71 protein-coding genes, 11 tRNA genes and 1 pseudogene (1 of these 83 running past the window's edge) are annotated in these 54,632 nt (G+C 38.4%); 11 read left to right on the top strand and 72 right to left on the bottom strand.

All coding sequences use genetic code 11. The features are described 5' to 3' along the window. The 6 genes from GVV22_RS09700 to GVV22_RS09675 form a co-directional block, all read right to left on the bottom strand. Window positions 1–373 carry the beginning of an alpha-ketoacid dehydrogenase subunit beta gene (locus GVV22_RS09700; RefSeq protein ID WP_159649874.1) on the bottom strand. It extends 608 nt beyond the left edge of the window, so the window shows 373 of its 981 coding nt (coding positions 1–373); its start codon is at window positions 371–373; its stop codon lies beyond the left edge, outside the window. Beyond that, window positions 373–1,482 (bottom strand): thiamine pyrophosphate-dependent dehydrogenase E1 component subunit alpha, encoded by a 1,110-nt coding sequence (locus GVV22_RS09695; protein ID WP_159649873.1) that lies wholly within the window; start codon window positions 1,480–1,482, stop codon window positions 373–375. The genes GVV22_RS09700 and GVV22_RS09695 overlap by 1 nt, the downstream gene beginning before the upstream one ends. A gap of 202 nt (window positions 1,483–1,684) precedes the next feature. Further along, window positions 1,685–2,521, bottom strand: a complete 837-nt coding sequence (locus GVV22_RS09690) for an alpha/beta fold hydrolase (RefSeq protein ID WP_159649872.1) — start codon at window positions 2,519–2,521, stop codon at window positions 1,685–1,687. 224 nt (window positions 2,522–2,745) lie between these two features. Then, window positions 2,746–2,821: transfer RNA gene (locus GVV22_RS09685), tRNA-Ala, on the bottom strand. A gap of 41 nt (window positions 2,822–2,862) precedes the next feature. Beyond that, window positions 2,863–2,938: transfer RNA gene (locus GVV22_RS09680), tRNA-Ala, on the bottom strand. A gap of 23 nt (window positions 2,939–2,961) precedes the next feature. Next, a tRNA-Ile gene (locus GVV22_RS09675) sits at window positions 2,962–3,038 on the bottom strand. A 295-nt stretch (window positions 3,039–3,333) separates the two neighbouring features. On the opposite strand from GVV22_RS09675, the gene GVV22_RS09670 reads away from it, so the two are divergent. Together GVV22_RS09670 and GVV22_RS09665 are read left to right on the top strand one after the other, a co-directional pair. Beyond that, window positions 3,334–3,603 carry a rhodanese-like domain-containing protein gene (locus GVV22_RS09670; protein ID WP_159649871.1) on the top strand — a complete coding sequence of 90 codons (270 nt, stop codon included), beginning with the start codon at window positions 3,334–3,336 and terminating at the stop codon, window positions 3,601–3,603. Between the two features lie 9 nt (window positions 3,604–3,612). Next, a complete protein-coding gene (locus GVV22_RS09665; RefSeq protein ID WP_159649870.1) occupies window positions 3,613–3,894 on the top strand; it encodes a rhodanese-like domain-containing protein in 282 nt (93 codons plus the stop codon). Window positions 3,895–4,031: 137 nt separating this feature from the next. Here the strand turns inward: GVV22_RS09665 and GVV22_RS09660 are convergent. The 54 genes from GVV22_RS09660 to ytvI all read right to left on the bottom strand — a co-directional run bounded on the left by GVV22_RS09660 (window position 4,032) and on the right by ytvI (window position 40,233). After that, window positions 4,032–4,107, bottom strand: a tRNA-Ala gene (locus tag GVV22_RS09660). 26 nt (window positions 4,108–4,133) lie between these two features. Continuing rightward, window positions 4,134–4,210, bottom strand: a tRNA-Ile gene (locus GVV22_RS09655). 166 nt (window positions 4,211–4,376) lie between these two features. Next, window positions 4,377–5,030, bottom strand: a complete 654-nt coding sequence (locus GVV22_RS11155) for a CatB-related O-acetyltransferase (protein ID WP_159649869.1) — start codon at window positions 5,028–5,030, stop codon at window positions 4,377–4,379. Window positions 5,031–5,215: 185 nt separating this feature from the next. Further along, window positions 5,216–5,617 (bottom strand): 30S ribosomal protein S9, encoded by a 402-nt coding sequence (gene rpsI / locus GVV22_RS09645; protein ID WP_159635218.1) that lies wholly within the window; start codon window positions 5,615–5,617, stop codon window positions 5,216–5,218. 9 nt (window positions 5,618–5,626) lie between these two features. Beyond that, on the bottom strand, window positions 5,627–6,064 hold the full coding sequence (gene rplM, locus GVV22_RS09640; protein ID WP_159635221.1) for a 50S ribosomal protein L13: 438 nt from the start codon (window positions 6,062–6,064) through the stop codon (window positions 5,627–5,629). A 100-nt stretch (window positions 6,065–6,164) separates the two neighbouring features. Beyond that, a complete protein-coding gene (gene truA / locus GVV22_RS09635) occupies window positions 6,165–6,902 on the bottom strand; it encodes a tRNA pseudouridine(38-40) synthase TruA (protein ID WP_159649868.1) in 738 nt (245 codons plus the stop codon). Beyond that, window positions 6,902–7,699: an energy-coupling factor transporter transmembrane component T family protein gene (locus GVV22_RS09630; RefSeq protein ID WP_159649867.1), complete on the bottom strand. Its 798-nt coding sequence runs from the start codon at window positions 7,697–7,699 to the stop codon at window positions 6,902–6,904. Before GVV22_RS09630 ends, truA begins: the two co-directional genes overlap by 1 nt. Further along, window positions 7,692–8,543 (bottom strand): energy-coupling factor transporter ATPase, encoded by an 852-nt coding sequence (locus tag GVV22_RS09625; RefSeq protein ID WP_159649866.1) that lies wholly within the window; start codon window positions 8,541–8,543, stop codon window positions 7,692–7,694. Before GVV22_RS09625 ends, GVV22_RS09630 begins: the two co-directional genes overlap by 8 nt. Then, the gene (locus GVV22_RS09620; RefSeq protein ID WP_159649865.1) at window positions 8,534–9,346 is read right to left on the bottom strand and encodes an energy-coupling factor transporter ATPase; all 813 of its coding nucleotides are present in this window, start codon (window positions 9,344–9,346) and stop codon (window positions 8,534–8,536) included. The genes GVV22_RS09625 and GVV22_RS09620 overlap by 10 nt, the downstream gene beginning before the upstream one ends. A gap of 15 nt (window positions 9,347–9,361) precedes the next feature. Beyond that, window positions 9,362–10,588, bottom strand: a complete 1,227-nt coding sequence (gene pepT / locus GVV22_RS09615; RefSeq protein ID WP_159649864.1) for a peptidase T — start codon at window positions 10,586–10,588, stop codon at window positions 9,362–9,364. Between the two features lie 114 nt (window positions 10,589–10,702). After that, a complete protein-coding gene (locus tag GVV22_RS09610; RefSeq protein ID WP_159635239.1) occupies window positions 10,703–10,885 on the bottom strand; it encodes a hypothetical protein in 183 nt (60 codons plus the stop codon). An 82-nt stretch (window positions 10,886–10,967) separates the two neighbouring features. Next, window positions 10,968–11,786 carry a Cof-type HAD-IIB family hydrolase gene (locus tag GVV22_RS09605; protein WP_159649863.1) on the bottom strand — a complete coding sequence of 273 codons (819 nt, stop codon included), beginning with the start codon at window positions 11,784–11,786 and terminating at the stop codon, window positions 10,968–10,970. A gap of 54 nt (window positions 11,787–11,840) precedes the next feature. Next, window positions 11,841–12,707, bottom strand: coding sequence for an N-acetylglucosamine kinase (locus GVV22_RS09600; RefSeq protein ID WP_159649862.1), 867 nt, complete (start codon window positions 12,705–12,707; stop codon window positions 11,841–11,843). Beyond that, window positions 12,704–13,792, bottom strand: coding sequence for a DUF871 domain-containing protein (locus GVV22_RS09595; RefSeq protein WP_159645744.1), 1,089 nt, complete (start codon window positions 13,790–13,792; stop codon window positions 12,704–12,706). The genes GVV22_RS09600 and GVV22_RS09595 overlap by 4 nt, the downstream gene beginning before the upstream one ends. Window positions 13,793–13,883: 91 nt before the next feature. Then, the gene (locus GVV22_RS09590; protein ID WP_159635248.1) at window positions 13,884–14,198 is read right to left on the bottom strand and encodes a hypothetical protein; all 315 of its coding nucleotides are present in this window, start codon (window positions 14,196–14,198) and stop codon (window positions 13,884–13,886) included. A 64-nt stretch (window positions 14,199–14,262) separates the two neighbouring features. Beyond that, entirely contained in the window at window positions 14,263–15,543 is a 1,281-nt protein-coding gene (locus tag GVV22_RS09585) for a PTS sugar transporter subunit IIC (RefSeq protein ID WP_159649861.1), read from the bottom strand. A gap of 196 nt (window positions 15,544–15,739) precedes the next feature. Further along, window positions 15,740–16,102, bottom strand: a complete 363-nt coding sequence (gene rplQ / locus GVV22_RS09580) for a 50S ribosomal protein L17 (protein ID WP_159635254.1) — start codon at window positions 16,100–16,102, stop codon at window positions 15,740–15,742. Window positions 16,103–16,113: 11 nt separating this feature from the next. Next, window positions 16,114–17,073, bottom strand: coding sequence for a DNA-directed RNA polymerase subunit alpha (locus GVV22_RS09575; protein WP_159635257.1), 960 nt, complete (start codon window positions 17,071–17,073; stop codon window positions 16,114–16,116). Window positions 17,074–17,112: 39 nt separating this feature from the next. Then, a complete protein-coding gene (rpsK, locus tag GVV22_RS09570) occupies window positions 17,113–17,502 on the bottom strand; it encodes a 30S ribosomal protein S11 (RefSeq protein ID WP_159635260.1) in 390 nt (129 codons plus the stop codon). 20 nt (window positions 17,503–17,522) lie between these two features. Continuing rightward, window positions 17,523–17,888 (bottom strand): 30S ribosomal protein S13, encoded by a 366-nt coding sequence (gene rpsM / locus GVV22_RS09565; RefSeq protein ID WP_159635263.1) that lies wholly within the window; start codon window positions 17,886–17,888, stop codon window positions 17,523–17,525. A gap of 15 nt (window positions 17,889–17,903) precedes the next feature. Beyond that, a complete protein-coding gene (gene rpmJ / locus GVV22_RS09560; RefSeq protein ID WP_016357297.1) occupies window positions 17,904–18,017 on the bottom strand; it encodes a 50S ribosomal protein L36 in 114 nt (37 codons plus the stop codon). Between the two features lie 21 nt (window positions 18,018–18,038). Beyond that, entirely contained in the window at window positions 18,039–18,257 is a 219-nt protein-coding gene (gene infA, locus GVV22_RS09555) for a translation initiation factor IF-1 (RefSeq protein WP_003775226.1), read from the bottom strand. After that, entirely contained in the window at window positions 18,254–19,024 is a 771-nt protein-coding gene (map, locus tag GVV22_RS09550) for a type I methionyl aminopeptidase (RefSeq protein ID WP_159649860.1), read from the bottom strand. Before map ends, infA begins: the two co-directional genes overlap by 4 nt. Further along, window positions 19,021–19,671 carry an adenylate kinase gene (locus tag GVV22_RS09545; protein WP_159649859.1) on the bottom strand — a complete coding sequence of 217 codons (651 nt, stop codon included), beginning with the start codon at window positions 19,669–19,671 and terminating at the stop codon, window positions 19,021–19,023. The genes map and GVV22_RS09545 overlap by 4 nt, the downstream gene beginning before the upstream one ends. Window positions 19,672–19,679: 8 nt before the next feature. Next, window positions 19,680–20,972: a preprotein translocase subunit SecY gene (gene secY / locus GVV22_RS09540; protein ID WP_159635272.1), complete on the bottom strand. Its 1,293-nt coding sequence runs from the start codon at window positions 20,970–20,972 to the stop codon at window positions 19,680–19,682. Beyond that, entirely contained in the window at window positions 20,972–21,412 is a 441-nt protein-coding gene (rplO, locus tag GVV22_RS09535; RefSeq protein WP_159635275.1) for a 50S ribosomal protein L15, read from the bottom strand. The genes secY and rplO overlap by 1 nt, the downstream gene beginning before the upstream one ends. Window positions 21,413–21,425: 13 nt before the next feature. Continuing rightward, window positions 21,426–21,932, bottom strand: a complete 507-nt coding sequence (rpsE, locus tag GVV22_RS09530) for a 30S ribosomal protein S5 (RefSeq protein WP_159635278.1) — start codon at window positions 21,930–21,932, stop codon at window positions 21,426–21,428. Between the two features lie 14 nt (window positions 21,933–21,946). After that, window positions 21,947–22,303, bottom strand: a complete 357-nt coding sequence (gene rplR / locus GVV22_RS09525; protein WP_159649858.1) for a 50S ribosomal protein L18 — start codon at window positions 22,301–22,303, stop codon at window positions 21,947–21,949. A 21-nt stretch (window positions 22,304–22,324) separates the two neighbouring features. Next, a complete protein-coding gene (rplF, locus tag GVV22_RS09520) occupies window positions 22,325–22,870 on the bottom strand; it encodes a 50S ribosomal protein L6 (protein WP_159635284.1) in 546 nt (181 codons plus the stop codon). Window positions 22,871–22,885: 15 nt separating this feature from the next. Next, window positions 22,886–23,284, bottom strand: a complete 399-nt coding sequence (gene rpsH, locus GVV22_RS09515) for a 30S ribosomal protein S8 (protein WP_159635287.1) — start codon at window positions 23,282–23,284, stop codon at window positions 22,886–22,888. Between the two features lie 16 nt (window positions 23,285–23,300). Continuing rightward, window positions 23,301–23,570: a 30S ribosomal protein S14 gene (rpsN, locus tag GVV22_RS09510; protein ID WP_159635290.1), complete on the bottom strand. Its 270-nt coding sequence runs from the start codon at window positions 23,568–23,570 to the stop codon at window positions 23,301–23,303. Next, entirely contained in the window at window positions 23,570–24,115 is a 546-nt protein-coding gene (gene rplE / locus GVV22_RS09505; protein ID WP_159649857.1) for a 50S ribosomal protein L5, read from the bottom strand. Before rplE ends, rpsN begins: the two co-directional genes overlap by 1 nt. A 14-nt stretch (window positions 24,116–24,129) precedes the next feature. Beyond that, entirely contained in the window at window positions 24,130–24,438 is a 309-nt protein-coding gene (gene rplX / locus GVV22_RS09500; protein ID WP_159635296.1) for a 50S ribosomal protein L24, read from the bottom strand. A gap of 10 nt (window positions 24,439–24,448) precedes the next feature. Next, window positions 24,449–24,817, bottom strand: a complete 369-nt coding sequence (gene rplN, locus GVV22_RS09495; protein ID WP_159635299.1) for a 50S ribosomal protein L14 — start codon at window positions 24,815–24,817, stop codon at window positions 24,449–24,451. Between the two features lie 12 nt (window positions 24,818–24,829). Then, window positions 24,830–25,090, bottom strand: a complete 261-nt coding sequence (gene rpsQ, locus GVV22_RS09490) for a 30S ribosomal protein S17 (protein ID WP_159635302.1) — start codon at window positions 25,088–25,090, stop codon at window positions 24,830–24,832. A 14-nt stretch (window positions 25,091–25,104) separates the two neighbouring features. Further along, complete coding sequence (gene rpmC / locus GVV22_RS09485) at window positions 25,105–25,308, bottom strand: 50S ribosomal protein L29 (protein WP_159635305.1); 204 nt, start codon at window positions 25,306–25,308, stop codon at window positions 25,105–25,107. After that, on the bottom strand, window positions 25,305–25,727 hold the full coding sequence (gene rplP / locus GVV22_RS09480) for a 50S ribosomal protein L16 (RefSeq protein WP_159635308.1): 423 nt from the start codon (window positions 25,725–25,727) through the stop codon (window positions 25,305–25,307). The genes rpmC and rplP overlap by 4 nt, the downstream gene beginning before the upstream one ends. 2 nt (window positions 25,728–25,729) lie before the next feature. Continuing rightward, entirely contained in the window at window positions 25,730–26,509 is a 780-nt protein-coding gene (rpsC, locus tag GVV22_RS09475; RefSeq protein WP_159635311.1) for a 30S ribosomal protein S3, read from the bottom strand. 13 nt (window positions 26,510–26,522) lie between these two features. Continuing rightward, window positions 26,523–26,858, bottom strand: a complete 336-nt coding sequence (gene rplV / locus GVV22_RS09470) for a 50S ribosomal protein L22 (RefSeq protein WP_159635314.1) — start codon at window positions 26,856–26,858, stop codon at window positions 26,523–26,525. After that, a complete protein-coding gene (gene rpsS, locus GVV22_RS09465; protein WP_159635317.1) occupies window positions 26,858–27,136 on the bottom strand; it encodes a 30S ribosomal protein S19 in 279 nt (92 codons plus the stop codon). Before rpsS ends, rplV begins: the two co-directional genes overlap by 1 nt. A 20-nt stretch (window positions 27,137–27,156) precedes the next feature. Next, a complete protein-coding gene (gene rplB / locus GVV22_RS09460; RefSeq protein WP_159635320.1) occupies window positions 27,157–27,993 on the bottom strand; it encodes a 50S ribosomal protein L2 in 837 nt (278 codons plus the stop codon). Window positions 27,994–28,065: 72 nt separating this feature from the next. Beyond that, window positions 28,066–28,350 carry a 50S ribosomal protein L23 gene (gene rplW, locus GVV22_RS09455; protein WP_159635323.1) on the bottom strand — a complete coding sequence of 95 codons (285 nt, stop codon included), beginning with the start codon at window positions 28,348–28,350 and terminating at the stop codon, window positions 28,066–28,068. Next, window positions 28,350–28,979 (bottom strand): 50S ribosomal protein L4, encoded by a 630-nt coding sequence (gene rplD, locus GVV22_RS09450; protein ID WP_159635326.1) that lies wholly within the window; start codon window positions 28,977–28,979, stop codon window positions 28,350–28,352. Before rplD ends, rplW begins: the two co-directional genes overlap by 1 nt. Next, entirely contained in the window at window positions 28,972–29,658 is a 687-nt protein-coding gene (rplC, locus tag GVV22_RS09445) for a 50S ribosomal protein L3 (RefSeq protein WP_159649856.1), read from the bottom strand. The genes rplD and rplC overlap by 8 nt, the downstream gene beginning before the upstream one ends. 15 nt (window positions 29,659–29,673) lie before the next feature. After that, a complete protein-coding gene (gene rpsJ, locus GVV22_RS09440; RefSeq protein ID WP_159635332.1) occupies window positions 29,674–29,985 on the bottom strand; it encodes a 30S ribosomal protein S10 in 312 nt (103 codons plus the stop codon). A gap of 251 nt (window positions 29,986–30,236) precedes the next feature. Beyond that, window positions 30,237–31,118: a sugar phosphate nucleotidyltransferase gene (locus GVV22_RS09435; protein WP_159649855.1), complete on the bottom strand. Its 882-nt coding sequence runs from the start codon at window positions 31,116–31,118 to the stop codon at window positions 30,237–30,239. 1 nt (window position 31,119) lies between these two features. Beyond that, window positions 31,120–32,703, bottom strand: coding sequence for an ABC transporter permease subunit (locus tag GVV22_RS09430; protein ID WP_159649854.1), 1,584 nt, complete (start codon window positions 32,701–32,703; stop codon window positions 31,120–31,122). Then, window positions 32,696–33,481 (bottom strand): ABC transporter ATP-binding protein, encoded by a 786-nt coding sequence (locus GVV22_RS09425; RefSeq protein WP_159649853.1) that lies wholly within the window; start codon window positions 33,479–33,481, stop codon window positions 32,696–32,698. The genes GVV22_RS09430 and GVV22_RS09425 overlap by 8 nt, the downstream gene beginning before the upstream one ends. After that, complete coding sequence (locus GVV22_RS09420) at window positions 33,469–34,449, bottom strand: extracellular solute-binding protein (protein ID WP_159649852.1); 981 nt, start codon at window positions 34,447–34,449, stop codon at window positions 33,469–33,471. Before GVV22_RS09420 ends, GVV22_RS09425 begins: the two co-directional genes overlap by 13 nt. Before the next feature lie 153 nt (window positions 34,450–34,602). Beyond that, the gene (gene tuf / locus GVV22_RS09415) at window positions 34,603–35,787 is read right to left on the bottom strand and encodes an elongation factor Tu (protein WP_159635347.1); all 1,185 of its coding nucleotides are present in this window, start codon (window positions 35,785–35,787) and stop codon (window positions 34,603–34,605) included. A 105-nt stretch (window positions 35,788–35,892) separates the two neighbouring features. Beyond that, window positions 35,893–37,956, bottom strand: a complete 2,064-nt coding sequence (gene fusA, locus GVV22_RS09410; RefSeq protein ID WP_159649851.1) for an elongation factor G — start codon at window positions 37,954–37,956, stop codon at window positions 35,893–35,895. A 33-nt stretch (window positions 37,957–37,989) separates the two neighbouring features. Next, a complete protein-coding gene (rpsG, locus tag GVV22_RS09405) occupies window positions 37,990–38,460 on the bottom strand; it encodes a 30S ribosomal protein S7 (protein ID WP_159635353.1) in 471 nt (156 codons plus the stop codon). 28 nt (window positions 38,461–38,488) lie between these two features. Further along, window positions 38,489–38,908 (bottom strand): 30S ribosomal protein S12, encoded by a 420-nt coding sequence (gene rpsL, locus GVV22_RS09400; protein WP_159635356.1) that lies wholly within the window; start codon window positions 38,906–38,908, stop codon window positions 38,489–38,491. Between the two features lie 215 nt (window positions 38,909–39,123). After that, window positions 39,124–40,233, bottom strand: a complete 1,110-nt coding sequence (ytvI, locus tag GVV22_RS09395) for a sporulation integral membrane protein YtvI (RefSeq protein WP_159649850.1) — start codon at window positions 40,231–40,233, stop codon at window positions 39,124–39,126. 392 nt (window positions 40,234–40,625) lie between these two features. On the opposite strand from ytvI, the gene GVV22_RS09390 reads away from it, so the two are divergent. From GVV22_RS09390 to GVV22_RS09355, 8 genes are all read left to right on the top strand, one after another. Then, window positions 40,626–40,716, top strand: a tRNA-Ser gene (locus GVV22_RS09390). A 5-nt stretch (window positions 40,717–40,721) separates the two neighbouring features. Further along, window positions 40,722–40,797 (top strand) — tRNA-Asp (locus GVV22_RS09385). Window positions 40,798–40,805: 8 nt separating this feature from the next. Next, window positions 40,806–40,879: transfer RNA gene (locus GVV22_RS09380), tRNA-Gly, on the top strand. 131 nt (window positions 40,880–41,010) lie between these two features. Beyond that, window positions 41,011–41,379 (top strand): hypothetical protein, encoded by a 369-nt coding sequence (locus tag GVV22_RS09375; protein WP_159649849.1) that lies wholly within the window; start codon window positions 41,011–41,013, stop codon window positions 41,377–41,379. Between the two features lie 84 nt (window positions 41,380–41,463). After that, window positions 41,464–41,539, top strand: a tRNA-Asp gene (locus GVV22_RS09370). 176 nt (window positions 41,540–41,715) lie between these two features. Continuing rightward, window positions 41,716–41,791 (top strand) — tRNA-Asp (locus GVV22_RS09365). A gap of 7 nt (window positions 41,792–41,798) precedes the next feature. Beyond that, window positions 41,799–41,872 (top strand) — tRNA-Gly (locus GVV22_RS09360). Between the two features lie 108 nt (window positions 41,873–41,980). Next, window positions 41,981–42,673, top strand: a complete 693-nt coding sequence (locus tag GVV22_RS09355; protein ID WP_159649848.1) for a hypothetical protein — start codon at window positions 41,981–41,983, stop codon at window positions 42,671–42,673. A 16-nt stretch (window positions 42,674–42,689) separates the two neighbouring features. Here GVV22_RS09355 and GVV22_RS09350 read toward each other — a convergent pair whose 3' ends face one another. The 6 genes from GVV22_RS09350 to GVV22_RS09325 form a co-directional block, all read right to left on the bottom strand. After that, complete coding sequence (locus GVV22_RS09350; RefSeq protein WP_419178510.1) at window positions 42,690–43,088, bottom strand: effector binding domain-containing protein; 399 nt, start codon at window positions 43,086–43,088, stop codon at window positions 42,690–42,692. A gap of 49 nt (window positions 43,089–43,137) precedes the next feature. Continuing rightward, window positions 43,138–45,180, bottom strand: a complete 2,043-nt coding sequence (locus GVV22_RS09345) for an ABC transporter permease (RefSeq protein WP_159649846.1) — start codon at window positions 45,178–45,180, stop codon at window positions 43,138–43,140. Then, on the bottom strand, window positions 45,170–45,937 hold the full coding sequence (locus GVV22_RS09340; protein WP_159649845.1) for an ABC transporter ATP-binding protein: 768 nt from the start codon (window positions 45,935–45,937) through the stop codon (window positions 45,170–45,172). The genes GVV22_RS09345 and GVV22_RS09340 overlap by 11 nt, the downstream gene beginning before the upstream one ends. 89 nt (window positions 45,938–46,026) lie before the next feature. Continuing rightward, window positions 46,027–47,982: an FtsX-like permease family protein gene (locus tag GVV22_RS09335; RefSeq protein WP_159649844.1), complete on the bottom strand. Its 1,956-nt coding sequence runs from the start codon at window positions 47,980–47,982 to the stop codon at window positions 46,027–46,029. A gap of 11 nt (window positions 47,983–47,993) precedes the next feature. Beyond that, window positions 47,994–48,998 (bottom strand): sensor histidine kinase, encoded by a 1,005-nt coding sequence (locus tag GVV22_RS09330; RefSeq protein WP_159649843.1) that lies wholly within the window; start codon window positions 48,996–48,998, stop codon window positions 47,994–47,996. Continuing rightward, a complete protein-coding gene (locus tag GVV22_RS09325) occupies window positions 48,988–49,662 on the bottom strand; it encodes a response regulator transcription factor (RefSeq protein WP_159649842.1) in 675 nt (224 codons plus the stop codon). The genes GVV22_RS09330 and GVV22_RS09325 overlap by 11 nt, the downstream gene beginning before the upstream one ends. Window positions 49,663–49,743: 81 nt before the next feature. Between GVV22_RS09325 and GVV22_RS09320 the strand changes: the two genes are divergently transcribed. Then, a complete protein-coding gene (locus GVV22_RS09320) occupies window positions 49,744–50,535 on the top strand; it encodes a CorA family divalent cation transporter (RefSeq protein ID WP_159635386.1) in 792 nt (263 codons plus the stop codon). Window positions 50,536–50,564: 29 nt separating this feature from the next. Here the strand turns inward: GVV22_RS09320 and cysE are convergent, their stop codons facing one another. The 6 genes and pseudogenes from cysE to GVV22_RS09290 form a co-directional block, all read right to left on the bottom strand. Next, complete coding sequence (gene cysE, locus GVV22_RS09315; RefSeq protein ID WP_159649841.1) at window positions 50,565–51,095, bottom strand: serine O-acetyltransferase; 531 nt, start codon at window positions 51,093–51,095, stop codon at window positions 50,565–50,567. Between the two features lie 11 nt (window positions 51,096–51,106). Then, the gene (locus GVV22_RS09310; RefSeq protein WP_159640691.1) at window positions 51,107–51,763 is read right to left on the bottom strand and encodes a deoxynucleoside kinase; all 657 of its coding nucleotides are present in this window, start codon (window positions 51,761–51,763) and stop codon (window positions 51,107–51,109) included. 69 nt (window positions 51,764–51,832) lie between these two features. Beyond that, complete coding sequence (locus GVV22_RS09305) at window positions 51,833–52,759, bottom strand: helix-turn-helix transcriptional regulator (RefSeq protein ID WP_159649840.1); 927 nt, start codon at window positions 52,757–52,759, stop codon at window positions 51,833–51,835. Next, a complete protein-coding gene (locus GVV22_RS09300) occupies window positions 52,759–53,304 on the bottom strand; it encodes a hypothetical protein (protein WP_159649839.1) in 546 nt (181 codons plus the stop codon). The genes GVV22_RS09305 and GVV22_RS09300 overlap by 1 nt, the downstream gene beginning before the upstream one ends. A 93-nt stretch (window positions 53,305–53,397) precedes the next feature. Further along, window positions 53,398–54,321, bottom strand: a complete 924-nt coding sequence (locus GVV22_RS09295) for a polysaccharide deacetylase family protein (protein WP_159649838.1) — start codon at window positions 54,319–54,321, stop codon at window positions 53,398–53,400. A 189-nt stretch (window positions 54,322–54,510) separates the two neighbouring features. Continuing rightward, a pseudogene (locus tag GVV22_RS09290) lies at window positions 54,511–54,632 on the bottom strand (IS30 family transposase); the annotation flags it as partial.

Here is a 54,632-nt window from a genome sequence, read left to right as displayed (position 1 = left end):
TTGCAACACCACCTCCAAAGGGACTGCGGATCGTAATTGGAGCCGTGATGTTTCCTTCTGTTCTAAAACGCATACGCGCCATTTGATTTGTAAGTGAATCAATTGCTTCTGTAACAAACCCAAAGAATTGAATTTCAGGAATTGGACGGAAACCCTCTGCAGCCAATCCAATAGCAAGTCCTAAAATTGCAGATTCCGCAAGCGGTGTATCAAAGACTCGGCTATCTGTATGAATTTGTTGTAATCCATTAGTAGCGCGGAAAACGCCACCATTTAATCCAACATCTTCACCAAATATCAGTGTTTTCTCGTCTTTTTTTAAAATTTCATCCAACGCATTTGTGATTGCTTCAACCATATTGAGTTGTGCCATTATTCTTGCTCCTCCTTAATTTTGAATGCTTCGTATTGTTCTTTTACAGAAGGTGGCATGACTTCAAACATATTTTTCAGGTAGCCTGAGACTGTTTGTTTCTCTGCTTTACGTGCGATTTCAAGTGCTTCCTTAACTTCTGCTTGCGTTTTTTCTAGAACAGCTTCCTCTTTTTCTTCATTCCAAAGGCCACGTTCCGTTAAGAAATTACGCATTCTAATAAGTTGATCTTTTGGCAACCAACGCTCAACCATTTCATTTTCACGATAACGACGTGGATCATCACTTAAAGTATGCGGTCCATATCGGAATGTTAAGAACTCGAGCAGTACTGGACCATGACCATTCACTGCATGATCACGAGCTGCTTTTGTTGCAGCATATACCGCAAGCGGATCCATACCATCCACAAATAAGTGTGCAATTCCGACGCCATGCCCTTTTTGTGATAATGTTGCGGAGCGTGTTTGGAAACTGCGCGGAACCGAAATTCCGAAGCCATTATTCTGTGCTACGAAGATGACCGGCGCGTCATAAACACCAGCAAAGTTTAGACCTTCATAAAAGTCACCTTGCGATGTACCCCCGTCACCAATATAGGTTAGGGCGACATTTTTCTTATTATTTTTTTTCAACCCTAAACCAACACCTGTTGCTTGGATAATTTGAGCCCCAATAATAACTTGTGGTGGGAATGATTTAATATCTTTGTCATAGGAGAAGCCATTAGTATGACCAATATACCAGTTCATTGCTTGAGACATTGGAACACCATGACGAATCATCGGTGGAACATCTCGATAACTTGGTAATAGCCAATCACCTTTTTCTAAGACATATTGACTGATCAACTGACTTGCTTCCTGGCCTTCTGTTGGCGGAAGATTACCAATAATTCCTTGACGGCTGAGAATACTGACTCGATTATTGTATTCTCGACCCCACACCATGATTTCCATCATTTCAACAAGTTGCTTATCAGTGAGCTCTGGCATATAATCCTCATTCACAATTTTTCCAGTTTCGTCCATGATTTGAAATAAATCTGGAAGTTTGTTTGATTCTTCTAGAATCTCTTTAAAATCTAATACTTTACTTTTTTTAGACATACGATTTCCTCTCTTTTTCGCATTTAAAAATGACAGCAATAAACTTCTGACTTCCTGAAACTTAGAATTGTAAGCGCTAACAATCTCTATCCAAATTATAGTTTGTATACCCTTTTATGACCAATAGAAATTATTTTAACCTATAAAAGAAATTTATAAGCTAATAAAAAAGCTGAAGAACGAAAGTTCCTCAGCTTCATGATTACATTATTAAATCTAGATATTTTTTATATTGGATTGGTTCTTCTAGCATTGGGTTATGGCCACTTGCTTGAAACTGTCCATAGGTTATGTTTGCATTATCAAAGACAATGCCTTTCCATAGACTTGTTGGTGCAACTAAATAGTCATATGGTGACAAGAGAAGCAAGACCGGTTTTTGATACCTCTCTAGAAATGATTTCGTATCGAACATAGCAAATGCTTCGCCCCACAAATGATCTAAAGCAGCCATGTTATTTACAACATCATCCCACAAGTATGCACCATCAAATGTATAATCATAGAAACTGTGCGCTTGCATCGCTATATTCATCAATGAGAAACGGTCCGATTCATAATCTTGAACCGACGCTTGGAAGGCTTCCCATGCTCTATAAAAGGTTGTTTTACGTTCTACTGATGCTGTGTCTTCAAAATATTGAATACTTCCTTGCTGTCTTTGTACTGTATTAGTTGGCGCTAGGTTTGACAGTATTAGTGTCGCCACATGATCAGGGTAAGCTTTCGCATAGGCCATAGCCATGAATCCGTGTCCAGAGTGACCCAACATATGCATCTTGTCGATTCCAAGTATAATACGCATTGCCTCTATGTCTTCAACAATTGCATCAAGATTATAGGGCGCTCCATCAACTACAGATTTTGAAAAACCTCTGTGGTCTGCAAAGACAAAGTTTGTCGCATCATAAATTGAGTCAGCAAAAAGTTTGGGGTAATATATCGAACTACCGATTACAAATATCGGAGTATCTGTATCCTTTCTCATATCATTAATATTTAGTGTATAACCATCTCGATTAATTGATAATTTATTCATTGTTTTTCTCCTCTTAGTTTTAAATGAATTGTGTCGTTTAAAATTGAAAGAAGTAAATTATTTACGCTACTTCAATCAATTATCAAAAATTGAGTAGCTGTACGCTTTTACACGCTTATCTATACCGAAATACATAGTATCAACTCCTTAAGGAGATATTATAACCAAAAATAAATATATGGTCAAAAAAGACCATCTTACGATGGTCTGTGATTTACAATTTATGGTGGAGCTTAGCGGGATCGAACCGCTGACCTCCTGCGTGCAAGGCAGGCGCTCTCCCAGCTGAGCTAAAGCCCCATAATTTGGTTACAGATACTGTAACCATTCAATTGTAAATTTGGTGGAGCTTAGCGGGATCGAACCGCTGACCTCCTGCGTGCAAGGCAGGCGCTCTCCCAGCTGAGCTAAAGCCCCAAATATATAGCAATCATTAGAAATGGTGGGCCTGAATGGATTCGAACCAGCGACCTCACCCTTATCAGGGGTGCGCTCTAACCAACTGAGCTACAGGCCCATATCTTGACTGCTTAATTAATATACCATTATGACCTCTAAGTGTCAACAAATTTTGAACAATATCAGTCAAAAAAAGAGAACTTTATTTTCCAATTGAATTCCTCTCAGAAAAACCTACAAATTTAGCACGCTCTGGGCGATCATAAGGCACCACTAACCACGGTGTATGCTACTTTTTATACGAAGTACTAAATCTCTGAGATTGTTGTATTCGAACTCTTTTTATGAGCATATGACTTTACCAGTCATACCCCTTGGGGTATATTATATTCGTGAAATCAAGGAGGCAATCAATGTTTTTTAATAAAGTTCCATCAGTTGCGTATCACGAATTACCTGCAAATGCAGTCATTATAGACGTTCGCGAACGGCATGAATACCAACAACATAAACTACCCCGGACAAAAAATGTACCTTTGAGTCAGCTTGACGGGTTTCAAAGTTTAAAAACAGTCTATGTAATCTGTTCAAGCGGCGCGAGGAGTAAACGCGCTGTGAAGTCATTACGCAAGCGCAATATTGACGCCATTAACATTCGCGGCGGCATGATGCACATACGATAGGAGATATTTATGTTTCAAACTATACTCATCAATGAGTTCAAATATAATCAACAGGAACATCACGTTATAGATGTTCGCGAACCGATTGAGTTTGCTATGGGTTCAATCCCCAATGCACTCAATATCCCATTACATACGGTTCCTTACAATTTAGGATTGCTGGATAAGAGTAAAACTTATCACATTGTTTGCCAAAGCGGGTCTCGTTCCTACACTGCGGCACAATATTTAGCGCAGCAAGGGTATAAAGTCGTCAATATGTTAGGTGGCATGTCTGCATATCGCGGATAGAAAACATCCATTGAGGATGTTTTTTTATAAGCTTGTCCATTGTCACAGAATAACTCATCCGTCAAGCAACTTTGTTATTATACTTATCAAGTTAAATAAAAAAACTTTCTAAAGTAGAAAGTTGATTTAACAATTTATGGTGGAGCTTAGCGGGATCGAACCGCTGACCTCCTGCGTGCAAGGCAGGCGCTCTCCCAGCTGAGCTAAAGCCCCATATATTTTGTTATTACTTAAAGAAATGGTGGGCCTGAATGGATTCGAACCAGCGACCTCACCCTTATCAGGGGTGCGCTCTAACCAACTGAGCTACAGGCCCATTTCTGACTGCCTTAATAATATACCACTCGCATTTGGGGGTGTCAACCAGAATTGGACTTTATTTCTTAATATCTCAAGTATTTAAGAACCCCCATAAAACACCACTTAAATTTTCACTATTATAACTGTAAAAAAGGCACCATCATCTGATGAACGCCTTTTATTTATATTAAATTATGACTCAGTGCAAATTGATACAATGCGTCTACATCACCACTTGAAATGTAAGGCAGTGCGGAGACAATAATATCATGAGACCACGTATACCAAGCAATCTCATTTAACATCGAAATCTCCGACTCACTGAAGCGCATTTTAAGCCGTTTCGCAGGATTACCACCCACAACTTCATAATCCGCCACATCGTGCGTTACAACCGCTCCAGATGCGATAATAGCACCATTCCCAATCGTTACGCCAGGCATAATTGTTGCCCCCATCCCGATCCATGAGTCGTGCCCAATTATTGTATTACCTTTCGGTGAATACGATGCATGAATCGTTTCCGCAAATGGGTAGAGGGAAATCCATTCTGTATTATGGTTATTGTTTCCTCCCATAAGAATTACGACTCCACTAGCAATGCAGACATAATTTCCAATTATTAATCGATCCAGTTCCCACTGATTGGATTCAATTGGGTTAAACAATGTCCTTGAAAATGCATCTCCCCATAAAAAGCGAACACATCCATCTTCAAAATCATCAGACCCATAATAGCCTGAATAATACGAATATTCTCCGACCTCAATTAGGGGATTAGTAATTATATCTTTTAAGTATCTTGGCTCCGACCAATGTCGATAATCTATTTTCATGGCAATACCTCTCTTCTATCGATTTTACTTAGAAGAGAGCACGACCACTGCGACATTTCTGAGCTGTTTTAGTTTTCGAACCAACTCATCACCTCATTTGTTTAAACATTATGCCATAATTTTGCGTCATGTCAAATAAAAAGACTTCCCAAAGGAAGTCTTGATAGTCTCTAAAGTTAATAGTATTAACGTTTTGAGAATTGTGGTGCACGACGAGCGCCGCGAAGACCTGGTTTTTTACGTTCTTTAGCACGTGGGTCACGTGTAACGAATCCAGCTGCTTTGAGGGCAGGACGGTAATCTGCTGATGCTTCGATTAAAGCACGAGTAATTCCGTGACGGATTGCTCCGGCTTGACCTGTAAGTCCTCCACCTTTAACGTTAACATTAACGTCAAATTGGTCAACAGTTGATGTCACTTCAAAAGGTGAACGAACTGTCATTTGTAATAATTCTGAAGGCAAATGCGCTTCAATAGGTTTGTGGTTAATTGTAATAACACCAGTTCCTGGAGTCAAATAGACACGAGCAACGGATGTCTTACGACGACCTGTACCTAAGTAAGTTACTTTGTTTTTTGTTGTCATACTCTTCTCCTATCCCTTGATTACCATTTCCACTGGTTGTTGAGCAGCATGTGGGTGGTTTTCACCTTTGTAAACAAATAAATGTTTACGTTGAACATCGCCCAAGCTTGTGTGTGGTAACATACCGTGAATAGCTCTTTCGACCCATTCTACTGTGTATGCTTCACGCATTACACGTGTTGAACGTGTACGCATTCCACCAGGGTAGTGTGAGTGATTGTAGTAGAATTTTTTGAATTCTTGATCTCCGCTGACTTTAATTTTGTCTGCATTGATAACGATTACGTAATCTCCACCGTCTACGTTAGGTGTGTAAGTTGGTTTGTGCTTTCCACGTAATACTGTTGCAACTTCACTTGCAAGACGTCCTAGAGTCTTGTCAGTTCCATCAACAACATACCATTGGCGCACAACATCTGCTGGTTTCGTCATAGTTGTTTGACGCATAAAATTTCCTCCTAAACCAAAAGTAGTTTCCGGGGCTACTATTGGCATAAAGTGCCGATATAAATTATATGTTCTTTGGCAATAAAAGTCAAGAAACTAATTAGGAATTGTACGTGACTTTTTCTAAATAAAGACCACACCCGGGCACATTGTGTTTTGCAATATCTTTGTCCTTAGCATCTCGGTACATTTTGACTGTATCTGGACTTATTTTTTCAGATCCGACCATGACCATTGATGCGATGATCATACGTACCATATACCTTAAAAATCCAGTTCCCGTAATCCGAAATTCAAGAATATCATCCGAAACTGTCATTTCAAAACTATGAACTGTACGAACTTGATTGGGAAACAAGTCAAGTGGTGAACTATTGAAACTTGTAAAATCATGTTCGCCCACAATATATTCCATTGCTTCTTCAATTTTTGAAAGGTTAAGCGGGTTATTAAACTGGTAAACATAGTTTCGTTCAAAGACATTGTACGGTCCGACATTAATTCGGTAAACGTACGTTTTTGCAATTGCATCATGGCGAGCATGAAATGTATCATCAACACTTTCCACTTTGAGAATATTAATTGCATCTGAGGTTTGCGTGTTAAGTGCCTTAATCCAATTTTTAATTGGCATGTTTATATCCGAATCAAAATGAAAGACTTGAGCCAATGCATGAACCTGTGTATCAGTTCGACCCGATCCATGAATTGGTACTGGTTTACGATGGAGCCTTTTTAGTGCTCCTTCAATATCGTCTTGAACACTATCTTTCGATGGCTGTTTTTGCCATCCTGAGAAGGCGGACCCATCATAAGCAACCGTCACTTTGTAGCGCATTAGATACGTCCAATCATGACTGTTGCGATGAGGATAGCAATTGACAGTACAATGAACATCCAATCACTTGCTTTGACTTCAAGTTGTTTATAACGTGTTCGCGTTTTTCCTGGGTAATATCCACGTGCTTCCATCGCATCTGCTAAATCTTCCGCACGCATATAACTCATCATGAATAAAGGGCTGATCATCGAAACGATTCCGGTTATTTTTTCTTTTAACGACCCCTCGTCTAAATCGACACCACGGCTTGCTTGCGCATTCATAATCCGTTGTGTATCCTCGATTAAAGTTGGTATATAGCGCAGCACAATTGAGATCATCATTGCTATCTCGTGCGCGGGAACTTTAATGCGACGTAAAGGACTTAGTAAATCCTCTATTCCAAGTGTCAATTCTAATGGCTGAGTTGTTGCTGTCAAAAGTGTTGTTACCATGATCATCTGAATTAAACGGCTAACGATGAATAATGTTGAAAAAATAGCACCACTGTAAATATTCCATCCAAAAATTGAAACAAGAACATAGCCTTCTCGAATTGCAAACATATTTAGAATGAATAAGAAAATCAACATAAACATCATCGGTTTCATCGATTTTAAAATAAATTTGAATGTGAGTTTCGACGCAAGAATCGCTGCACCTAAAATAACAAACATAAAGATACTTCCAGCAGCATTACTGACATTAAAAATTGCAATCATCAAGATAATCATTGCCACCATTTTAAAACGTGGATCCATTTTATGGATTTTTGAATCGAGCGGAACGTAACGTCCTAATGCAATATTATTCATGACGTCCCTCCTTAACCATTTGTGCAATGATATCAAGGTCGAGTTCTATTCCTGTATCGATGCCTCGTTGTTTCAAAGATGCTTTCAGTTGTAAGACTTTTGGGACAACAAATTCTAAACTGTCCAAACGACTGGTATCTTCAAAGAAATTCTGAGTTGTTCCACTAAAGAACACCTGACCATCTTTTAGCACAAGGACTTCGTCTGCGTAGTTTAGTACATGGTCCATATCATGAGTTACCATGATAACTGTCTTGTTATAGTCTTTATTGAGCGTCATGAACAATTGCATCATATCACGACTTCCTTGCGGATCAAGACCAGCAGTAGGTTCGTCTAGCACGATAATTTCTGGGTCTGTTGCCAAAACACCTGCAATTGCAACACGTCGTTTTTGACCGCCAGAAAGGTCAAAGGGAGATTGTTGCCATAACGCTTCATCAATTCCGACTAAACGGAGCGCACGTTCTACATTTGTTTTAATTGTCTCGTTACTGAACCCAAAGTTCTTAGGACCAAATGCAACATCTTGATAAATTGTTTCTTCGAACAATTGCATTTCTGGAAACTGGAAGACCAATCCGACTTTAGAACGCAATGCTTTCAATTTAGAGGGCTTTTCATTCGCGACATGGACATGGTCAAGAATTTGAACTTCGCCTGCTGTAGGGCGCAACAAACCGTTTAGGTGTTGGACAAGTGTCGACTTTCCACTACCCGTAGCACCAATAATTGCGGTGACCACACCTGCGTTGATTGTGGCATTGATATCACGCAAAGCAACATATGCAAAAGGCGATTTCGGAGCATACTCAAAACCAACATTTTTAAATGTTATTGCCATAATTCCTCAATCATCCTTTCTACATCATACATTTCTTCCAGTTCAATTCCCTGAGCCTTTAGTGCATTATGAAACTTAACACTGAACGGAATATCTAATTGTAACTTTACAAGCGTTTCGGCTTGGTTCAAGATACGCTCTGGTGTTCCTTGCATTGCAATTGACCCACCGCTCATAACAATGACATAATCGGACATCAACACTTCTTCAATATCGTGCGTGATGGATAAGATTGTCATTTTATTTTTGTGGTGTAACTCATGCACCAAATCATTTACTTCTTTACGGCCTTTGGGATCTAGCATACTCGTTGCCTCATCCAAAACCAAAAGTTCTGGACTCATCGCAAGAGCACCTGCAATTGCTACTCGTTGTTTTTGTCCACCTGACAGCTTAGTCGGCTCATGACCTAAATAATTGAGCATTCCGACGCGACCTGCAAATGTTTCGATTATACCATCCATTAGTGAAGGTTCCACCGTACGATTTTCTAGACCAAATGCGATATCATCACGGACCGTGGATCCGATAAATTGATTATCTGGGTTTTGGAATACAATTGCGATTTTTTCGCGGACGTCATAAACATTATCATGTGTAAGAGTCATATCATCGATTTGAATCTTCCCCTCATCAGCTTCAAGTAAACCGATGATGAGTTTCGCAACAGTAGATTTCCCACTTCCATTATGGCCAATAATTGTTACGTAATCTCCTTTTTTAACCTCAAAATCAATGCCATCGACAGCATTGACTTTTTTGTTATAGGAGAATTTTAAATTACTAACTGTTAATTGTTTCAAATTACTCACTCCAAACTATTGAATTGCATTTAATTTTGATATTGCAATAATAACCTCAGTTGCTTTTTCCATTGTTTCAACAACGGCAAATTCATGTTTTCCGTGGAAATTTTCACCACCTGTAAAGATATTAGGTGTCGGTAACCCCATGTAAGAAAGTCTTGAACCGTCAGTCCCTCCACGTACAGGTGCAATGATGGGTTCGATATCACATGCAAGCATTGCTTCTTTTGCTAGTTCAACGATACTCATATCTTTTTCAATGATATTACGCATATTATAGTATGTTTCTTCTGTTTCTACCATTACTGTACCCGCACCATATTTGGCATTAAGATTTGCTGCAATGGTATCCATAAGGTCCATACGTGCTTCAAATTTACTATCATCATGATCACGGATAATAAATATCATCTTCGCATCTTCAACGGTCGATTCCATATCTGACATCATAAAGAAACCTTCATAATCTTCAGTATGCTCTGGACGTTCTAGTGGAGGGAGTTGATTAAAGAATTCCATCGCTACAACACCCGCATTAATCATGGTATCTTTGGCTGATCCAGGATGAACACTGACTCCCTTAATGGTTACAAGTGATTCCGCAGCATTAAAGGTTTCATATTCCATTTCACCCAATCCGCCACCGTCTACAGTGTATGCAAAATCTGCTTCAAATCCTTCAACATCGAAAGAATCAGCACCAGTACCAATTTCCTCATCAATCGTAAATGCGATTCGGATATCACCATGTTCTACTTCTGGGTGTTGTACTAAGTATTCCATGGCCGTCATAATTTCAGCAATTCCTGCTTTATTGTCGGCACCAAGAAGAGTTGTCCCGTCAGTAACAACCAGTGTCTTTCCAACATATTTTTTTAAATTCGGGAACACATCAACTTTCGTAACAATATTTAATGCTTCATTCAATACAATATCGCGACCATCGTAATTTTCGATGATTCGTGGCTGTACATTTTCTGAGTTAAAATCGGCTGTATCCATATGAGAAATGAAACCTACAGTACGAACATCTCTATCCACATTTGAAGGCAACAAAGCAGTCACAATAGCATTATCATCGATTTTAACTTTTTCTAAACCAATCGCAATACATTCCTGATAAAGCATCTTCGCCAAATCAAATTGTATTTGGGTTGAAGGGGTTGTCATTGATCCACTATCTGATCGAGTGTTTATTTTAGTATAACGTACTAAGCGTTCAATTAAAGTATCTTTCATAGTCTCTACCTCGCTAGTCTGTTGTTATTTTACCATATTTGATAACGGAAATGTTACAGAGTGATAGGCGAACCTCATAAAAAAATCCACTATTCAGTGGATTAATTGATAATGCTATTCTGTTGGTTCTTCTACAACTTCATTGGCAAGATCTAAGACTGCGTTTTCTGCCTCTTGACTGATTGCATCTAAAGCATCAATTGTCTTCTCGACATGCTTTTTATTATTTGCGTTTAGATAGTATGCTGCAGCACCAACTGCACTACCGATAATTACGAGTGGTAAGAATTTTTTCATTGAATCTCCTGCCTTTCTTCTATTATTAGTGTATCATACTCATACTTGTTTAGAAAGTGAAGATATCACGAACTCTTTGAATCTAACGGTCTTCTGATATGACATATTTATAGATTGCATGTGCGAATCCCTGCTCCGTATTCTTTTCTGTTTGAAATTGAGCGGCATCACGAACGGCTTGGTGTGCATTTCCCATTGCCACGGAAATCCCTGCAATTTTTAACATCGCGATATCATTCGAGTCATCTCCGATTGCAAATACATCATCCATGCTCAGACCCAAATGTTCGCATAGGATTTGGAGTGAGCGTCCTTTGTTTGCACCTTCTTGTGTTATTTCATAATAACGATTAGCGGACATTGGATAAGAAATACATTTGAGCGGTTCTAATTCTGATAAGACCCGTTCTAATTTTCGGTGTGACAATGTAAATATTTGAATTTTTTCGACTTCGTAATTATTGTCCTTGATGAAAGTCGCTAAATCACGAACTGTTGGATGTGATCTAAAATCATTATGAAAAAGAATTCTTCGGCCCATTTTTTGAAACCAGGATTGATCATAACATTCACCATTGATATGTAACGATGTCCACACACGATAAGGTTTTACAATTTCCACAATTTTGATTGCAAGTTCAGTGGACATTAAATCCGAATCAATATCTTCCATTGTACGTAAATTTGTAATCCGAGCACCGTTTGAACTTATCGCATAATCGCAAATATTTAAATCACGAATCGGTTTCGGAATCCCATCCAAAGAGCGGCCAGTTGTAGGCACTAGAATGTAACCTCGCTTTGAAAGATCAATCAGAGCATACAATGTTGATTGATCTACTTTTCGATAGTTATTGATGGTTGTACCATCGATGTCAAACGCAATAATTTTTGGTTTCATTGAGTACCTCGTATACTACTAACTATATAAAAAAACTTGCCTTATGACAAGTTTTTACTGGAATAATAAATATGCTGCATATTCCACTGGATGATCACTGGTAACAACTTCAAAATCAGGGGATAAGTTCTTCACAACTGCATTGTAGACGTGTTTATTATTCAATAAAACGCCACCACCGAATGCAATCTTTGTTTTACCATTTAATTCGAAGTTATTTGCGAGATTGGCAAGTTCTTGTCCTGCACGTTCGTAAACATTATCAGCATGAACACTTTGAACATTTCCTGCAATCTTACTGAATTGAGCAACCCATGTTCTATAATCACTTTGATGATTGTTTGCGATGCTGATGAGGTCATACGCTTCCGTCAATTCAAAATGATTCATAATTGCTGTATATAAATCTGTTCGTGGTAAACGTCCATCAGCTTCTTTTGTAAATACTTCAAGGATGCGCTTACCAATCCAGAAAGCACTTCCTTCATCAGCCAATAGGTATCCGAACCCTCCGCGACGATCATAGGTACAACCCTGTTTGCGGAATGCAATTGAACCTGTTCCCGAAATCAAATAAACTCCATCATTCATGGATAATGCTGATGCCATCGCAAATTTTGCATCGTTCATGATAACTGCTTTAGGGAAAACACCCCATATTGCATCTTCAATTCCTTTGCGTACTTGCTGATCCTCTCCATAACCAGCAGTACCAATGGCTACACCAATCGATTCAAAATCATAACCACGTTGTTCAAACTCTAAACGAACTTCTTCAAGTACCTTTTTAATACCTTCAAAGCCCACACGCATAAAATGGATACTATCGCGATCAATTCGATCAATGTTTACACCTTTATCATCGAAGATGAGGAAACGCGTATGCGTTCCTCCTGCATCAATACCGAGGTATTGTTTCATAGTGTAAACTCGAATTTTTGCCATGGTTTAATCTTGTCAAGTAAGAATACTTCTTCTTCAACAACATGACCGACAACATTTGAACGGCCTGTATTAACCATATCACGTTTCGCAATATTCAATTCACCTGCATAGTGTCCAAAATTATCACTCTCGATTACGATGTCTCCACGTTTAATCATCTCAGGAGCATTGAAGACTGGGAAGCCTTGCCCTTTATATTTAACACGTGACATTGTTGAACGGAGTAGATAGTCATTGACATCCCCACGGTTGAAATGTGGTTCTTCTAGGACGATTTTTTTCATGAGCTCTGGAATATCATCAACAAGTTTAACTTGTAAGTTTAATTTTGTAAGGTTTACTTTTTTGACTTCAGCCATTTCTGCATCTGAAGGAACAAAGTTTGAGATAATAATGTCATCTAAAACATTACGTGCAACATAGTCTTTCATTTGGACGTGAAGTGGTAAATTACGATGTGACTCGAGTGTTACCAAACCGTAGTCTACAGGCCATGGTCCGTAAGCTTCAGGACTTTGACTTGCAACGAAGGCAGCCGTACGTAAGCCATATTTTGTAAAACGTTTTGTTGTATTTACAAATTGTTCTTCATTTAATCCTGAGTAAGGATGTGGATAGAAGTTATGACATGCAATCAAGTTATATTGATTTGGTTGGTAATCCATAATTGTATCGATGTAATGCGTATCGTTACTCATATTGATTTCAATTTTAAGATCAAATTCATTGAATGTCATCATTGATTCTTGATGACCACCAAATCCTGCATCGAGGCGGACGCCATCAGCACCAATTTCATGGAAGAACGTTAAATCATCATAGCTAATTCCTAAGTCAGCGAAAACTTTAGGACTAACGTCAACAATGATTTCAAACCCATGATCACGTGCAAAATTATTGATTTCAATAAATTCTGCTTTGATTTCTTCTTGTGGCTTTTCGACAGAAAGTAAGCATGAGAAGATACGTGAGAACCCTGCATCTGCTGCTTTAACAATATAGTCTTTCATTTCTTCAACTGTTGATTTATCTGGATAAATCGATATTCCTAATTTTCTCATAAAAACTCCTTTTATTTGTACCTACAACCTTAGTTTAACCAAACATTATAATGTTGTCAAATCTTCAGACTTGCAACATTTTTGTGGTTGACTAGATTGGGTAAATATTGAATATCCAATAGTAGGATATAAACATTGATAGTATTGCAATAAGACCAAAAACAATCCAAAATCCTTTTTGCATTCCTTTGTTGGAATCAACAAAATACAAGCAGTATGCGATGACACCACCTGAAGTGACTCCAATTACGATTACGCGAAGAAAGTTTAGTTGCAATCCGAATGCATCGAGCAACAAGGGAAACCCTAATGTTGATGCTAAGATTCCAAACATCACTATAAATGAACTTTTGAATGAAAAACGTGTTATGGAACTTGTCTTCTTTTCTGCTTTTCTTCTTGCCATATTGACTCCTTCTAATTAAAAGGTCTTGCTCAATGCAAGACCTTTTAAGCATTTATTGTATTTATTATTTACCTTGTTCTTCAGCAACCAATGAGTTGTCATAGATTTTGTAGAATGGTAAGTACATTAGAGTAGCAATGATAATTAGAACGATGCTAAGTACAGCTGCTCTCCAATCAAATCCTGTAGCCATGTAAGCACCGATTGGTCCAGGCAATGTCCATGGCGCAATTTGTGTTACTTGGTTTACAAATCCCCATTTTGTTGCGAACCATGCAATTGTACCAAGTACAAGTGGTGTTACGACAAATGGAATCATTAAGACAGGGTTCATAACAACAGGTGTACCGAACATTAATGGTTCGTTGATGTTGAATAAAGCAGGAACGAATACTGTTTTACCTAATGATTTTGAGAATGCTGATTTACCAACAATAAGCATTGATAATGCAAGTCCGATTGTTGCTCCTGATCCACCGATGTAGATGAACCATTGGAAGAAAGGCTCAGCTGCAATAGCTGGTAATGCTTGCCCTGCTTCTAAAGCAATTTGGTTGTTTTCTAATAACACAACCCAGATTGGACGTGCGATGTTTCCGACGATTGATGCACCGTGGATACCAAATACCCAGAAGAATGAGTTCAAGAATGTTTGAATCATTACTGAAGCGTAGCTGTCAGCTGCTGAGATAAGTGGTGATACTAATTGAGCAATAAATGTATGCCAGTTAAAGCCTAACCAGTAAGTAATTGATCCGAAAAGGATTAATACGATTGTTGTTGGGAATAAAGCTTCAAATGAACGTGCAACTGATGGGGGCACTTGTTCTGGCATTGAAATTTTAATTCCTGAACGGTCTGTAAATCTGAAGATTTCAACTGCTAACATTGATGTAAGGATTGCTACGAACATTCCTCCACCACCAAGGTTTGCCATTGGTAATACCCAGCCAGCGACTCCTGCATTTAAAGTTGCAGGAACGTTTACAGGTGTGAAAGTTAGTAAGAATGCAAGCGTACCTAAGATACCACCTGACAATCCGTCTAAGTCATATGACTCAGCTAAGCTGAAGCCAATACCAAATGTTGCATATAATGCCATGATTCCCATTGATAAACGGTAAGGCAATACGATGTTTGCAGCATTTTCTTTCAAGAAAATTTGAATTCCCCAGTCTGCAGGGAAAGGTAAGTTTCCTCCAATAATTAAGAAGAACGAACCGACGATGATGATTGGCAATGTAGCAACCATTCCGTCACGAATTGCTCGCAAATGTCTCTGGTTTGCAAGTTTCGTCATTGGACCACCAAGTTTTTGGTCCATGAAATTTGTTAAAGCTTCCATATTCTCTCCTCTCGATACATGCATGTATCAACAGTATTAGTTTACTCATTTATGTAAGCGATGTCAACGATATTTCACTCATTCACACATTCGGATGAAATATTATTACTCGTACGCCATTTCTTGTCATTTTTTATCGAAAATAATCAACAGGGGTAAAGGAAAAGCTATCCGAAGATAGCTTTTGAATCGAATATTAAACGAATTCGATGATTGCCATTGGAGCAGCATCACCACGACGCATTTCAGTTTTGATTACGCGTGTGTATCCACCTTGACGATCAGCATATTTTGGTCCGATTTCATCAAAGAGTTTTTGCAAAGCTGTTTGGCCTGTTTTCTCGTCAGCTACAACGTTAAATACGATACGAGCTGCTTGACGACGTGCGTGAAGATCACCACGTTTTGCAAGTGTTACGAGTTTGTCAGCTACTGAACGAAGTTCTTTAGCTTTCATTTCTGTTGTTTCAATACGTCCTGAGACGATTAAACTTGTTGAAAGGTTACGAAGTAACGCTTTACGATGAGCGGCGTCACGACCTAATTTACGGTTTCTCATTCTATATCCTCCTATTCAAATGATTTAAAGCCTAGTCCAAGATCATGGAGTTTGTCTTTAACTTCTTTTAATGACTTTTTACCCAGGTTACGGATACGCATCATTTCATCCTCTGATTTGAGTGTTAACTCTTCAACAGTTTGGATTCCTGCACGTTTGAGGCAGTTATATGAACGTACTGATAGATCGAGATCTTCGATCATCATTGTGGACATAGGGTTTTCTACACCTGATACATCAGGGCGAATTACTGACTCACTTTCGTAAACTGAATCTTTGATTGCTACGATTTGTTCCAAGTGATCCATTAAGATTTTTGAACCTAATGAAAGCGCAACTTGAGGTTGTACTGCTCCATTTGTCCAAATTTCCATAATTAAACGATCATACTTTGAATCTTGACCAACGCGTGTTGGCTCGACAAGATATTTAACTCTTTCGATTGGAGTATAAATAGAATCTGTGAAAATCGTGCCAATCCCTTGGGATGCGTTTTGATAGATTAGTTTGTTCTCATCGGAACTAACATAACCACGACCATTACGAGCTTTCAGTTCCATTTCTAAAACAGCACCTTCAGCTAATGTAGCGATAATGTGATCTTTATTCAAGATTTCCACATTTGTTGGGCATTCAATGTCAGCTGCGGTTACAACCTTTGGACCTTTTTGTGATATACGAAGTGTATATACTTCGTCATCTGCAATATTGATTACAAGGTCTTTTACATTTAAAACAATACCAGTTACATCTTCTCCGACTCCAGCAATTGATGTGAACTCATGGTAAACACCTTCAATTTTAATTGAATAAACTGCTGCGCCTGGTAGTGATGAAAGAAGTACGCGTCTTAAGGCATTTCCGATTGTATTTCCGAACCCTCTTTCGAGAGGCTCGATTACAAACTTACCGTAATTTGCTGTTTCATCGAATTCTTTAACTTCAAATTTCGCACGTTCAAACTTGTTCATCTATGAATACCTCCTGGTTTTTTTACTAGTTTAAAAATTTTATCCACGTGGACGTTTTGGTGGACGGCATCCGTTATGTGGAACTGGAGTAACGTCGTTAATTACGCTAATCTCAAGACCAGCAACTTGTAATGCACGAACTGCTGACTCACGTCCAGGACCAGGTCCTTTAACACTTACTTCTACAGTTTTCATTCCATGATCAACTGCCGCTCTTGCTGCTGCTTCTGAAGCCATTTGAGCTGCATATGGTGTTGACTTACGTGAACCCTTAAATCCAAGAGCCCCAGCACTTGACCAAGCGAGAACATTTCCTTGTTCATCCGAAATTGTAACGATTGTGTTGTTAAATGTCGAATGGATATGTGCAACTCCGCGAGCTATATTCTTGCGGACACGGCGTTTACGTGTAACTTTTTGCTTTGCCATTATGATTTCCTCCTACTTAATTATTTTTTCTTGTTCGCAACTGTACGACGAGGTCCTTTACGTGTACGTGCATTTGTTTTTGTACGTTGTCCACGAACTGGTAATCCACGACGGTGGCGAATTCCACGGAAGCTTCCGATTTCCATGAGACGTTTGATGTTAAGGTTTACTTCACGACGAAGATCCCCTTCAACTTTGATTTGTTCTACTTCACGACGAATTGCGTTAACTTGATCTTCAGTTAGATCTTTAACACGGATGTTCTCATCAATGTTTGTTTTCGCTAAGATTTCTTGTGATGTTGGTAAACCAACTCCGTAGATATATGTTAATGAGACAACTACACGTTTGTTACGTGGAATGTCAATTCCTGCTATACGAGCCATTAATATGACGTCCTCCTATCCTTGTCTTTGTTTGTGTTTTGGATTTTCACAAATTATCATTACTCTACCATTGCGTCGAATAACTCTACATTTTTCACACATTGGTTTTACAGATGGTCTTACTTTCATAGTATATCCTCCTAAAACTATCTATTTATGTCTAAATGTAATGCGCCCACGTGATAAATCGTAAGGCGAAATCTCAACAGTCACGCGGTCTCCCGGTAAAATGCGAATGTAGTGCATACGGATTTTACCAGATACGTGAGCTAAAATTTCATGACCATTACTGAGTTCCACCTTAAACATTGCACCTGGCAATGTATCAAGTACTACTCCATCTACTTCAATTACGTTTTCTTTGCTCATGAGTGTTTATATGCCTCCTTTGTTCGAGTGAGAATTTCAAATTCATTCTCTAGAATTAGTACAGTATGTTCAAAATGAGCCGTCAACGATCGATCTGCGGAAACCACATTCCAACCATCTTCAAGCACTTCTGTTTTACTTGTACCAACTTGAACCATTGGTTCAATAGCGATAACCATATTTTTTCTAAGTAATGCACCTTTTCCAGGTACCCCTACATTAGGGACATAAGGAGCTTCATGCATTGATGTTCCTAAGCCATGTCCTGAATATTCAACAGGTAAACCATAACCATGTGGTGTAACAACGCTCATAACTGCATGACCGATATCACCAACACGATTTCCCGCAATTGCAGCTTCAATACCTGCAAAAAGGGATGCTTCCGAAACTTCCAATAGATGTTTGGTTTCATCACTAATTTGTCCGACTGGATATGTCCACGCATGATCACTATAGTATCCTTTGTAAACAGCTCCAACGTCAATCGTAATGATATCTCCATCTTTGAGAATTACATCCGAACTAGGGATTCCATGAACTAATACTTCGTTCACTGAAGCACATATGGATCCGGTAAATCCTTCATAACCAAGAAACGCTGGTGTTGCACCCTGACTTATTATATACGCGTGTGCCAAATCGTCAAGATGTTTTGTCGAAACGCCTGGCTTAATAGCCTGACGAACAACCTCTTGTGCTTCGAAAGCGATACGACCTGCTTCACGCATTAAGTCTAATTCACGTTCAGACTTGGTTGTAATCATTTAACCGCCTCCAAAATGTTTCTAATTTCATTCATAACTGCTTCAGCATCTTGAGATGCATCAATGTCACGAACTAAGCCTTTTTCTCTGAAATATTCGATTGAAGGCTCTGTTTGTTTTGTATATTCTTCAAAGCGTACTGCTAGTTTCTCTTCTGTATCATCTGATCGTTGATACAGTTCTCCACCATCAATGTCGCATACATTTTCGACTTTAGATGGTTTGTAGTGAATATTGTATATTGCACCACATGTTTTGCAGAGACGACGTCCTGTAATTCGTTTTACAAGTGTATCGTAATTAACTTGTAGATTGATAACGAGATCGATTGGTTTTCCAATTTCACGAGCCATTTCTTCTACAGCGTTTGCTTGATGTAAGTTACGTGGATAACCATCTAAGAGATATCCATTTACTGTATCATCTTGCATAATACGCTCTTTAACCATACGATCAGTAACATCATCAGGTACTAAGTTACCATTATCCAAGTATGTTTTTGCTTCTAAACCTACAGGTGTTCCGTTCGCAATTGCAGAACGGAACATATCACCTGTAGAGATATGAGCAATGCCAAACTCTTCAACGATTTTCGCTGACATTGTTCCTTTACCGCTACCAGCAGGACCCATAATTAATAAATTCATAGTTCCTCCTATCGGCTGAATAAACCTTTATATGAACGTTCAGTTAAACGTCCTTTTAATTCTTTAACAGTTTCAAGTGCTACCCCAACAACGATGATGATACCAGTCCCGCCAATAGCTGTTGATGCAGGAATTCTGCCATCAGTAATCATTGGTAAGATATGTGGTAATACAGCGATAAATGTTAAGAATAATGCACCTAGCACAGTAATTCGATTTAATATTGTACTAATGTAATTCTTAGTATCTTTCCCTGGGCGAACCCCTGGAATGTAAGAATTATTTTTTGCAAAGTCTTCTGAGATTTTCTCAGGATCAACTTGCAAGTGAGTGTAGAAGAATGTGAATGCGATTGTAAGTACAGCATAAATTGCAAGACCCACTGGATGAGATGTTACAAAGTATGTTGACAAGAATTGATAGACACTTCCTTGATTTACCCAACTTAATGCAATAATCGGTGCTTGCATGATTGCTCCTGCAAAGATAACCGGAATAACACTCGCTGAGTTAATCATTAGTGGTAAGTGGTTCATTCCTTTTCCACGCATCGTTCCGCCAGCACTTGAAGTGTATTGGATTGATATTTTACGAACGGCACCGCTCATAAAAGTTACCAAGATGATAATTGCAATAAATGATATAACGTAAAGTGTAAACCATAACCATCCTAAGCTTCCACCATTTGTAACCATTGCGTTAAACGCACTGACAAATGAATTTGGCATTGCAGATACAATACCAGCAAAGATAATTAATGAAGTACCATTACCAACACCTTTGGTAGTGATTTGATCAGCTATCCAAAGTAAGAACATAGTTCCCGCTGTCATGACCGTTCCCATAAAGAAATAGTCGGCAGGAGTTGTACTCAATAAGATTCCATATTGAGAATTAAATACGTATAAAATACCAATTGCTTGCACATATGCCAATACCACACCTAAATAACGCGTAATACGATCAAGTTGTTGTTTTCCACTTTGACCGGATTTTGTTAATTCAGTGAGATAAGGTATAACGTCCATCGCTAATAATTGAACGATAATTGATGCTGTGATGTATGGCCCCACTCCAAGCGAAAAAATTGATAACGACTGAAGCAGTCCACCACCAAGAATATTCATCATTCCAACTAAGTTGTTAGACTCTAATGCAGATACCATCCCTGAAAGCTTAACGCTATCAACGTTAGGAACAGGTACAACTGTTCCTAAACGATAAAGTAATAGCATCGCAAGTGTGAAAATGATTCTTATTCTGATTTCTTTGTTTTTGAATAAATCAGTGATAAATCTCATTAGATCACCTCTGCTTTTCCACCCATTTTTTCGATAATTTCAACTGCTGATTTTGAGAATACATTAGCTTTAACAACTAATTTTTTCTCTAATTCACCTTGGCCTAAGATTTTTACGCCATCAAGTGTTTTGTTGATAATACGTTTTTCTAATAACATTTCAATTGTAACTTCTGTACCATCTTCAAATACGTTTAATGATGATACGTTAACAATTGCGTGCTCTACACGGTTAACGTTTTTAAATCCACGTTTTGGAATACGTTTGAATAATGGTGTTTGTCCACCTTCGAACCCTAAAGCAACTCCACCGCCACTACGTGCGTTTTGTCCTTTGTGTCCTTTACCCGCTGTTTTTCCATTTCCTGATCCGTGTCCACGACCGATACGTTTACGATCTTGGCGTGCACCTTCATTGTATTTTAATTCATGTAGTTTCATAAAGGTCCCCTTCCTATCGTACGTCTTGGACTTTAATTTCGCGTAATTTCGCTACTTCGTCTACAGTTGTCATTGATTCTAAAGCATCAAATGTTGCACGAACCATGTTGATTGGTGTGCGTGATCCGATACATTTTGTAAGAACGTCAGTAACTCCTGCTAACTCCATAACGTCACGGATTGCTCCACCAGCGATAACACCAGTACCTTCGATAGCTGGACGTACAAAGACTTCTCCTGCTCCAAATTTACCTGTGTTTGTATGTGGTAAGCTTCCGTTTACAAGTTTAACATTGATTAAGTTTTTCTTAGCTGCTTCAACACCCTTACGGATTGCATCTGGAACTTCGTTTGCTTTACCTGTTCCAAATCCTACGCGGCCTTTTTTATCACCAACTACGACTAGAGCTGCAAAGCGGAAACGACGACCACCTTTAACAACCTTAGTAACACGATTGATGACAACAACACGTTCTTCGAATTCTTGTTCGCGTGCTTCTCTTCTAGGTTTACGATTCATCATGCGCCTCCTTATTAAAATTCTAGTCCGGCTTCACGAGCTGCTTCTGCAACTGCCTGAACACGTCCATGATAGATATATCCACCACGGTCAAATACTACAGTAGTAATGCCTTTGTCTTTAGCAAGTTTTGCAACTTCTGCACCGACTTTTTTAGCTGCTTCGATGTTTCCACCGTTTTCAAGTTTAAGAGCTACTGATCCTGTAGCAACAAGAGTTGTATTAGCTACATCGTCAATAATTTGTACCGCAATGTGTGTATTTGAACGATACACGCTAAGACGTGGGCGTTCTTGCGTTCCACTGACTTTACGACGAACGCGTGCATGACGACGAACACGTTCCTGATTTCTAGATAATTTTTTTGCCATAATTCAATTTCTCCTTTCCCACTATTTCTTAGCTGCAGTTTTACCCTCTTTACGACGGATAACTTCATTTTTGTATTTAATACCTTTACCGAGGTAAGGTTCTGGTTTACGAGTTGCGCGAACGTTTGCTGCGAATTCTCCTACCATTTGTTTGTCAATTCCACTAACAACGATTGATGTTGCTGATGGTACTTCAACTTCTAGTCCTTCTGTTACATCGAACTCGATTGGATGTGAGTATCCAACATTCAAGACTAATGTATTCCCTGACTTAGATGCACGATACCCGATACCAACAAGGTCAAGTTCTTTTTTAAAGCCTTCGTGAACACCTTCGATCATGTTGTTTAACAATGAACGTGTAGTTCCGTGAATCTGTTTTACTAATTTTGTATCATTCGGACGAATAACGTTGATTTCGCCTTCAGCGATTTCGATTGTGTAAAGTTCATTGAACTGACGTGTTAAAGTTCCTTTAGGACCTTTAACTGTCACCTCATTACCAGCCTTTACTTCGACTTCAACGCCAGCCGGAATGGTAATCGTTTTATTTCCGATACGTGACATAGTGTGTCTCCTCTCTTACCAAACGTAAGCTAACACTTCTCCACCAACATGTTTTTGGCGAGCTTGTTTATCTGTTAGCAATCCGTCTGATGTTGTGATGATTGCGATTCCGAGTCCATTAAGAACACGTGGCACTTCATTCACTTTTGCATAAACGCGTTTTCCAGGTTTTGAGATACGTTTTAATCCGCTGATTACTCGTTCTCCATTTGCACCATATTTTAGTACAACTGTGATTGATTGTTTGTATCCCTCACCATTGATGAGGAAGTCACGAATAAAACCTTCTTCTTTTAAAATTCTTACGATTTCTACTTTTTCTTTACTTGCAGGAATTTCAACAATATCGTGTTTCGCTTGAACAGCGTTACGAATACGTGTTAATAAATCCGCAATTGGATCTGTTACATACATGAAAAGTTCCTCCTTGCTACCAGCTAGCCTTACGTACGCCTGGAATTTGCCCTTTATGAGCTAATTCACGGAAACGAATACGTGACATACCATATTTACGTAAATATCCACGAGGACGGCCATCGACTTTATCGCGATTATGTAAACGAACTGGTGAAGCATCACGTGGTAATTTTTGTAACCCGATGTAATCACCTTCAGCTTTTAATGCTGCACGTTTTTCGGCATAGCGAGCAACAACTTCTTGACGTTGCATTTCACGAGCAATCTTTGATTTTTTAGCCATTAGTTACCCTCCTTCTTAAAAGGCATTCCTAACTCTTTCAATAGAGCGTATCCTTCTTCATCTGTTTTAGCTGTGGTAACAATAGTGATATCCATACCACGAACTTTATTAATTTTATCATAATCAATTTCTGGGAAGATTAATTGTTCTTTAACACCCATTGTGTAGTTTCCACGTCCATCGAATGATCCACCGTTAATTCCACGGAAGTCACGAACACGAGGAAGTGCAACTTTGATTAATTTTTCTAAGAAATCATGCATTTTGTCGCCACGTAAAGTAACTTTAACACCGATTGGCATTCCTTCACGCAACTTAAAGTTAGCGATTGATTTTTTAGCTTTTGTAACTACAGGTTTTTGTCCTGTAATCATTTCCATGTCAGCAACTGCATCGTCGATTGCTTTCGCATTATTGATAGCTTCTCCGACACCCATGTTGACAACGATTTTTTCAAGTTTTGGAACTTGCATTACTGAAGTATAGTTAAATTGTTTAACTAAAGTTCCAACTACTTCTGTTTTGTATTGTTCTTTTAATTTCATTTAGCTATACCTCCTTATTTAACTACGCTGCCTGATTTTTTGTAGACGCGTACTTTCTTACCTTTTTCTTCTTTGAATCCTACACGGCTAGCTGCTTTAGCTTTAGCATCGTATAGCATTACGTTTGAAACATGAATCCATGCTTCTTGTTCAATGATTCCACCATCTGGATTCATTTGAGTTGGTTTCATATGTTTCTTAACTAAGTTAACACCTTCGATTTTGACTTTGTCAGTTTTAGGACTTGCTTCAATGACATCGCCGATGGTTCCTTTATATGATCCAGTGATAACTTGAACTTTATCGCCACGTTTGATTTTCATAAAAGCCTCCTTATAACACTTCAGGAGCTAATGAGACAATCTTCATGAAGTTTTTTTCACGAAGCTCACGAGCTACTGGTCCAAAGATACGTGTTCCTTTTGGTGTCATATCATCTTTTAAGATAACAACTGCGTTGTCATCAAATTTGATGTATGAACCATTTCCACGACGAACACCGTATTTTGTGCGCACGACAACTGCTTTAACAACGTCACCTTTTTTTACACTTCCACCTGGGATTGCTTCTTTAACTGTACCAACAACGATATCTCCGATGTTTGATGTACGGCGGAAGCTTCCACCTAGTGAACGGATAACTAAGATTTCTTTTGCACCAGTGTTGTCTGCAACTTTACATCTTGATTCATTTTGTATCATCTTGACAACCTCCTACAATACAACAGCTTTTTCGAGTAAACGAATTACACGGAAATGTTTTGTAGCTGATAATGGACGTGTTTCCATAATTTCTACGATATCTCCGACTTTAATTTCATTTTTCTCGTCATGAGCTTTGAATTTTTTTGAATAGTTTACACGTTTTCCATAGAGTGGATGACGTTTTGATGTTTTAACTTCAACGACTACCGTTTTGTCCATTGCATCAGATACAACAGTACCACGGTAAACTTTACGTTTATTTCTTTCCATCGCTTTGTGACCTCCTACTTATTGTCACTAAGCTGACGCTCAGTGATTACTGTTTTGATGCGTGCAATCGTTTTACGGATTTCACGTAAACGAGCAGGGTTCTCAAGTTGACCAATAGCTTGTTGGAAACGTAAGTCAAATAATTCTTCTTTTAATGTGTCGATTTGAACTAATAAATCTGTATTATTAGCTTCACGAATTTCTTTCAATGATGTCATACTTGTTCCTCCTCTCCCTTACGGACGAATCGAGTTTTAACTGCTAACTTGTGTGATGCAAGACGGAACGCTTCACGCGCAACTTCTTCTGGTACACCAGCAACTTCGAACATTACTCGACCTGGTTTAACTACTGCTACCCATCCTTCAGGTGCCCCTTTACCGGAACCCATTCGGACTTCAAGTGGTTTTCTTGTAATTGCTAAGTGAGGGAAAATTTTGATCCAAACTTTTCCGCCACGTTTCATATAACGTGTCATTGCAATACGAGCAGCTTCGATTTGTCTGTTGCTTACGTAGTTTCCTGATTCAGCAACTAAACCATATTCTCCAAAAGCAACTGTACGTCCTGCTTTTGAACGTCCTTCGTATGAAAGACGGTGTGGTTTTCTATATTTAGTACGTTTAGGCATCAACATAACTAATTACCTCCTTGCTCGTCTTTTGATGCTGCTTGAGCATCGTTGCGTTGTGGACGGTTATTTGGGCGACGGTCGTTACGGTCATTGCGACGACGACGTGGTCGATCAAATTTTCCACCTTTTGGTGCTTCTGGTTCTTGTACTAATTGTCCTGGCAATACTTCACCACGGCAGATCCAAACTTTAACACCTAAGATACCGAATTGTGTATTTGCTTCATAGTGAGCATAGTCGATATCAGCACGTAATGTATGGAGTGGTACGATTCCTTCTGAGTATCCCTCAGTACGAGCCATATCAGCTCCACCTAAACGTCCTGAAACAGCAGTTTTAATTCCTTTTGCTCCTGAACGCATTGTACGTTGGATTGTACGTTTTTGTGCAGTTCTGAATGAAGCACGTTGTTCTAATTGCTCAGCAATGTTACGAGCAACAAGATGTGCATCTAAATCAGGGTTTCCAACTTCTAATACTTTAACATTTACTGTGTTTCCTTCTGAAATCTTAGCGATTGCAGCTTTTGTTTTTTCAATGTTTGCTCCGTTAACACCGATTACAACACCTGGGCGGGCTGTACGGATGATAACATCAACACGGTTTTTTGAACGTTCGATTTCTACGCGTGAAACGTATGCATCTTTAAGATTTTTAAAGATGTATTCACGGATTAGTGTGTCTTCGTGGAGAAGGTCTGCGAAATTATTTTCTGCATACCAACGTGATTCCCAATCACGAATAACACCAACGCGCATACCGATCGGATTTACTTTTTGTCCCATTGTGTTTCCTCCCTTACACGCGTTCCGAAACCACGATAGTAATGTGGCTTGTACGCTTCATAATTGGCGCTGCATTCCCCTTGGCACGAGGTCTGAAACGTTTCATTGTCATTCCTTCGTCAGCATAGCATGCTGAGATGAATAATTTTTCTTCTTCTAATTGATGATTGTTTGTAGCGTTAGCAACTGCTGACTTTAAAACTTTCTCAATGATTTTTGATGCGTTATTTGGTGAGTATTTTAGAATTGCTGCTGCATGATCAACATCAAGACCGCGAATTTCGTCTAATACTAAACGCGCTTTACGTGATGTAACACGTACTGTTTTTGCTACTGCTTTAACTTCCATTATTTACGACCCGCCTTTTTATCTGCTGCGTGACCTGTATAACGACGTGTTGGTACAAATTCACCTAATTTGTGTCCTACCATGTCTTCTGATACAAACACTGGAACATGTTCTTTACCATTGTGCACCGCAAACGTATGTTCTACGAATTGAGGGAAAATAGTTGAACGACGTGACCATGTTTTGATAACTTCTTTTTTACCTGATTCATTTAGTTTTTCTACTTTATTCATCAAGTGTAAATCACAAAATGGACCTTTTTTTAAACTACGACTCATTTCTCTTTCCTTCCTTTCGTTTATTTCTCATTACGACGACGAACGATTAGTTTTGTCGAAGATTTCTTAGTGCGACGAGTTTTAACACCCATAGCTTTTTTACCCCATGGAGTCATTGGTGATTTACGTCCAATTGGTGTACGTCCTTCACCACCACCGTGAGGGTGATCAACTGGGTTCATTACAGAACCACGAACTGTTGGGCGAATACCCATGTGACGGCTACGTCCAGCTTTACCAATGTTTACAAGTGAGTGCTCTGAGTTTCCAACTTCACCGATTGTTGCACGGCATGTTGATAAAATCTTACGTACTTCACCTGAAGCAAGTTGAACTGTAACATATTTGTCTTCAACACCAAGAACCTGCGCTGATGTTCCAGCTGAACGCACTAATTGTGCTCCACGTCCTGGTTTTAATTCGATATTGTGAACTGTAGTACCTTCTGGCATTTGTCCAAGTTCTTTAGCGTTACCAACAATGATGTCAGCTTCTGATCCACTAACAACTTTGTCACCAACTTTTAGCCCTTTAGGAGCTAAGATATAACGTTTTTCACCATCAGCATAATTTAATAAAGCAATGTTTGCTGAACGGTTTGGATCGTATTCGATTGTTGCAACAGTTGCAGGAATTGCATCTTTGTTACGTTTGAAATCGATAATACGGTACTGACGTTTGTGTCCTCCACCAATATGACGAGTTGTGATACGACCTAAGTTGTTACGACCACCAGTCTTGATTAATGGAGCTACTAATGAACGCTCAGGGTTGTTTCCTTTAGTTAATGTTTCATTAGCTAAAGTAGTCATCCCACGACGTCCAGGAGTAGTTGGCTTATATTTTTTGATTGCCATTTTAATAATTCCTCCTACGCAAATTGTCCGGAAATAGCGTTATTCTTCCGATAAGTGTTATTGTTCTTCTTATTAAAGAACGTCGATATTAGAACCTTCAGCAAGTTTAACAATAGCTTTACGTACTGATTTTGTAGTTCCTTCGTATTTACCTACGCGTTTTGTGCGAGGTTTTTGGTTGATCATATTTACTGATTCAACTTTTACATTGAAGATTTCTTCAATTGCTTGACGAACTTCAATTTTGTTTGAGCCTTTAGCAACTTCAAATGTAACTTTGTTATCATTTTGTTGCATCATTACTGTTTTTTCAGTGATGATTGGGCGCAAGATAATATCTCTAGGGTTACGTTTCATTATGCTAGTACCTCTCCAGCTACTTCCGCAGCTTTTGCTGTGAATACTAAAGTATCAGCGTTAACGATGTCATATGTGTTCAAGTCTTGAACAGTTAATAACATTGTGTTTGGTAAGTTACGCATTGATAAGTAAGCGTTAATTACATCCTCTTCGTCTGCGACGATGAATAATGTTTTACGGTTAAGTTCTAATGTGCTCATAACTTTTGCAAATTCTTTTGTTTTCACGTTTTCGAATGTTAAGTCAGCAACAACTTTCATTGTTGAATCAATAACGTGTTGTGATAATGCTGAACGAACAGCTAAACGACGAACCTTACGGTTGAGGTTGTATTTGTAACTTCTTGGTTTCGGTCCAAATACAATTCCACCACCACGCCATTGAGGAGAACGGATTGACCCTTGGCGAGCACGTCCTGTTCCTTTTTGACGCCATGGTTTACGTCCACCACCGCGAACTTCTGTACGGTTTTTTGTTGAATGAGTTCCTTGACGAACTGATGCACGTTGCATGACAACAGCTTCAAAGATTGTTTGGTTATTTGGTTCAATTCCAAATACTGCTTCGCTTAATTCGATTGCGCTAACAGTTTTACCTTCTAAGTTTAGAACATCTAGCTTAGGCATTGTTTGAATCCTCCTTAGCGTAGTCAACTAGTTCAACTGGATCTTTTGATTTCACGCGTTTTACTGTTGATTTAATTTCAACAAATCCACGACGTGGTCCAGGAATGTTTCCTTTAATTAAGATGTAGTTGTTTTCTTCATCAATTTTGACAATTTCAAGGTGTTGGTTTGTTGTAGTAAATCCACCATGTTGTCCTGGCATTACTCCACCTTTTTTGATTGTTGGGATAATACCTTGTGATGCTAATGAACCAATTCCACGGTGGTATCCTGAACCGTGAGCTTTAGGTCCAGTTTTTTGGTTTCCACGGACGATTGCCCCGTTGTAACCTTTTCCACGTGATGTTCCTGAGACATCAACAAATTCCCCAGCAGCAAATATTCCTGCTGTTAATACTGCTCCTACCTCGTGTTCCATCATTTCTGATCCACGAATTTCGCGAACGAATTTCTTTGGAGCTGTGTTTGCTTTAGCAGCGTGAGCAATCTCAGATTTGTTTGCACGTTGTTCTTTCACATCGGCAACACCTAATTGAACTGCTTCATAGTTATCTGATTCCATTGTTTTCTTTTGAAGAACAACATTTGGTAATACTTCAACTACGCTAACAGGAATTAGAGTTCCATCTGCTGTAAAGACTTGAGTCATTCCTAATTTACGTCCTAATAATCCTTTCATGATTTCTCCCTTCTACTAAAGTTTTATCTCGATATCGACACCACTTGGGAGATCAAGACGACTTAATGCGTCGATTGTCTCTGCTGTAGGTCCAACAATTTCAATCAATCTCTTATGAGTTCTTGATTCAAATTGTTCACGAGAATCCTTGTTTACGTGTACCGATCGTAAAACTGTTACGACTTGTTTTTCAGTTGGTAATGGTACTGGTCCAACTACTTTCTTTGCACCGTGATCGTTTGCTGCTTGAACAATTTTTTGTGCCGCACTATCAATTGTACGGTGTTCATAAGCTTTTAGACGAATACGAATAAAATTCTTTGCCATGGAAATCCTCCTTCTTCCGCCTATTAAATAGGCCTGCTCCATGCGAATTCCCCGACTTCTCACTGACCATGACAACGCTCTTCAGTGTGCCGGCAACCTCGCACTTCTATGCAGTCGCTTAAGTATTATACACTAAATACATATAGAATCAAGGGATTTTGTAATATTTATTCGACTTTTTTTACATTCCTCAAAATCAATCAAAATGCGCAGTATTCAGAGGGTATTTAAAAAAAAAGAGCTTGAATAAATCAAGCTCCTTTGTATCGTTCATCAATTTCGCATAGCTCAGCAAATGTATCAATTTCAACAATATCTTCGCGTGTTACTTTGCGCAAAAATATCTTGTATTTTTCGCGATTATAACGTAATGCAACTTCATCCCAGTATAATTGCTTTCCACTTTCAGATTCGAATGTATGTTTGAGGTCTTCAGATAACATTTTAGCATCATCTTGATTCCAATAAGATATTCCTACCATCTGATTTGTATTCGTTCCAGTAATACCAATGTCAACAATTAGGTCGCCTTCAGTTTTAAGGATCCAGTCATCGCTTTCCGCCATAGGAATTCCCATATACATACTTCTGTACTCGTACTTGCGAATTATCTTAGAATTATACAAAAGTAAATCCGATTCAAGTACAAGTGCATTATCCAATATATCACGGACCAAATACGCACTTGAAATGTTATTAGCTTTATTATAACCATCATTATCAATGAAACGAATTTGCGGGTACTTAACACGTAATGCCTCGAAGGAATCTTTTAGATACCCCCGAACAATTACGATTTCTTCAATTCCCGCGTCTATCACTGCGTCAATAAGACGATCAATTAAACGATTACCATTGACTTGGATTAACGGTTTCGGAGTGCTCAACGTCACAGGCACCAACCTTGATCCAAATCCAGCAGCCAAGAAAATTGCACGTTTTACTCGGTATGGTTCAAGTGTCTCAATTCCTTTTTGAGTTATTTGCACCATCTCTTCATTCATTAGAAGTCCCATTAACAGTAATTCGTTGAAAGCTTTCTCCACAAAATAAGGATTTTCTTTTATGGTCGCATACGCTACTGCACCATCGTGAACTGAACATAATATTTCAAACTGATTCAAATCGATCATTCTAGACCTCCGCCTCTTTTTCATGTTTCTTCATTAACGATACCGCTACTTTCGCAATCACATTTACAAATAGAATTAAAATGGAAATGAATGCTGTTGATTCAATCATTGATTGGGAGTCTAGCTGTGGTATCAAAAGTGATAAAGGTTGGTTTCGCATATTTGCTAGGAATGAAACCGCAGAAATCGTAATCATGGCATTAATAAAGAAGTAGAGAAACATCTCCAAAACCGTTTCTTTCGTACTTGGTATATACACATCAAACAGTAGACGCATTTTCGATATACCCAGAGTATTAGCAGTATCTTCCAAATTTTGATTAAACTTCTGTAGTGAATTATACGCCATTAAGTACGGTGATGCAAAGAAATGGATGATATTGACAAGCACAAGAATTGCTATCGTGCCATAGATAATGGAACCATTAAAAAGCATAACATAACTCAAACCTAAGACTACACCAGGTATAGCAAGTGTTGTTAGTGAAATAAAATGAATTGCTAGTGCGCTTAGTTTCTTATCACTTCGCGCAGTAATATATGCCGTTAAATAGGTTATGACAACTCCAATTAGTCCTGTGAACAACGCCACAGCCAATGAGTTTAACAAATACATTCCCACTCCTATATCAAATGCTTTTTCGATATTGACCAACGAGAACGTTAAATCAACCGGATATTTTGTTACTAGTGACAATATTAAGAAGCTTAACAGTGGTGTAACAATTACAATCCCCAAGACCGTGCAAAAGAGAATTGCAATGCGATCTCTTTTCTTGTTTTTTTCGACTATATATTCTTTCGTTATTGTGGAAGCACTCGTCGTTTTCTCACTCTTTAAATCAATAATAAAAGCAATGATAGCTGGTATTAGCAAGAATGCACCAATTACCGCCCCTTTTGAGAAATTTAAAAGGCCAATTACTTCACGATACATGTACGTCGACAATGTCATCGTTTTGCCGCCAACTGCAAGGGGTACACCATAATCTGTAAAAATCATCGTGAAGACTGCAAAGAAAGCTGCAATTAACGGAACTTTTAAATTCGGTAATGTTATTGTCATAAACTGTTGTCGTTTTGAGAGGCCTAGTACTGTCGCCGCTTCATAAACTGTATAGTCTTCATATTTATAGATATCTGTTAGCATTAAAAATGCAACAGGAAATGAATAGAGAATGGAGCCAAAGATGATTCCCGGATATCCATATAGCCCAATATTAATACCGAGTAAATTAGTAATAATACCATTATCACCTAGCAGTAACACGAGTCCAGTACCATGTGATATAGATGGAATCAACATCGGCAACGTAAACAATACTGCAAATGCACTCTTATATTTAATATTTGTTCGATTAATCGCCCATGCACAGCATAATGCGATTAAAACTGAGAGAATTGTAGCAATTGATGCTGTTATCAAGGAATTCATCATGTACTTTGGAAATTGCTCACTACCAACGACAGCTGTAATATCTGTTAACGATACACTACTCACAAGTTTGAGTAATGGTAATATGACGGCAATAACCAAGACGACGCCAATAACAAGTATAGACGTTCTCATCGATCGTTTATTCATAGGTCGATTTACCTGTTGTTCGTTCCAAAGATTCCAACTTAGCGTCCAAGTGATCAACAACAAAACGTTTGATGTATGGATTTGCTGGATTATTATAGATTGCTTGCGGTGAATCAAGTTGTTCAATTTTTCCTTCTGACATGACCATTACGCGGTCAGATAAGAAAAAAGCTTCTTCTTGTTCGTGTGTAATAAAAATCATCGTTACATTAAATGTCTTTTGGATTTGTTTGAGTTCTTTTTTCATAATTTCTCGATTTGATACATCAAGAGCCGATATTGGCTCGTCGAGAAGTAATATCGACGGGTTCAGCGCGAGGGTACGTGCAATCGCAACCCGTTGTTGTTGCCCTCCTGACAGTTTTCGTGGCTTTTTATCAATCTGATCAAGCATACCTATCATTTCCAATGTCTTAAGCGCAATTTCCTTAGACTTTTCTTTCGTTTCCTTCTTCAATTTCAATGCATACTCAACATTTTCTAATACCGTCATATTTGGAAATAATGCATAGTTTTGAAATACAATTCCCATATTTCTTTCAGACGGGTGTTGCTTCGAGATATCGATCCCTTCATTCAATATAGCACCACTATTTGCGTGTTCCAATCCCATCAAGATACGAATAAGTGTTGTTTTCCCACACCCAGACGGTCCAAGAATACTCAAAAATTCTCCCTCATAGACATCGAAGTTTATATCGTTTAATACGACTTTTCCTTCATATTCTTTATGCAGGTTCGTCACCTTTAATTTAATTTTATTATCTAATATTTCCATTGTTCTAATAACCGGTCCTTTTCATCGATGCTATGAATTCCTTCCATATTCGCATATGGAATATGCTCAGGGTACTTCTCAATTTTATTTACTTGGTCTTTATAGACTTGCTCTGGTGAGTACAAATCTTTATCAAATATAAATGCTTCATTTATGATGTAAGTATAAACTCGTACAACATCTGGATCATTCTCGCGTCCTTTTAACATAGAAGTAGCAGAAGTGTTGTAAGGAGATCCTAATTCTGGAAAAACTAATTCAAACGGAATTCCTTTATTAATTTCATTTACTGCTTGAAACGTCATCCCCATTGCTATCGCAATTTCTCCTTGATTAAGAAGCTTGATTGGTCCTGAACCAGACTCCGTAAATTGCTTAATGTTGGGATGAAGTGCATCAAAGTAGGCTAATGCTCCCTCTACTCCAAACTCGTTCACTAAACTTTTATAGAAGAAGTATCCTGTACCACTGGATTTAGGATCTGGCATTGCAATCTTATCTTTATAGATTGGATTCAGAAGATCTTGATATGTCTTTGGTAGTGGAAGATCATATTTTTTCAATACATCTGTATTAATAATTAAGCTTCCGCCATAACGTTCCCAAATAACTGCTTGATTATCAAAAATACTTGGATTAAATTCGTCAATATAGTTTATTGCACTTAAATGACTCATCGGCGCCATTATATCAATTACCCGAGTCATGTAACCAGTTTCTAATCCTACGATGATATCAGCATCCGTTTTCTCCCCTTCCACAGATAGTTTTGCTGCACTTTTGCCTGTTGATGCGTATACAACCTTAACATGAAGGTCTGGAAATTCTTCATTAAGTTGTTCCTGGAGCGCTTCTCCTCGAAATTGTTCCATACTTGAATAAATAATAATTGTTGAGCTGTTTTGTTGTGACACAGCCCACAAACACATAAGGGCGAGCACTGTAACCGTAATAAAGAACTTTTTCATAAAATACCTCACTATCGTTTATTATACACTATTAAAGCGACGTTGTGTTCAATTCAAGAATATTTCTTGCTGTATTGAACACGGTATTCATGTACAAAAAAAAAGAGAACTCTTACGAGTTCCCTTAGATTGATTAACTAGTTTGTTGAGAAATTATTTGATAATTTCTGTAACGTTTCCAGCACCAACAGTACGTCCACCCTCACGGATTGAGAATGTTGTACCTTGCTCAACAGCGATTGGAGCGATTAATTCAACTTCCATTTCGATGTTGTCTCCAGGCATAACCATATCTGTTCCTTCTGGAAGTAAGATTGTACCTGTAACGTCTGTTGTACGGAAGTAGAATTGTGGGCGGTATTTGTTAACAAATGGTGTATGACGTCCACCTTCTTCTTTGCTTAAGATATAAACTTGAGCTTTGAATTTTACGTGAGGTGTAACTGATCCTGGTTTAGCAAGAACTTGTCCACGCTCGATTTCTTCGCGGTTAACACCACGTAGAAGTGCTCCAACGTTATCTCCAGCCATAGCTGAGTCTAACATTTTGTGGAACATTTCGATTCCTGTAACAACAGTTTTAGCTGTTGGACGGATACCAACGATTTCAACTTCTTCGTTGATTTTGATTTCTCCACGGTCTACACGTCCTGTAGCAACTGTACCACGACCTGAGATTGTGAATACGTCTTCTACAGACATTAAGAATGGTTTGTCTGTATCACGAACTGGATCTGCAACGTATGAGTCAACAGCGTCCATTAATTCAACGATTCTTTCTTCCCATGCAGCATCTCCTTCAAGAGCTTTAAGAGCTGATCCACGGATAACTGGAGCGTTGTCTCCATCGTAACCTTGTTCTGAAAGTGCTTCACGTACTTCCATTTCAACTAAGTCGATTAACTCTTCGTCATCAACCATGTCGCATTTGTTCAAGAATACTACGAATGAAGGAACACCTAATTGTTTAGCTAAGAGGATGTGCTCACGTGTTTGTGGCATTGGTCCGTCTGTTGCTGAAACTACTAAGATAGCTCCGTCCATTTGAGCAGCACCTGTGATCATGTTTTTAACGTAGTCCGCGTGACCTGGGCAGTCAACGTGAGCATAGTGACGTGCTTCTGTTTCGTATTCTACGTGTGATGTAGAGATTGTGATTCCACGCTCTTTTTCTTCTGGCGCGTTATCGATTTGGTCATATCCACGAGCTTCTCCACCCATTTTTTTAGCTAATACAGTTGTAATAGCAGCTGTTAGAGTAGTTTTACCGTGGTCAACGTGTCCCAATGTACCAACGTTTACGTGTGGTTTGGAACGATCAAATTTTTGTTTTGACATTTGAATTGTCCTCCTGTTTAAAATTTAACTCATTGTTTTACAAATATATATTAAGACAAACAATGATGAAAAGCAATATTAATGTTTAACTAAGTGTTTTAAGTTTTATTTTTTCTTAGCTACTGTTTCAGCAATGCTCTTTGGAACAGCTTCATAGTGATCAAATTGCATTGATGAGTTACCACGACCTTGTGTAAACGAACGAAGATCTGTAGTATATCCTGACATTTCTGAAAGAGGTACGAATGCTTTAACGATAACAGCATTGTTACGTTCTTCTTGGTCACGGATTTGTCCACGGCGTGATGAGATATCTCCCATAACTGCACCGAGGTATTCAGCTGGAGCTGTAATCTCAACATCCATAACTGGTTCTAGTAATACCGGATCACAAAGTTTTGCAGCTTCACGTAATGCAAGGCTAGCAGCAACTTTATAAGCCATTTCTGAGGAGTCAACATCATGGGATGATCCATCGAATAAAGTAGCTTTAATATCGATTGCTGGATATCCATATGCTAAACCGCCATCAAGAGCAGCTTTTAATCCATCGTGTGCTGGTTTAATAAATTCACGAGGAACCGTTCCACCAACAACAGCGTCAACCCATTCAAATCCTTTTCCTGGGTTTGGTTCGAACTTAATCCAAACGTGTCCATATTGTCCACGTCCACCTGATTGACGAACGAATTTACCTTCAGCGTCAGCAGCTTTACGGATTGTTTCGCGGTAAGCAACTTGTGGCGCACCAACGTTTGCTTCAACTTTGAATTCACGTTTCATACGGTCAACGATGATATCTAAGTGAAGCTCACCCATACCAGCGATGATTGTTTGTCCTGTTTCTTCATCAGTGTAAGTTTTGAAAGTTGGATCCTCTTCAGCAAGTTTTGCAAGAGCAAGACCCATCTTATCTTGGTCACCTTTAGTTTTTGGTTCAACAGCAACGTTAATAACTGGCTCAGGGAAGTTCATTGATTCAAGGATAATTTCGTGTTTTTCATCACAAAGAGTATCACCTGTACCTGTAACTTTTAAACCGATTGCGGCTGCAATTTCACCTGCGTAAACTGATTCGATTTCTTCACGGTGGTTGGCATGCATTTGCATGATACGTCCGAAACGTTCACGTTTTTGTTTTACTGAGTTATAAACTGGTGATCCTGATGTAGCAACACCTGAGTATACTCGGAAGTAAGTTAGACGACCTACGAATGGGTCTGTCGCAACTTTAAATGCTAACGCTGAGAATGGTGCATCGTCACTTGCTTCACGAACAGCTTCTTGGCCATTTGGTAATGTACCTGCAACGGCTGGGATGTCTAATGGTGAAGGTAAGTAATCGATAACTGCATCAAGCATTGCGATAACACCTTTGTTTTTATAAGCAGCTCCACAAAGAACTGGGAAGAATTCACCACTAATAACCGCTTTACGGATAGTAGCTTTGACTTGTTCAACAGTAGGTTCTACACCTTCAAGAATCATCATCATGAAATCTTCATCGAAATCAGAAATTTGATCAAATAGTTTCTCACGAGCTTCAGCTACTTGAGCTTTAAACTCTTCAGGAACATCAATGATGTCATCTGTTTTTTGTGAAACATCGGCAAACATGTGAGCTTTTTGCTCAACAATGTCGATAAGGCCATCGAAGTAATCTTCGACACCGATTGGTAATTGGATAGGTGCTGATTTAGCTCCTAAACGATCAACAATTGTTCCGGCTGCCATGTAGAAGTCAGCACCTGTTGCATCCATTTTATTAACGAATACAATACGTGGAACGTTATATTTTGTAGCTTGACGCCAAACTGTTTCAGTTTGTGGCTCAACTCCTGATTTAGCATCAAGAACTGTAACCGCTCCGTCAAGAACACGCAATGAACGCTCAACTTCAACTGTAAAGTCTACGTGGCCTGGTGTATCGATAATGTTGATACGGTGACCATTCCATGCAGCAGTTGTCGCAGCAGAAGTGATAGTGATACCACGTTCTTGTTCTTGCGCCATCCAGTCCATAGTTGCGGCACCATCGTGAGTTTCCCCAATTTTATGTGTTCGACCTGTATAGTAAAGAATACGCTCAGTTGTTGTAGTCTTACCAGCGTCAATATGGGCCATAATACCAATATTACGCATATTGTCTAATGTAAATTCACGTGACATAAGTTTTCAAATCTCCTTTCGCTATATTGTTTATTAGAAACGGTAATGTGCGAAAGCTTTGTTAGCTTCTGCCATTTTGTGTACGTCATCGCGTTTCTTAACGGATGCGCCTGTACCATTTGAAGCATCGATAATTTCAGCAGCTAAACGCTCTTCCATTGTCTTCTCTCCACGTGTACGTGAGTATTGAACGATCCAACGTAGTCCGAGTGTCAAACGACGCTCTTGTGTTACTTCAATTGGAACTTGGATGTTTGATCCACCAATACGACGAGCTTTAAGTTCTAACACTGGCAATACATTGTCAAGTGCTTGTTCAAAAACCTCCATTGGTTGACGTCCTGTTTTTTCTTCGATAATTGCAAACGCATTATATAGAATTGATTGAGCTAAACCTTTTTTACCATCAATCATGATTCTGTTAATTAAACGTGTTACTAATTTTGAATTGTAAATTGGATCAGCAACCACGTCGCGCTTTGGAACATGTCCTTTTCTTGGCATTTAATTCACTCCTCTCATTTTTGATGTATTATTCTGATTCTTTTGGTTTTTTAGTACCGTATAATGAACGGCTTTGACGGCGGTCTGTAACTCCAGCGCAGTCCAATGTTCCACGAACGATGTGGTAACGGACCCCAGGTAAGTCTTTAACACGACCTCCACGGATTAAAACGACACTATGTTCCTGTAAATTGTGACCAATTCCAGGGATGTAAGCCGTAACTTCCATACCATTACTCAAACGAACACGCGCATATTTACGTAAAGCTGAGTTAGGTTTCTTAGGTGTCATTGTACCAACACGTGTACATACTCCACGTTTTTGTGGGCTGTTTACTTGAGTTGTTTGACGTTTAATCGTATTCAAACTACGACCTAGTGCCGGTGATTTTGATTTGTATACACGACTTGTACGGCCATGTGTAATCAATTGATTGATTGTAGGCATTAATTGTCTCCTTCCTGACTATTGCACACAGTACCAAGTGTGCCGTGGGCTCCATATTAATTAGGTCTCTTCGCAGAAACCCTAGATTAATCATAAGCCTTTACATTCTATCATATAGCGATTCATTGTCAATAGGTTTTCCACACTTTTTCCACGTAATTATTACGTGGAGTAGGTGACACTATCTCACCGTACTCCACCCACTCTCAATATGTTTATTTTTCGATAGATTGGGGAAGTTCCCTTTTTTCAAATTTTTTGAAGAATTGGATTTTCCCTTCATCATGAAGCGTCTTAAGAATTGTTACAAGGATTGGTAAGCCAAATAGACCAATAATCCCAGCAAGTCTCATTCCTACAAAAATACAAATTAACGTTACCAACGGATGTAGTCCAATTTGATCCCCAACCACTTTCGGTTCCAAAATATTACGGATTACCGTGATAACGACATAAATAACGAATAGACCAATAGCCCGTTCGAAATTTCCCATAACCAGTTCGATGATTGTCCACGGGATCATAACCGTACCTGTACCGAGTACAGGTAGGATATCAACAATTGAAATCATAAAAGCTAAGCCAATTGGATTCCCAACCCCAATGAGCGCAAACCCTATCGATAACTCAATGAATGTGAGTGTCATTAATTTGGCATAGGCTTTCATGTATTTCCCAACAGTATCAAAGAATCCGCCTTTGACGTCATACATGAACTGGACCCACCGTTGTGGCAAGTATGCTAGCACTGTATCCACCACATTCTTATAGTCTAACGTGAAGAAGAATGAAGAGATAATTGCAATTAAGATCGAGATGAATAAATTTGGTAAGCTACTGACGAATCGGGTCAAGAATGAAATTGCACTGGTAGATACAGTTCCAGCCAATTGTTGAATCTGTTTCGATATTGCATTAGTAACTTCTGACAGATTGCTCAGTATTTCTGGATTAATGTGTTCAAATAATGACTCAACATAATTGAATATCGAAGTCAATGCTGGAATTAGAGTTGATTCCACATATGTAGGTGCATGCTTCACAACTCCTTGAATTCCCGAAATTGCTGCGAGTGTCAATCCGAAAATTACGATCCCCACTATTATATAGAAAACAACGATGACTCCAATTCGGAGATATTTGTTCTCGCCAAACATTTTTACAAGCTTTAGAATAATTGGTTTTAAGAGTGATGCAATCACAAATCCAATAATAAACGGTGTTAAATACTTTACCGAAAACTTAAAGACTAAAAATGCGAGCCCCGCAATTAATGTATAAAAGACAAAATTTATGATAAACCGCTTCTTTTCTTCTAATGTCATAAGTACCCTTCCTTAACGAATTCCTCTACGTTTTAATATTATACTTTTTATTTCCAGGAAAGCATCTTCAGACCTGGTTTATAATCTAATTTTAGTATATCAAAGATTATCATCAAATACTGTCCACTAACGACATTACCATGATTGATGTGTATTTTTTTACAAAAGTGGCCATTTCCTTTTAGTAAGCCGGCTACCCTTTCTATATATAATAACAAAATCAACTTTAATTCATGTGTATTTTATGTTAAATACACGCACTTAAAATTCATCTCTCTTGATTCAAAAAGCCACTGTTTTAAAAGGTGTTAATTTTTCAAAAAGAGTATTGCCATGATATGTTTCTTGTGATAGTATGTATAAGCAATCACGAAATGGCGAATATATGCACTGGGGATGTACTCAAGTGGCTGAAGAGGTGCCCCTGCTAAGGGTATAGGTCGGGTAACTGGCGCGAGAGTTCAAATCTCTCCATCCCCGCCATTAATGGTCCAGTGGTGTAGCGGTTAACATGCCTGCCTGTCACGCAGGAGATCGCGGGTTCGATTCCCGTCTGGACCGCCATTCGTATTGCAGGTGTAGTTCAATGGTAGAACACGACCTTGCCAAGGTTGAGGCGGGGGTTCAATTCCCCTCACCTGCTCCAAATTGCATAGCACAGAGCGACATGGTCGCTCTTTTTTATTGGCTTGAATAATACTCGATGTTTTTACCTTGACCTTAACAACATCTCACTATAAAATTCAAGTACAGATATCGAACGTAGAAGGGGCCATAATGAACATAAATAATAAACTCAAACAATATGAATTAGATTTTCTTGATTTTGAATTTATAAGTTGCAAAGCAAATGTCGAACAACGCATTGATCCAACATTCTTTGAACTAAAATCTGACGGTACACGACAAAATCGTGAAAGTGTTGTTAATTCGCTTTGCTCAACTGAGCGAGATCGAAACATTGACATTACTAATTTTATGATACAAGAAATTGGACCTAGTACATTTCTCATAAACTATGAATCTCGAAATCAAGAAGACCAAGAACATCTTGCACGAACTTCAATATGGCGCGAGCAAGATAATGATTTGAAATTACTCTTCCATCAAGCCACAATAATACAGCCAGCGGTTGAGTTAGTGTAATATTTTAGACTATTTTCAATAATAGTATTGCCAAGATTAGAATCCTGTGTTAATCTATAATCCGCTAAGGGTTGCAAATCAACTGGTCCAGTGGTGTAGCGGTTAACATGCCTGCCTGTCACGCAGGAGATCGCGGGTTCGATTCCCGTCTGGACCGCCATTCTTAGTCAATTACGAGCGAATTCAATTCGCTTTTTTTTTATATTCATTTTAATGAGGTTGATCTTTTCACACGTGTTTAATTGTATTTACAAATAATTGCATTTTCTTGTTGCACTATGTATGTTCTTATGGTATTCTAAATGAGCACTAAGAAGTGCAGTCAATACAATGAATGGTCCAGTGGTGTAGCGGTTAACATGCCTGCCTGTCACGCAGGAGATCGCGGGTTCGATTCCCGTCTGGACCGCCATTCTATTGCAGGTGTAGTTCAATGGTAGAACACGACCTTGCCAAGGTTGAGGCGGGGGTTCAATTCCCCTCACCTGCTCCAATTTATAAATTTAAAGAATGACATTTGTCATTCTTTTTTAATCGTTACACAATTAACCGAATTTAATCTATGATACACTGTAACTATATCAAAAAGGGAGGAGCACAAATGCCCGCTACAACACAAAACGAAATTTGGAGTCCGCAAGTCATCGCCGCCTTTATCAGTGTCGGAGGTGTACTTCTAAGTTCAATCTTTGGATATATTAGCTCATACTACGGAAATCAACAATCACAAAAGAACGAACTTCGTAAAATTGAGAAAAACCAACAAAAATATATTGAACAACAAAACAAACTTGAAAAAGACAAATCGTTACGAAGCGCTCTTCAAAAGCTCACATACCTCTTTTATCAAACTGACTTCGATTCTCAAATACATCATACATACTTTAATACACCTGAAGGTCTCGATTCATTTAACGATGTGATGTCATATGTCACAGCATACGGTAATCAACTTTCAACACAAACTGCAATTTATCTTCAAAAAGCCATGTTTGAAAGCAACCTATTATCGAAACATTACGGAACACTAGAGATTTTAGCGGCTGATGCTCTTAACTATCAAATTGATTGGACTCGATATGAAACAAATGCAATAGCATGTCTTCTCATTGCGCAGATTCGATATGACATAAGCAAAGAGCTTATCAACCCCAAAGATTTATTAGCTGCAAAGTATAATAATGTGAATCCCAACCTCAAACTGTTCTTTGAAACCGGTGTAGATAACTTTATCGATATGCTCAACCTTGATCACTTCATTCAATTCAAACAAACAAAAGACGACCTCCAATAAGTCGTCTTTTGTCTATCTACTGAATTGCAATATAGATTTTTATGCTGCCGTCCACGCCGTAACGCTCATAATCAATCGTGTAAGCGCGATTCAACATCCCATTATCTTCCAATTCCCAAATATGTTTCCATGTTCCTGCAACGTCTCTATCCGTCACATCAAAGACCCGGTAGTCGATATTTGGTGTGATTGGTATCATCATTTCTGTACGAGGCTCTTGTGTCGCTAAAGCGAATCCATAATCACCACGATAGTCACTGTGATAATCTGTATAGATAGCATAGATATCTCCTTCCAATGCAGGCTCTAGTTTTGATATATTCACCCATGCTCCCTGGATTTTGTTCAACATCGTTTCATCAGTAAAATTATTAGTTCTAAACGATTCCAATAGGTATAAATTCATTTTCTTCACTTCCTTTATTTGATTGTAACACAAAGACCGTCTACCGACGGTCTCTAATTTATTTTGTCATTTTATTTTTTATGATTGCTTTACTTCCTTGATATGTAATTATAAAGTAAATCGCATATACAATGAGGACAAATCCGAGTGTAATTAATGCTGGCATAATTGAACTTGCTGACAAACTAATCAACTTTAGGTTCACGTTTACTGCGCTTACACCAATATACGTATGTAATAGCGCAACGATTAGCGGAATAAAGAAGTATATTGCATTTTGCATAAAGATTGAGCGATCAATCATACGATCTTCAACACCCAGTTTAGCCAGTATTTGATAACGTTTTTGGTTGTCGTTAGCTTCTGAGAGTTGTTGGAGCGCTAGAATAACAAAACTTGTCACAAGGAATACGACCCCGAGATAGAATGAAAGATATGTCAGAAGTAAACCCATCGCCATCGATGATTCAATCAATTCCTGTGAGGAAGTCACAAAATACATGTAATCAAACATATCTTCACCCTCCACGTTGCTATTATAGTGGGGTTCAATCACTTCTTTTAGTTCTCTTGCAAACTCCTTATCATCCTTTGATGATTGGGTACTTATCATATGAATTGTTACTGCTGAGGTCAGTTCATCATTTGTGTTCTTGATATTCTGTAACGTATTCTCATTCACGATAATCAATACATCATCATTTCCGTTATTATCGAATTTCGTCTTTTCGATATCTTGTATTTTTTTATATGAAAGGTTTTGATTAGCAAACGCGTAGCTATCGTCATCTTTAAACACATTACTTGGTGATACTGTTTCAGGACCCAGTTGTTGTATAGGTGCAATCACTGCAAACTGATTTTGATCAATTGTGATTTTATCAAGTTTCTGCATTGCCCGAGCTTTGTTAATACTGTCTACGCTTACGAAGCCAACATCTGTAATCCCGAACATAAAGCTATTCGCATCACTCTGATCGATATATTTTTCAAAAACGTCATCGAATCGCATATTTACAGATGAGTAGTAGGTCATAGTTTCCGCATTTTTTATTCGCGAATCTTTTAAGTTGATAAGGTTAGGGCCAATCGTGTTACTGTCGATTGGGTACGAGTATCTTACAGTAATATCATTGGAAATCATTCCTGCTATCTGTTCCGACATCACGGAATTTAAGTTAAATCCTGTTATCAGAGTTCCCATACCGAAGAGTAGCATAATACTGATTACAGACATCATCTTATACGTTGAATTAATTTTAGCACTCACTTGACGCCACACAAAGACATTAAGTCCTTTGTAGTAGTTTTTTTTGCTTGTTTGCATAAATTTTAGTAAGAAGCCAGAGAATGATTTAAAAATCAAGAACGTTGCAAATGAACCTAATGCGATAATCGGCAGTAACTGCATAAAAAGTTGCATCGGTTGCAACGCCCAATTGTAAGCATATACGAGTAGACCCGCCCCAACGATGAATATCACAACAGACATCCACGCACGTTTAACAAAGTTTTCTTCGTTAATTCGATCGGCTCTTAAGAGTTCTATAAGTTCATATTTTTCAAGAAGTATACGATTAAAGAGCACAACTACTAGGAATACTCCTAAGAAAATAGCAATTGTTTTGAGTGTCGCTTCGAGCGAGAAAACAAAACCATAATTCATGTCTGCAGCCATCATTTTCCCCGTTAAGACAGCAGTCCCTTGAGATGCAATGAATCCAAAGACGAGCCCTGCTAGTAATGAGAAGAATCCAATATACATCGTTTCTAAAATTAGAATCGTTGAAATTTTTCGTTTTGGCATTCCTAAAAGGGTATAAAGACCCAATTCTTTTTTACGACGTTTAATCAGAAAGTTGTTTGCATAAAGAATTAAAAAACCAAATACTGCAGCAACAATGACAGACATCACATTCATAACATTGACCAATAGTTTAACCATTGACCCTTGCATTTCATTCATTTTAAGGATTGTTGATTGTTGTTCAAATGAGTTAAAAACATAGAAAAGTGCTACTGAAAACATCAATGTAATAAAGTATATAGAATAGTCTCGGTAACTCTTTTTCACATTACGGAAAGCGAGTTTAGAGTACATTAGATGTGTCGCCTCCCAATACAGTTACTACTTCGATAATTTGGTCAAAGAACTCTTTTCTTGACTGATTGCCTCGAATAAGTTCATTAAAGACTTTTCCATCTTTGATAAATAGAATTCGTTTCGCATAACTCGCACTAAAAGCATCATGGGTAACCATCATGATTGTTGCATGTTGTGTTTCGTTGAGATCTTGCATTTTTTCAAGAAGCATACGACTTGATTTTGAATCTAGAGCACCTGTCGGTTCATCAGCAAGAATCAAACTCGGATTTGTTATTAATGCTCGTGCACTAGCTACACGTTGTTGTTGTCCACCAGACATTTGATATGGAAACTTTTGAAGGTGTTCTTCAATATTTAGAAGTTTCGCAACCTCGCTCACGCGTTTTTCAATTTCTTTATGACCGACTTTTTGAATGGTCAACGCAAGTGCAATATTTTCGTATGCTGTTAGAGTATCCAATAGATTAAAGTCTTGGAAAATAAATCCTAATTCAGTTCTACGAAATGCTTGGAGCGCTTCTTTTTTTAGTTTCGTCGTTTCTTTTCCATTGACTGTAATGACTCCACTAGTAACTGAATCTATCGTTGAGATACAGTTTAACAATGTTGTTTTACCAGAACCACTCGGTCCCATCACACCAACAAACTCACCTTTCTCAATTTCAAATGAAACTCCATCGAGAGCTTTTGTTACATTACCTTTTTTACCGTAATATTTTTCGATATTACTTACTTTTAGAATCGTTGTCATAATTCCCTCCGTGTCTATATTAAGTATACTTTCTTGAGTTTTTAGTACAATTTATCTCACTTACAGTGGACTTACATTTTTGTCATAATTTATAGTTTTTTATTTCTTTCTTTGAAAAGACCGACAATATACCGATAAAGAACATAGAAGTAAAGTAAGTAGCACACAAAAATAACGAGTGCAACGGCAACACCGCGATAGTTTAGGTAGGTAGTAGCATCAGTCCCAAATAGACCAGCACTCGCCGCAACAGCACGGTTTCCAACGAGTGTATGGCAAAGCGCAAGTACTAAAGGCATCGTTACATAGATAAGCGTTTGCTTACGAATTATTTTCGTGAACGCTTGATCATCAACACCCAGTTTATCGAGGACTCGATAATTTTTCCGTGTATCCAACGCATCACTCATAACATGCAACGACTGAACGACCATTGCACTTATTAGAAATACGACACCTAAATATAGTGTGGTGTAAGATATAGCGACGCGGATTTCATTTACAGTTCGTAGAGCGTTTTCTTGAGTTGAAAGAAATATTTTGCTGTCTTGATTCAATGGAATCAATTGTTCAATAATCTCATCATTGGTCGTATCGATGTTCACTACAGTCTGGATATAATTGATGTAACCGTGTGTTTGCCACATCTGTAAAACTGAATCTTCCACAATCAAATAGGATGCCATTCCGGCTCCATTACTTAGGATTACTGTTTCAGCGCTTGGTATCTGGCGCACCGTTTTGGGCGCATCAAAAAGATTGATTTCGGTTACAAGTTTGCTGGAATCAAATTGATTGAACGGATTGGTGGAAACAATGTCACTTGCTAGGAGCACATCTTTAGCATGCATATCTAGGGGCGGCAAATTGAAGTGTGCTCGAACTGCATCGTAATCTTGTTTGGATACGATAGATATTGTTCCAGAATAAAACTTATCATCGTTGATAAAGTCTGAAATTGTGTATTCACTCTCGTAGAGTTCAAGCGATTGCGAATATTGTAGGGGTACTTCATTCATTGAAAGATGGTTTTGGAAGTCAATCGTTTTTTTGTCATACATAACAGATAGAGTATAGGGAGAGGTATGGTAAGCACTTTTCAAAAGATACGCATTCGTATTGATTCCGGTCGTCAAAAAGACCAATGAAAAGAGCATAATAACACTAATAAATGTCATCATTCGATAGGTGGATCGGATACGAGTTCCAAGTTGACGAAACACAAACATGTTCGTTCCTCTATAATATACAGGTTTGATTCGCGTAATTAGATTCATAAAGATATGCGCAATTGAGTAAAAGATAATGAGTGTTGCGAGTGTTCCTAAGAATACAATTGGAATGAATCCAATAATGAGCTGGTACGGTTGTAGTGCCCATCGATAGGCATAAAAAAGAATATACATCCCTGCTAAAAGGCTTACATATCCAAACCAAGGCTTTATGTTCAAAATTACGTCATTTTGGCGTACTGCATTAAGAAGATTAACAAGTTTAAATTTACGGATTTTCTTAATATTACCGAAACTCACAAGAATGAAAATAATACTAAAGCTGATTATGGTATTTTTAAATGCAGCTTGTGAATATATGAAAGAAAACTCAATATCGCTTTCAAGTACAAAGGCTGTAAACACACTTGTAACTTGCGAAAGAGCAACTCCCATGATGAGTCCTACTATTAGTGATACGACCCCGATTACAAGCGTTTCGATGACTAATATCACGGCCATAGTTCGATTACGCATCCCCAGTAGAATGTAGGTAGCAAATTCTTGATTGCGGCGTTTGACCAAGAAGTTGTTGGCATAACGCACTAAGAAATAGAAAATGATGAAAACAAGAATTGAAAATCCAAGAATGAATGAATCGAAGTTCGCTACGATCCCATCAGATGCCCGAAGTATTTTAATTAACGACAATTGTTGATCAACGGAACCAAAGATATAGAAAAGTGCCACCGAAAATGTCAGTGTGATAAAGTACATCAAATAATCTTTAAAGCTTTTTCTGACATTGGCAAAGGCCAATTTAACACTCATCATACAATACCTCTTTATTGAAACATCATATCGGATTTGGGAAATGTAATGGTAACGTGTGTCCCCTGCTCTGATCTAATGCTTATGTCTAAGTAAAGTTTGTCACCTAGTATCTTCACAAGATACAACCCCATTCCGGTTGCTTGTTGGTGGAAGCGACCGGTTTGTCCGGTGAATCCGCGTTCGAACACGCGGCGAATATCACTGTCGGGAATACCTGGTCCATTATCCTTGATGTGTAGAGACACACTTTGGTTATGGGTTTCTGCTGCAATTACAATCGTACCTTCCCCTGGCGTTACATATTTCAAGGCATTATCAACGATTTGCTTCAAAATATACTCAAGCCATTTGGCATCACTGTATACATCAATGTCCAAATTATGCAATTCCAATTGGACTCGTTTTTGAATAAACGTTGACGATAGATTCTTAATTACCTTACGTACGGAATCTTCAAGTTTCACTTTTTGAATGATATAGTCTTTTTCTAGTGAAGAAGAGCGTGCATAATAAAGAACTTGTTCAAGATAGTTTTCAACTTTGGTTGTTTCTTCCAAAATCTCTTTCATCTCGCGGGTGTTGGTATTTGAAGCAATTAATTCGATGGCTGCAAGGGGTGTTTTTACCTCATGAATCCATAAATCAAGATAGTTCATGTAATCATCTTGACTATGGCGGTAGGCACTGACGTAATCACTCATCGATTTATTGGATATTTGAAGCGTATCAATAAGGATATCACCGTCTAAAAAATCTGGATTCGGAAGTAATTCTGTAATTAAATATTTTTGGTCAAGTGCTGCGAGATTCATTACAACTTCATTATAAAAATTGAAACGGCGACTAAATTCGACACCCATCATAATAAAGAACAGTATGAGCACTGAAACTATAACAACCACAATTATTTCCCATTGTATTTTGAGAACGATTAGAAAAAAAGCTAAAAACACTGTTACTAACAGTGTTGATAGCATGATATAACGTTTGTCTTCAAAGAATGCTTTAATTGTCATAAATGGTATACCCCATACCACGTTTGGTTTCTATAAAGTCTTCAATTCCGATTTCTTCAAGTTTTTTACGAAGGCGATTGATGTTTACCGTTAATGTATTATCATCAACAAACCAATCTGTATTCCATAAATATTGCATCAGATCTTGTCTTGAGACGATTGTATTTTTGTTTTGAATGAGAAATGATAGAATTCGCAACTCATTCTTTGTAAGTTCTTGTTGGGCGTCACGATACTTAACACTCCCGCGTGGTAAATCAAGTTCGACACCACGAATTGTAACGACTTGGCTATCTGATTTTTCATAGCTACGTCGGAGTATTGATTGGAGTCGGGCCAACAGTATCTGTAGGTTATATGGTTTGGTGATGTAGTCATCGGCTCCTAAATTCATAAGCATCAGCTCATCCATCGTACTATCACGACTTGTAACCACTACAATTGGAACCTCACTAATCTTACGGATTTCCTTGGCAAGGTAATGGCCATCAACAACCGGCAATGATAAGTCCAACAAAATACAATGGACATCCTGTTCTTTAAACGCTTCGATAACACTCCCAAAATCTGTGATAACAAGGGTTTCATACCCGTTTTTTTGTAGAAATGTACTGAGTTCATTTCTTATTTTTTCATTATCTTCAACAATCATAATTCGATACATAGTTGTGCCTCCATTTCTTTTATTATACACTAAAACAGTTCTATGCATAACCATGATATAATATCTAAAATGGAGGTTCCTATGAAAATAATTACTTACACCGACGCAACGACCTTAACCTTGCCCGCTTATGTCATTCAATCACTTCGTGATAAAGCTGAGTTGGCACATATTCGGCATCTCGATAATAAAACATTTATCATTCTTAATTACCCGAGTAGCCCTAAAAATCTGCACCCCATTTGTGTAGAGGCCGATGGCTCCGATTATACATTGTATGCGCACGATACTGTCATTCTCGATGACAACGTCGCTGATTTTACCTTTACGGATCTAATCATTAAGACATTACGAAATTACGAGACACTGGTTAAGTATGTGAATGCTAAGCTGAATCACTTTGAGAATGTCATGGACCGGGGAATTACGAAAGAAAACATACGGCAATTATTTAGTATCAACCGGCAACTCATTTGGTATCAAACTGCCATCAACGCGATTGGTGATGTCACCCAATATATCAATGACCAGAAACCTGAGCAATTATGGTCACCTGCCAATGCTTCTGAATATGCCAATATACGAATTGAAATCAATCAACTTGATCAAAATATCATTATGTACCAACAGATTATCGATGCGATTATGAATGTATCGGATTCCTTATTTTCGAATAAGCTAAACATAACGATGAAACGGTTATCAGCCATTACCCTTGTTCTGTCCATTCCAACACTTATTACCAGTTTCTATGGAATGAACATTGACCTACCATTTCAGGGGCACCCCTATTCTTTAGTCATTGTTTTTACAATTAGTACGGTATTAACGATTGCGACCGTTGCATACCTTTACAAAAAAGATTTCTTCTAACAAAAAAGTTTGGCTTATCAGCCAAACTTTTATATTTTACCACTATCTGAGCATCGACTGCGTATAGTTCGTGCTGGCACACCTGCAACAATATCACCGGGAGCAACATTGTGTGTTACGACACTTCCCGCGCCCACTACGGCGTTATCACCGATTGTAATATCACCGATAATTTGAGCAGCAGCTCCTATATGAACACGATGTCCCAAAGTTGGGTGTCGCTTCCCTTTTTGACGTGTCTTACCCCCTAAAGTAACACCGTGGTGTATCAGGCAGTCATCACCAATTATTGACGTTTCACCAATCACAACACCATTACCGTGATCAATCACGAAGCGGCGCCCAATTTGTGCGCCAGGATGGATTTCGATTTGAGTCATAAAACGACCTATTTGGGAAATCAAACGTGCTAAGAAAAAGCAATGATACTTGTAAAGCTGATGCGCAATTCGGTAATATCCCATTGCGTGATAACCTGGATAGAGGAAAAGCACTTCTGCAATAGTTCGAACGGCTGGATCATGTTTTTTATACGCCTTCGCTGTTTCGAGCCACTTCACAACTGGCCCGCTTATAATGTATTAAGTTTTTCTTGAATTTGTGCAAGAACAACTTTTCGATCTTCAGGATTGTTTTCAAAATCTAAATTATCAACATTAATTTTAAGGATTGGCGATAAGTCATAGTTATCGAAGTAGGCACGATACTCATCATTGAGTTTCTGCCAATACTCACGTTCAACCACCAATTCATAATCACGGCCTCGTTTTTTAATACGACGCATTGCTTCATCAACGCTAATTTCAAGATAGACCATTAGTTTCGGAACATGCACATGTTCCAACATATTTGCTAGTAATTCCGTGTAGGTTTGGAATTCCTCATCGCTCATTTCCTTACTTAGATTTAACATCCTTGCAAAAATTGCATCTCCGTAAATGCTTCGGTCCATAACCGCTTTGGATACATCCTTAGCCTGTTTAATATGCTCGAATCGTTTATTCAAAAAGAATACTTGTAGTGGAAACGCATAGCGCTCACGATCATAATAGAATTTATCCAAAATTGGATTATCTACTACGGGTTCTTCAAAAGCTTCATAATCATTTTCTGCAATAATACGCATTAAGGAGCTTTTCCCAACCCCTACAACACCTTCAATAACAATCATGTCATAGACCTCTTTCTTTGATACATAACTCAATATTTCTTTGTATGAAAAGTTCATAGTCGTCACCATTTCCAAATTTCATGTACTATAAGTGTAGTCGGTGATTGCGTAAATTGCAAGTGATTGTCAATCATATTTTGCAATGATTTTTTGTGCCTCATCCCGAATCCACATTCTTAGTTCTAGAGGCGCTAACACCTCCAAATTTGCACCACCTTTACGAATAAAATCTTTTGCTGCTGCTTCATTAGGAAACTCCAATTCCATATGAAAACGATGATCGTCTAACCACGTTATCACCTGATTTTTTCCCCAAATGTACTCACTAAGAAAATCGAGATTACGAACAATTAATGTCGCTTGAACCGGCTTAATTTTATATCCAAATTCTGTGATGGCCCCCTTGCTATTGCTCGGTGCTTCATAACGGAATGTTTCATTTAGCATCGTCAGGGTTTCAATGCGATTAACTTTCAAACTAAGATAGCGATTTCGTTCATCATAACCCATCATATACCAGAATTGATTTACGAGAATGAGTTCATACGGTTCAAATATATACGTGTTCCGATCTTTATGAGTTTTCTTATAACTCAGTTTGAGTCGTTGGTGCGTTTCAATCGCAGCCTCAATTAATTCAAGATGCTCTTGATACTGTTTCACATCGACATTTAATTTAACCGATTGAAAGGCCATTGTGTTGCTGACATCTTGGTAGTTGAGTTGCTGCGATAGTTTTGACACTGCACGCACAAAATCTCCGCCCATGGCAGAGTTATTGTGCTGAATGATCATTGCGAGTGCCTGTTTCAAAATTTTGCGTTCTTTCATATCAAATGCAACGGGCGGGATTTGACTACGACTGTGGAGCTGGTAGCCACCGCCTGGACCCATGACGGTTCCGATGACATATCCCGCATCTTCCAATTCTTCCTTCAATCTTTGAACGCTACGAGCACTAATTTCCAATGCTTGTGCCAGCTCATCAATTGGCACGATTGCACGTGCGGACAATATATCAAGCATTGCTAATGCATTCGTTAATTTGCTCATTAGAGTGACATACCTTTCACGATATAGCAACGGGTTAGTAAATCTTCGAATTCACGTTCACTACGACCAATTTGAACCAAACCTCCCAATGTTAATTCAGGAAGCACATCACTCACTTCGATCAAACATTGACGACTTAGAAGTTCTCCATGGTTTACAGAACCTGTAAAGGTTGTTTTTGAATAACTTTGGACAAATTCAATCTCAAAGCGTAGATCTAAATCGCGGCTTATTGTGAGAAGATTTGGCTCACGACTTCCAAAATAATCATACAAAGTTGCTTGACCTGTAACACATAGACTTAATTCATGGAATGGATGTGATGTAACTGTGTACTCCTGCACATAAGTAGGATTCATTCGAATTTCATTATAAAAGTCATGGGCATCTTGGTGCGATTCAAATTTGAGTGTTACCATGACAGGTTCATCGTAATTGAGTCCGAAGCGTTCTGTAAATTGATAGTGCTGGTCACGGATAAACGTTGTAATATCGTGTCCTTTCATTGAATGTACTAAGTTTGCAATTGTTAATCCTTTTGTCATATTGATCACCTCTTGAACCTAGTATATAACTAGTATACGACAATTTCTGTCATATATTATTACTTTATTGGAAATTTTTAAAAGAAAACACCTTTATGAAGGTGTTTCTGTTTTCGGAGTGATTAGTGAAATGAGTTCTTCCGCAGAGTTGCTCGCATAAACTGGCAATCTTCGTACTGTCCATTGCCCATCTTGAGGTCGCGCATTCACATGACCCGTTACTGGTGCAGAAAATGTAAATGCCAAGCGATAGTTATTCTTAATTAATGCATCGATCACCGACGCATTAAACGACCCGAATGGGTACGCAAAATATTGGTGTGGTTTTAGCGCATACTGATTTGCGAGTTCAAAATCTTTCATTAAATCAGCGTCATTCATAACAGTAATTCGGGTGTAACCCCCTTGATTCAATTGAACAATACGGTGAAAATCAAAGGAATGATTACCATGTTCAAACGTATCAAGATTTGCTTCCATATCTTCCATACTAATAAATGCACGCTCGCCTGTTTTAACCCACGATCCAATGTTGAACGAAACGGCTGTATAATTATATTTTTTTAGAACTGGCCCCGCGTACGTGATGACATCTTTCATGCCATCATCAAATGTAATTAGAACCGATTTAGGATTGATAGGTTGACCATTCACGTACCATTCATAAAATTGATCCAACGTTACGGATACATACCCAGCATCATGGAGTGCTTTCATATGTGAATCAAACTGTATATCATCAATCCAAAGCTCAGAATTGCTATAGCGACCTGCTTTTGTCTCAACGCTTGTAACGCCATGATACGCTAAAACAGGTATGCCATCTTGATTAATTTGCTTCAATAGCGCATCTTTCGTTGCCTTTTCTTCAATTTCCAATTGTAAGCTTGTATAGGCTTTATCTTTGCGCTCAAATGCATGAGATACTGCATAATAACTTGTCATCACTAAAACCATTACTAAAACTACACTCACTGCTACCTTCACTTGAAAGCGCAGTTGACGTTTCTTCTTCATTGTCCCCCACCCCATATCATTTATTAATTTCATTATACAAAACTTTACACTAACTTAATAAGTAATTATATCAAAAGTTCATCTTCATTATCGTCAAAAAATTAAGACTTCGTTTCTTTCTTCAACTTCGTTAAATTAATCGGTTCTTTCACACCAAAAAAAACCAAACCGAGGTTTGGTTTTTTTTTATCAAATCTCAACCGCACCACTATTCATTTTTAAAAATTCTATCTCATAGGCAGTTTTAAAGTCAAACATTTTGCGAGGCATTGAGTTGATTTTAAAGGCAATGTCATCAAGATATTGTTGTC

Source organism: Erysipelothrix aquatica, from assembly GCF_009828825.1.
In the GTDB taxonomy this organism is placed as follows: domain Bacteria; phylum Bacillota_I; class Bacilli_A; order Erysipelotrichales; family Erysipelotrichaceae; genus Erysipelothrix; species Erysipelothrix aquatica_A.
Note: the sequence above shows the minus strand (reverse complement) of the source record. Positions and strands in the feature narration are given on the sequence as shown.

What these genes read in the sequence shown, in the direction of transcription:
- GVV22_RS09695 (WP_159649873.1), bottom strand. Translation starts at nt 1,482, where the DNA reads ATGTCTAAAAAAAGTAAAGTATTAGATTTTAAAGAGATTCTAGAAGAA.
- GVV22_RS09690 (WP_159649872.1), bottom strand. Translation starts at nt 2,521, where the DNA reads ATGAATAAATTATCAATTAATCGAGATGGTTATACACTAAATATTAAT.
- GVV22_RS09670 (WP_159649871.1), top strand. Translation starts at nt 3,334, where the DNA reads ATGTTTTTTAATAAAGTTCCATCAGTTGCGTATCACGAATTACCTGCA.
- GVV22_RS09665 (WP_159649870.1), top strand. Translation starts at nt 3,613, where the DNA reads ATGTTTCAAACTATACTCATCAATGAGTTCAAATATAATCAACAGGAA.
- GVV22_RS11155 (WP_159649869.1), bottom strand. Translation starts at nt 5,030, where the DNA reads ATGAAAATAGATTATCGACATTGGTCGGAGCCAAGATACTTAAAAGAT.
- rpsI (WP_159635218.1), bottom strand. Translation starts at nt 5,617, where the DNA reads ATGACAACAAAAAACAAAGTAACTTACTTAGGTACAGGTCGTCGTAAG.
- rplM (WP_159635221.1), bottom strand. Translation starts at nt 6,064, where the DNA reads ATGCGTCAAACAACTATGACGAAACCAGCAGATGTTGTGCGCCAATGG.
- truA (WP_159649868.1), bottom strand. Translation starts at nt 6,902, where the DNA reads ATGCGCTACAAAGTGACGGTTGCTTATGATGGGTCCGCCTTCTCAGGA.
- GVV22_RS09630 (WP_159649867.1), bottom strand. Translation starts at nt 7,699, where the DNA reads ATGAATAATATTGCATTAGGACGTTACGTTCCGCTCGATTCAAAAATC.
- GVV22_RS09625 (WP_159649866.1), bottom strand. Translation starts at nt 8,543, where the DNA reads ATGGCAATAACATTTAAAAATGTTGGTTTTGAGTATGCTCCGAAATCG.
- pepT (WP_159649864.1), bottom strand. Translation starts at nt 10,588, where the DNA reads ATGAAAGATACTTTAATTGAACGCTTAGTACGTTATACTAAAATAAAC.
- GVV22_RS09610 (WP_159635239.1), bottom strand. Translation starts at nt 10,885, where the DNA reads ATGAAAAAATTCTTACCACTCGTAATTATCGGTAGTGCAGTTGGTGCT.
- GVV22_RS09605 (WP_159649863.1), bottom strand. Translation starts at nt 11,786, where the DNA reads ATGAAACCAAAAATTATTGCGTTTGACATCGATGGTACAACCATCAAT.
- GVV22_RS09600 (WP_159649862.1), bottom strand. Translation starts at nt 12,707, where the DNA reads ATGAAACAATACCTCGGTATTGATGCAGGAGGAACGCATACGCGTTTC.
- GVV22_RS09595 (WP_159645744.1), bottom strand. Translation starts at nt 13,792, where the DNA reads ATGAGAAAATTAGGAATATCGATTTATCCAGATAAATCAACAGTTGAA.
- GVV22_RS09590 (WP_159635248.1), bottom strand. Translation starts at nt 14,198, where the DNA reads ATGGCAAGAAGAAAAGCAGAAAAGAAGACAAGTTCCATAACACGTTTT.
- GVV22_RS09585 (WP_159649861.1), bottom strand. Translation starts at nt 15,543, where the DNA reads ATGGAAGCTTTAACAAATTTCATGGACCAAAAACTTGGTGGTCCAATG.
- rplQ (WP_159635254.1), bottom strand. Translation starts at nt 16,102, where the DNA reads ATGAGAAACCGTAAATTAGGTCGTGACGCCGCTCATCGTAAAGCGTTA.
- GVV22_RS09575 (WP_159635257.1), bottom strand. Translation starts at nt 17,073, where the DNA reads ATGAACAAGTTTGAACGTGCGAAATTTGAAGTTAAAGAATTCGATGAA.
- rpsK (WP_159635260.1), bottom strand. Translation starts at nt 17,502, where the DNA reads ATGGCAAAGCAAAAAGTTACACGTAAACGCCGTGTCCGCAAGAATATA.
- rpsM (WP_159635263.1), bottom strand. Translation starts at nt 17,888, where the DNA reads ATGGCTCGTATAGCAGGAATTGACATTCCACGTAACAAACGTGTAGTT.
- rpmJ (WP_016357297.1), bottom strand. Translation starts at nt 18,017, where the DNA reads ATGAAAGTAAGACCATCTGTAAAACCAATGTGTGAAAAATGTAGAGTT.
- infA (WP_003775226.1), bottom strand. Translation starts at nt 18,257, where the DNA reads ATGAGCAAAGAAAACGTAATTGAAGTAGATGGAGTAGTACTTGATACA.
- map (WP_159649860.1), bottom strand. Translation starts at nt 19,024, where the DNA reads ATGATTACAACCAAGTCTGAACGTGAATTAGACTTAATGCGTGAAGCA.
- GVV22_RS09545 (WP_159649859.1), bottom strand. Translation starts at nt 19,671, where the DNA reads ATGAATTTATTAATTATGGGTCCTGCTGGTAGCGGTAAAGGAACAATG.
- secY (WP_159635272.1), bottom strand. Translation starts at nt 20,972, where the DNA reads ATGAGATTTATCACTGATTTATTCAAAAACAAAGAAATCAGAATAAGA.
- rplO (WP_159635275.1), bottom strand. Translation starts at nt 21,412, where the DNA reads ATGAAACTACATGAATTAAAATACAATGAAGGTGCACGCCAAGATCGT.
- rpsE (WP_159635278.1), bottom strand. Translation starts at nt 21,932, where the DNA reads ATGAATCGTAAACCTAGAAGAGAAGCACGCGAACAAGAATTCGAAGAA.
- rplR (WP_159649858.1), bottom strand. Translation starts at nt 22,303, where the DNA reads ATGGCAAAAAAATTATCTAGAAATCAGGAACGTGTTCGTCGTCATGCA.
- rplF (WP_159635284.1), bottom strand. Translation starts at nt 22,870, where the DNA reads ATGTCACGTATCGGAAATAAAACGATTACCATTCCGGCTGGCGTTGAA.
- rpsH (WP_159635287.1), bottom strand. Translation starts at nt 23,284, where the DNA reads ATGTATGTAACAGATCCAATTGCGGATTTATTAACACGTATTCGTAAC.
- rpsN (WP_159635290.1), bottom strand. Translation starts at nt 23,570, where the DNA reads ATGGCTAAAAAATCAAAGATTGCTCGTGAAATGCAACGTCAAGAAGTT.
- rplE (WP_159649857.1), bottom strand. Translation starts at nt 24,115, where the DNA reads ATGAAATTAAAAGAACAATACAAAACAGAAGTAGTTGGAACTTTAGTT.
- rplX (WP_159635296.1), bottom strand. Translation starts at nt 24,438, where the DNA reads ATGAAAATCAAACGTGGCGATAAAGTTCAAGTTATCACTGGATCATAT.
- rplN (WP_159635299.1), bottom strand. Translation starts at nt 24,817, where the DNA reads ATGATACAAAATGAATCAAGATGTAAAGTTGCAGACAACACTGGTGCA.
- rpsQ (WP_159635302.1), bottom strand. Translation starts at nt 25,090, where the DNA reads ATGGAAAGAAATAAACGTAAAGTTTACCGTGGTACTGTTGTATCTGAT.
- rpmC (WP_159635305.1), bottom strand. Translation starts at nt 25,308, where the DNA reads ATGACATCATTGAAAGAAATTCGTGAAGCTAATAATACAGATTTATTA.
- rplP (WP_159635308.1), bottom strand. Translation starts at nt 25,727, where the DNA reads ATGTTGATGCCTAAACGTACTAAATATAGAAAACCACACCGTCTTTCA.
- rpsC (WP_159635311.1), bottom strand. Translation starts at nt 26,509, where the DNA reads ATGGGACAAAAAGTAAATCCGATCGGTATGCGCGTTGGTGTTATTCGT.
- rplV (WP_159635314.1), bottom strand. Translation starts at nt 26,858, where the DNA reads ATGGAAGTTAAAGCAGTAGCAAAAACAGTACGTGTTACATCACGTAAA.
- rpsS (WP_159635317.1), bottom strand. Translation starts at nt 27,136, where the DNA reads ATGAGTCGTAGTTTAAAAAAAGGTCCATTTTGTGATTTACACTTGATG.
- rplB (WP_159635320.1), bottom strand. Translation starts at nt 27,993, where the DNA reads ATGGCAATCAAAAAATATAAGCCAACTACTCCTGGACGTCGTGGGATG.
- rplW (WP_159635323.1), bottom strand. Translation starts at nt 28,350, where the DNA reads ATGAAACGTAACCCTAGAGATATTATCTTGCGCCCAATCATCACTGAA.
- rplD (WP_159635326.1), bottom strand. Translation starts at nt 28,979, where the DNA reads ATGCCTAAGCTAGATGTTCTAAACTTAGAAGGTAAAACTGTTAGCGCA.
- rplC (WP_159649856.1), bottom strand. Translation starts at nt 29,658, where the DNA reads ATGAAAGGATTATTAGGACGTAAATTAGGAATGACTCAAGTCTTTACA.
- rpsJ (WP_159635332.1), bottom strand. Translation starts at nt 29,985, where the DNA reads ATGGCAAAGAATTTTATTCGTATTCGTCTAAAAGCTTATGAACACCGT.
- GVV22_RS09435 (WP_159649855.1), bottom strand. Translation starts at nt 31,118, where the DNA reads ATGATCGATTTGAATCAGTTTGAAATATTATGTTCAGTTCACGATGGT.
- GVV22_RS09430 (WP_159649854.1), bottom strand. Translation starts at nt 32,703, where the DNA reads ATGAATAAACGATCGATGAGAACGTCTATACTTGTTATTGGCGTCGTC.
- GVV22_RS09425 (WP_159649853.1), bottom strand. Translation starts at nt 33,481, where the DNA reads ATGGAAATATTAGATAATAAAATTAAATTAAAGGTGACGAACCTGCAT.
- GVV22_RS09420 (WP_159649852.1), bottom strand. Translation starts at nt 34,449, where the DNA reads ATGAAAAAGTTCTTTATTACGGTTACAGTGCTCGCCCTTATGTGTTTG.
- tuf (WP_159635347.1), bottom strand. Translation starts at nt 35,787, where the DNA reads ATGTCAAAACAAAAATTTGATCGTTCCAAACCACACGTAAACGTTGGT.
- fusA (WP_159649851.1), bottom strand. Translation starts at nt 37,956, where the DNA reads ATGTCACGTGAATTTACATTAGACAATATGCGTAATATTGGTATTATG.
- rpsG (WP_159635353.1), bottom strand. Translation starts at nt 38,460, where the DNA reads ATGCCAAGAAAAGGACATGTTCCAAAGCGCGACGTGGTTGCTGATCCA.
- rpsL (WP_159635356.1), bottom strand. Translation starts at nt 38,908, where the DNA reads ATGCCTACAATCAATCAATTGATTACACATGGCCGTACAAGTCGTGTA.
- ytvI (WP_159649850.1), bottom strand. Translation starts at nt 40,233, where the DNA reads ATGACATTAGAAGAAAAGAAGCGGTTTATCATAAATTTTGTCTTTTAT.
- GVV22_RS09375 (WP_159649849.1), top strand. Translation starts at nt 41,011, where the DNA reads ATGAACATAAATAATAAACTCAAACAATATGAATTAGATTTTCTTGAT.
- GVV22_RS09355 (WP_159649848.1), top strand. Translation starts at nt 41,981, where the DNA reads ATGCCCGCTACAACACAAAACGAAATTTGGAGTCCGCAAGTCATCGCC.
- GVV22_RS09345 (WP_159649846.1), bottom strand. Translation starts at nt 45,180, where the DNA reads ATGTACTCTAAACTCGCTTTCCGTAATGTGAAAAAGAGTTACCGAGAC.
- GVV22_RS09340 (WP_159649845.1), bottom strand. Translation starts at nt 45,937, where the DNA reads ATGACAACGATTCTAAAAGTAAGTAATATCGAAAAATATTACGGTAAA.
- GVV22_RS09335 (WP_159649844.1), bottom strand. Translation starts at nt 47,982, where the DNA reads ATGATGAGTGTTAAATTGGCCTTTGCCAATGTCAGAAAAAGCTTTAAA.
- GVV22_RS09330 (WP_159649843.1), bottom strand. Translation starts at nt 48,998, where the DNA reads ATGACAATTAAAGCATTCTTTGAAGACAAACGTTATATCATGCTATCA.
- GVV22_RS09325 (WP_159649842.1), bottom strand. Translation starts at nt 49,662, where the DNA reads ATGTATCGAATTATGATTGTTGAAGATAATGAAAAAATAAGAAATGAA.
- GVV22_RS09320 (WP_159635386.1), top strand. Translation starts at nt 49,744, where the DNA reads ATGAAAATAATTACTTACACCGACGCAACGACCTTAACCTTGCCCGCT.
- GVV22_RS09310 (WP_159640691.1), bottom strand. Translation starts at nt 51,763, where the DNA reads ATGAACTTTTCATACAAAGAAATATTGAGTTATGTATCAAAGAAAGAG.
- GVV22_RS09305 (WP_159649840.1), bottom strand. Translation starts at nt 52,759, where the DNA reads ATGAGCAAATTAACGAATGCATTAGCAATGCTTGATATATTGTCCGCA.
- GVV22_RS09300 (WP_159649839.1), bottom strand. Translation starts at nt 53,304, where the DNA reads ATGACAAAAGGATTAACAATTGCAAACTTAGTACATTCAATGAAAGGA.
- GVV22_RS09295 (WP_159649838.1), bottom strand. Translation starts at nt 54,321, where the DNA reads ATGAAGAAGAAACGTCAACTGCGCTTTCAAGTGAAGGTAGCAGTGAGT.